Raw genomic sequence first — 48,693 nt, forward strand, 5'->3', positions numbered from 1 at the left:
AAAGGATTTCTCTTTGCCGTACGACACAGAGAAATCCTAATGACCGATTTGGGTTAAATGTTGTCTTCAGCGATATGCATGAAGAAACATTCCCGGGAATGCAACGGCAAAATTACAATGTTTTTTATCGACGATTCAATGCGATAATTCTCCCATTTAGTCGCAATAAAAATAGTTCAAAAAAGTATAGTTTTTCTTATCTTGGTTGGCAAAATCCGTTGTTTTTCAACATAAACAAATAAAAAAAGCCACCCACGATATTACTCGCAGATGGCGTTGTTGTGTAAATCCTGTGTAATGATTATATCTATGTCGTAAAATCAGTAGCAATTACGATGGTGTCTGCTGCTTGCTCTTTCTTTTCATCAACAATCTTTGCATAAATTTGGGTGGTAGTAACCTTTGTATGTCCAAGCATTTTGCTCACGGTGTAGATGTCCGTTCCGTTTGTAAGTTGCAACGTCGCATATGTGTGACGGAAGCAGTGGAAGGTGATATGCTTGGTAATGCCTGCTGCTTTAATCCATCGTTCCAATGGTTTGTTTATCCAAGATGGGTCTTGTAGGCCTTCAAACACCAAACGGTCTGGTTCTCCTCTTTCTCCACAAAGCTGATATGCTTGATCTGATATTGGCATATATTGCACTCCTTTTGTCTTTTGCTGAGTGAACAAGATGCGGTAGTGCTCGCCATCCTTGATTATCTCTTTCCATTTCAACTTCTGTATATCACTATGGCGCATACCAGTTAATGCAGAGAAAAGTGAAGCTCTTTTCATAATTGGTCTGTCGCAAGGTGTTGCTGCCAGTGTGTTGAGTTCGTCGATAGTTAAGTACTCGCGTTGTTTGTCTGAATATGCGATGTTCTTTGCTTTAGCTGCAATATCAACAGTAAGGTACCCGTCAATGAATGCCTGATGCAGTCCGGCTTTGAATATAGAAAAATATGTGGAAGCAGTGTTGCGCGTGATTGTTCCTTTCTTAGAACCTCCTTGTGGAGCATTGATGAGGAAGTTCTTATAATCTTCCAACAGATTCATGTCAATAGTAGAAAAGATCATAGGTTTGCCCTCGGTAAACATCTTCATGAGCTTAACCTCACGATCCCAGTTGACACGGATAGACTTTGAACTGTTCTGATGTCGCTTATCCCTCAAGTCTTCAAAGTACTTGATAAAGTCACATTTTGATCTTTCGTTCTGAGCCGCTTGTTCTGCTTCTGTTTCCGTGTATAGCGATTGGTTATCGTATTCATGCTGACGTATGTCTCGAACCTTATCTGCAAAAATACACGCCTCTTGGTCAATGGTGGATCTACATTGGATGATTCCATTGACATCACGCTTAGGTCTATAGTAAGCCTTACCATCAGCAAGTGTACGCCCCGAACTGTTCTTGTCCCAGATTGGAGTAGTAACAAAACGTCCCAGTGGTTCATGCTTTCTCATTGGTTTCTCTCGTCCTGGAACAAATACAGGAAAGCTCTCAATGATTAGAGACCACTGTTCTTTGTATTCGGACTTGCGAAGTATTACTTTGAATACTGTGCGTTTCATCGGAATCTTCATAGTTTGATGGATTTGTAGAGTGTGTCAATTTCTGATTTTGGAGCGTACACATAGTTACCTATCTGTCGGGTAGGGATGGAGAACTTGCGGATATGTGCCCATACGGATGAATCATGAATCCTAAACTTCTCTGAGATTTCTCCTATGGTATAGCAATTCTCTGGTTCCATATTATAAGTTTTAGGAATAGGCTTTTGGGCAGCCTTCCTTACCTTCTTTCTTCTTGGATAACGCTGTTCAAGGTCTGCACGGTTCAACCTCAGTTGTTTTGTACCAAGGTTGACAGCAGGAATTTTGCCTTTGCGAATCTCGCGATACAAAGTGTCTCGTTCAACGCAATAAACGGCAACGGCTTCCTGAACCGAAAGATATTCTCGTATGTCAGGAATCTCTTTTGCCAACTCTTCGTACTTGGCTTCTTTTGCCTCTCTGTCTTTCTTCCTCTTGTAAGCAACATCGGAACATTGCTTCGAACAATATACTGCATCAATGGTGCGAATTTGGAACACCGCACCACATATAGGGCATTTCCTTCGAATCTCGTATTTTGCTTGTGCCATATATCTATAAAATAAGGTGTATTTGTCTTTTGTTGAACTTCACCGACTAAAGTGTCGCGTGAACGATTTGGTGCAAAATTACGATAAAAATCCGAAAACAAGCCAAGAGTGACAAAATTTAACACAAAGAAAAATCCGTGTAACTACGTGAGCTACACGGATTTCATATGTTTGTTTATTGTTTGCTTATCAATCTTACTTCACCTCCTCGAAGTCGGCGTCTTGGATGTTATCGTCGCTCTTGGCGTTGTTGGCGTCGGCCTGACCAGCGTTGGCACCGCTGAAGCCCTGGGCGCCTGCTCCGGGCTGTGCGCCACCCTGGTACATCTGTGCAGAGGCGGCCTGCATCACGTTGTTGAGGTTGGCGATGGCAGCGTCGATGGCAGCCACGTCGGCAGCCTTGTGGGCGTCCTTGAGCTGCTGGAGAGCCTGCTCGATGCCCGGCTTCTTGTCGGCAGGGATCTTGTCACCGTTGTCCTTGAGGAAGTTCTCGGTGGTGAAGATCATTGAGTCGGCCTGGTTCATCTTGTCGACCTTATCGCGCTCAGCCTTGTCGGCGGCAGCGTTCTGCTCAGCCTCAGCCTTCATACGGTTGATCTCATCCTCGCTCAGGCCTGATGAAGCCTCAATGCGGATGGCCTGCTCCTTGCCGGTAGCCTTATCCTTAGCGCTCACGTTGAGGATACCGTTGGCGTCGATATCGAATGTCACCTCGATCTGAGGAACGCCACGGCGAGCCGGTGCGATGCCCTCGAGGTTGAACTGTCCGATCGACTTATTCTGCGAAGCCATGGGGCGCTCGCCCTGCAGCACGTGGATTGTCACGGCAGTTTGGTTGTCGACGGCAGTAGAGAATGTCTCGCTCTTCTTGCAAGGGATGGTGGTGTTGGCCTCGATGAGCTTGGTCATCACGCCACCCATGGTCTCGATACCGAGTGTCAGTGGCGTAACATCGAGCAACACGATGTCGCCAGCGCCCTTCTCGTTGTTGAGGATAGCACCCTGGATAGATGCACCCACAGCCACCACCTCATCGGGGTTCACACCCTTTGAGGGCTCCTTGCCGAAGTAGTTCTTCACCAAAGTCTGCACGGCAGGTATACGGCTTGAACCACCCACGAGGATCACCTCATCAATGTCGCTCGTAGAGAGCTTAGCGTCGCGCATGGCGTTCTGGCAGGGCACGAGACAAGCCTGGATGAGGTTGTGTGCCAACTGTTCAAACTGTGAGCGTGTGAGCGTCTTCACCAAGTGCTTGGGCACGCCGCCCTCAGCAGAGATATAAGGCAAGTTGATCTCCGTCGATGTAGTGCTTGAGAGCTCAATCTTAGCCTTCTCGGCAGCCTCCTTCAAGCGCTGCATGGCCATCGGGTCCTTGCGGAGATCGATGCCCTCCTCGCTCTTGAAGCCATCGGCCAGCCAGTCGATGATCACCTGGTCGAAGTCGTCGCCGCCGAGGTGGGTGTCACCGTTGGTGGCCAACACCTCAAACACACCGCCACCGAACTCCAGGATGGAGATATCGAACGTACCACCACCGAGGTCGAACACGGCGATCTTCATGTCCTTGTGCGACTTGTCCACACCGTAAGCGAGAGCGGCAGCCGTAGGCTCGTTGACGATACGGCGTACGTTAAGGCCAGCGATGGTGCCAGCTTCCTTTGTAGCCTGGCGCTGTGAGTCGGAGAAGTAGGCCGGCACGGTGATGACGGCATCGGTCACCTCCTGTCCGAGGTAGTCCTCGGCGGTCTTCTTCATCTTTTGCAGCACCATGGCGCTGATCTCCTGCGGTGTGTAGGGGTGTGCGGCACCCTCAATCTGCACCTTAGGATAACCATTGTCGTTGATCACGGAGTAAGGCACACGCTCAGCCTCCTTGCGGCTCTGCTCGTAGGTCTCACCCATGAAACGCTTGATCGAATACACTGTGTTCTTCGGGTTGGTGATGGCCTGACGCTTAGCGGGGTCGCCCACCTTGCGCTCGCCGTCCTTCACGAAGCCCACCACAGAAGGTGTGGTGCGCTTACCCTCACTGTTAGCAATCACTACCGGCTCGTTGCCCTCAAACACAGACACGCAGCTGTTGGTAGTACCCAAGTCGATTCCGATAATCTTTCCCATAGTTGTATTTTTTTATTTTTATTGTTCTTAATGAAATGTTGTTTTTGAACGTAATGTTCGCCCTTCATTGTGCAAAGGGTGTGCCAAAGGATGTTCGGATGGGTGTCGGTGTGCCATAATGACACATCACGCACTGCCACCTGTCATAAAAAGGCCCAAGGGTAGCCGTAGTTGTCACAACTGGGCTGTCCTTGGGCGTTGATGTATATAAGAGAGAATTTATGGTTCTGGTGTGGCTATAGCTCGGCCCATTTCTCGTCCACCTTATTTATATCTATGCCGAGCAACTTCATCTGCCTGAACATTTCGGGCAGCACCTCGCGGTAGAATGTTTCCCGCCGGGCTTGCATAATTTGCTCCTTGGCGTTGGGGTCGACGAAGTATCCCAGTCCGCGGCGGTTGTAAACCACGCCGTCGCGCGCCAGTTCCTCATAGGCTTTCACGGCCGTGTTGGTGTTCACCTCCAGCATCACGGCATACTCGCGCACCGACGGTATTCGGTCGTCGGCCTTGTACTTGCCCGCCAAGATGTCGTCGCATAATCGGTCGGCCATCTGGAGGTATATGGCTTTATTGTTGTTGAACGTCATTTTTCAGTTTTAATTCGTTGGTGCTAATGTCGCCGCTGCCTTGTGTTGTTTGCTTGAGCGTCTGTGCGGTTCCGCTCAGCTCTATGTCGCCGCTGCCCGTTATGGTGGCGTTAACGGCGCCGCAGTTGTGGAGCTTCATACTGATCTCGCCGCTGCCAGTCACCTCGGCACTGGTCTTGCCAACCTGCGCCAGCGTGGCCTCGATATCGCCACTGCCCGTTATGGTGGCATCCACCGATCGGGCCGCAATATGGGCCATGGAGATCTCGCCGCTGCCCATGATCCACATCCACAACGACTGGGTGTTCATCGCTCCATCGCAACGCACCGATCCACTTCCATTTATGCGGATTCCCGTGAGGTAGGGGGCGCGCACCACAATCTTCGAGGCCGGGGTTCCCGTGTTTCTCACTACCCATTTCACGTCCTTCGTGTCGGGGTTCTTCTCGCTGATGCGCATCTCGCCATTCTCCACCGTCGCCACCAAGCGGTCGTGCGCCTTCTGGGGTGCGGTGACGGTGACGCTGAACGTGTCGGAGGGGATAAACACCACGTCGCTCGAACCACTTACCGACAGCACGCTAAACGTGTCGACTTCCTTGGTCTCCGTGGTTTCGGGTCCCAAGTCTTTTGTGGTTTCTATCTTGCATGAGTTGAACAGTGCCAATGAGGCAATGAGCATAAGTGCCAGTTTTTTCATGATGATTGGGGGATTAGAGGTTAAACCATTTGTTGTTGACGGCCTGCATACGCGAATAGATGCGGTAGGCCACCCAGTAGTTGAATGCGATGACTGCTGCCAGCGCCATCATGTAGAGCACTATGGCCCACGGTGCGGTGATGACGCCCACGCTGTAGATGCCATCGGGCGCCAGGGAGTAGAAGAGCGTCTTGGCACCCCATAGCACGGCGGTGCTCAGCAGCGTCGACAGCACAAACATGAGCAGGTTGCTCAGCACCCAGGCGTGGCGTCGGAAGAGTGTTCCGGCAATGAGAAACAGCGAGTGGGGAAACCACACCATCAGCTCCAGGGCCAAGAGGGTGTCGCCAAAGTTAAGCGAGAGGCGTGGCAACATGTCGTGGAGCGTAACGACAAATATGGCCACCGACGATCGGCAATAGCCAAACACCACCTGGTTGGCGGCCATCTGCAACAGGTCGCCGGCAGCGTAGCCAATGCCTGCGGCCAGAGGCAGACCGATGGTGAGGATGAGGTATCGGGCCACGAATTTCTCCAGTCGGCTGGCGGGCAGCATGAAGGCGCTGATGCGATTACGCTTGTTGCCCAGCTCGCTCACGATGAGCGATCCGCAGGTCACCATATACCAGCCGTAGGCAATGAGCATGAGGGTGCTCAAGCTTTCGGCATATTGTGGGTAAGTGTCTCGGAAGAACGCTCCCGTCAGAAGGGGTACTAAGAGGGTTGGTATGGCTATGGCGATGAATCCCGCTGCGGCGAACGTGAGGTAACCCCTGCGTTCCGTCAGTTGCCAGCGGAGGGTGTTGATGAATCGGTTGAATTGAAAGTTTTTCATGATCTTATGGATTGGTCGCCCCGGTTGGAGTGTGCGGGGCGGATGAATGTTGTGTGTGTGTGTTGTTGTGATGCGCTTGTCAAAACCCGACCTATTGGGCAGGCGGGAAGGTACGGGGCAGACTGCCGCTTACGGCAGCGTCGAAGAGCAGTTCCAGGTTGAGTTGCGTCTCCTCCTCATCGGCCTTCCGATGCACCATGGCACTCAGGCCTCCGGCGCATGGTTCCGTGTAGACGGCCTGTGCAGCCTCGCTCTCGGCGATGGTGCGGAAGACGTAGGCCTCCGTAATGGCGCTCACGCTGCTATTGAGCAGCACATGGCTCTGGTCGATGATAACGATGTGGTCGAGCAGCGACTCCACGTCGTGCACCTGGTGGGTAGCCACGATCAGCGTGCGGTCGTCGGTCATGTGGCGCGCCACCACCTTGCGAAACAGGCTCTTCGAAGGAATGTCGAGACCATTGGTGGGCTCGTCCATGAAGATGTAGCTACAACCGGTGGCCATGGCAAAACTCATAAACACCTTCTTCTTCTGTCCCATGGAGAGCGACTTCAGGTGAATGTCGGTCGGCAACTCAAAGTCGGCCAAGCAACTGTTGAGCGTTGCCTCGCTGAAGTGGGGATAGAACACGCTGTTGGAGCGCACATAGTCCTTCAGGCTTACGTTGGGCAGGTCATACTCCTCGGGCACGAGGTAGATGTCTTGCAGCATGTCGGGCTTGCGCAGGGCGCAGGGCTCGCCGTTGAGGGTAACTGTTCCCTTGCGCTGGCGCAGCAGTCCGCACACAAGGTAGAGCAGGGTCGACTTGCCCGTGCCGTTCTTGCCCAGCAATCCGTAGATGCGGCCGGGGGCCAGGTTGAGCGAGAAGTCCTTGAAAACCAAGTGCTTGCTGCCTGGATAATTGTAGGTGATGTTCTGAATGCTAATCATTTTTCTCTTCAATTGAGGTGTTGTGTTTATTGTGTTATGGTGTACTACTTTATTAGTACACTGCAAAGATATAACGTTTCGAGGTATCTTGCAAGAAAATGGGCTATTATTTAACAAACAACAATACTCGTTAGCAACTGTTAATAAATAGCGACAGAGGGCTATAATGTGGAATGTGGAGTGTGGAGTGGGTTAAATACTCACCTCTATCTTGTTTTTGGAGCGTTGGCACAGGTCGTCCACAAACTCCCGTTTACGCAGGGGCGATACGAGGAGCGTGTCGTTCCCTATGCGTATCTCCAACCGGTCGAGCGAGGCGGCGGGCGCCGACAATGGGCAACGGGTGCGGCGAATGGATTGTATGGCGTTGATGTCGTAGCGCTTGGGAGGGAACAGCGCCACCTTCACCACGAGCTGCGTGTCGCTCACAATATATCTGTAGCTAAACAACCACGCCGTAACGAGAACGTTCAACAGGACCACGGCAATGACGCCAACAACAAGGGCGCCATCGTAGAACAAGGGCAACAGACACGCGAAAAGCACCACATAGAGCACACCCAGCAACCAAGCGTCGACCTTCGAACCATACTTCTTTTCCATACTCCTTATTATATATAGGGGGCGAATGGCACCCCAACAAATGCTGCAAAGATAGTGCAAACGAGCGCCATGAGAGCTTGCTCTCTAATGGCCGAGTGCAGCCTATCTTATGCAAAGATAGTGCAAACGAGCGCCATGAGAACTTGTTCTCAAATGGCCGAGTGCAGCCTATCTTATGCAAAGATACCAAAACAAGGCGAAACGAAAAGAAAAGGGCGCGTTAAAAAGCGGTAAATGTGGCGCAACAGGATGGGTCGCGAGGGGAAGATTGTTAAGATCGTTGGTGAAAAAGTTTGTCGGCCATTTCGGACAAACCAGCGAGCGAAACGGCGATTTTTGTGAGATGAAATATCTAAAATGACGCATCCCATTTGCGCTTAGGCATCTTTCGAGTTGCGGAAAGGCATGTTTCGTGTCTCGATCGGCCATGTTCCGCATTGCGAAAGATGGTCTTTCGCACCTCGGTTAGGCATGTTTCATGGCGTGGAATGTTAAATGCAGAACATTCAACGAGGCACATTTATCGCAAGTGCCTGTAAATTAAACAATTACAAAAACACGCTGAGAATCGTGCATTTTCGGCCAACGACGAGTTCGCGGAAAAGAAATGTGTAGATTAGACTATAGATTGTTGGGTAAAATTCACACGTTTTTCACACGAACATAACACGTTCGCAACACGTTCGAGATACCTTTGCGGACGCTAAGCCCCTGTTGGCCGTTAGACCGAAACAGGACGACCATAAGGATTGCAATGCTTTCTTTTCCATGAAAACCCAATGACCGATTGGGGCTAAAGCTCTCAGCGATGTGCGCCAGTCAAGGCGTTCGGACAAGCGATTGGGGGAATGTTACCAAAAACATCGCTCCCTCCTCCCACAATCAAAAAGCCCTAACCGCTCACGATGAAGCAGTTAGGGTTGTGATGTGTGCGCCCAACAGGACTCGAACCTGCACTTCGCAAGAAACTAGATCCTAAGTCTAGCGCGTCTACCAATTCCGCCACGGGCGCGGAAACTGGTTGCAAAGATACATAATAAAACTGACAATCGCCTCATCTTGGCCTTGCTTTTTCGCTTGGTGTGCAAATTATGGCGTGTGGTTTGGTGTTTTTTACTTGAGTTTGGGCTTCAGTTCGTCGGGCGAGTCGTGGGTGTACATGTTGACGGGTGTTGCCGTCTTGGTGAAGAAATCGCCTATGACGCTTGGGTCGAGCTTGAGCGACGGGTGGAACTTCTCCGACTGCATGTAGCTGATGATGGCCTTGCGCATCTGTCGGGCCACGGGTCGGCGATCGAGGTTCGACGTGATATCCATAGTGGTCATCAGCAGGCGGCCACCCAGCACTTGCGCCTCTACCAGCATGCCCAGCTTACGGCTCACGTGCCACGTGTCGATGGGTTGGATGGGCGACTGGTAGTTGGCTGGCAGCTCGGAGAGGTTCATGACCTGTGCGCGGTTGAGCAGCTCCCACCAGTTGAGGTTGGCCCAGTCGTCGGTGGGAAACTCGCTGAACAGCGGATGGGTGGCGTCGATATGGGCGCCGGTGGTGTGGGGAGGACGCATCTTGAACCAACTGGTGTTCCAGAACACAGGCAGGTACTGCTGCTTGACGTCGTTGCCATAGCGCACCTTGCCGGCGGCTGTGATGAGCACCTTACCCCCTTGGCGCAGCGTGGCGAGGGCCTTGGCGTCGAGCGTGTCGGTGAGGTAGATGTCGCGGGGCGCCGCCACAGGTGCCTCGTTGGGGTAGACCCAATAGTCGTAGGTGTTGGTGTAGGTGCGGTCGCCGTGGCTGAGGGTGAGCGTGAGGGTGTACTTACCGGGCGTGGTGGTGTCGGTGAAGAGCGGCACTCGCGCCACCTTGAGGCTCTTGCCCGCGGGGAGGTCGGCGGTGAGCACCGTGCCGTGGGGGGCAGCGTGCGATATAGCGTAGGACAAGCGTGCCTGGTTGAGCGGTTGGCCGCCCAAGGCGTTATAGACGTCGATGGCCACCTCGGCCTTCTCGCCGGTGGTGAACACAAACTTCGGGAACTCAGCCATCACCACCACGTCGTTGCAAAACTGGCGCCACTGGGTGCTGTCGACATACCCTTTCTCGCGGAAGAACACATTGAGCGGACCCACCAGCGCGGTGCCCTGGCCGCTATAGTCGTTGAGAGCCAGCAACAGGAAGCCGGCGTAGTCCTTGGTGCGCAGGTTGCGCTCAATCTCATACTTATAGCAAAGGGTCTGCAACTTGCCACTGGAGAGGAGGAACTTGCGCGCCATCGACTCCATGCCGTGGTCCTTGATCAGGTCGGCGAAGATGTCGAAGTTGTAGGCTTTGTAGACGCCCGTGTATTGGTTGCGCTCGCTCAGGTCGGGGAAAGCGCACCATTGGCCCTGCTCGTGGGCGATGATGGGCGAGTTGTTGGGCTGGTCGCCCTTGTAGTTGCGTGGGTAGAGCAGCTGATCGTGGTAGTCGTCGACGCTCTGGGGTGCGCGTCGGTCCCAGTCGAGGCCGCGTGCGCCCGCCTTGGCGTGGTACTGCGATCCGCCATCCCAAGCCCATCCGCCTCCCACGTTGAAGCTGGCGTAGATGCGTCGGTTGTCGGTGCGCTTCCAATAGGAAACCCACTTGTCGCCCCATGTCACCCAGTCGCCCGCAGGCTCATTGCCCGCCGACATCATGACGAACGACGGGTGGTTGCCGTAGGCGGCCGTCATGCGCTTGGTCTCGTCCATGAGGTAGGTGTCGATAAACATGCCGCGGTTGAGCTTCACGCCATGGTTGGGCCAGCTCGGTCCCTCGGGCTGGAGGTAGAATCCCACCTCGTCGGCCGCCGTGAAGGCCGCCTCGGGCGGACAGTAGCTATGGAAGCGCATGGCGTTGAGACCATACTGCTTGCACTTTCGGAACACCGCTTTCCAGCTCTCCACATCGGTGGGGGGATAGCCCGTGAGTGGGAAATCGCAGTTGCCAACCGTGCCGCGAATCCACACGGGCTGCCCGTTGAGGTAGATCTGCATGCCCTTGACGGTGATCTCGCGCATGCCGAACGTGGTGCGGACGGTGTCGTCGCGGGTGCACACCGCCAGGCGATAGACGCGCGGCGTAAACTCGGACCACAGCTCGGCGTGGGTCATGGGGATGACGTAGGTGGAGTCGTCGTGGCGTGTGGCGCCGATGGGCTGGCCATCGAGCAGGAACCGCAGCTTGCCCTTGGCCGTGGGCACCACCACGCGCGCCACACGCTGGTGGATGTCGGGGAACACGGCCACGCGCCCCACGGGCTGGCGACCGGTGCAACGCAGCTCCATGCGCCCCACAATGCCGTTCCAGTTGCCTTGTGTCTGGTCGGTGACGCTATGCGAGTCTTGGCCGACGCACACGTTCTCGATGCCATTGTAGACGGTGATGGTGATGCGGTTGTCGCGCCCGAAGGCGAGGCAAGGAGTGACGTCGTAGACATGCGGCGTGTTGAGACTCATCTGGTGGCCCACCTTCTGGCCGTTCACCTCGACGGTGGTCTCGATGTGGGGGCGCTCCAGGAAAAGCTCCACGCGGCGCCCCTTCCACGCCTTGGGAACCACCACCGTGCGCGTGTAGGCCACGGTGCCGACGTAATGGCGGTTGGGGGTGAGGAAGAAGGGAAACTTCATGTGGCCCGCCTGGCGATACTTCTCCATGTAGGGGTTGAAGTAGAACGACGAGTCGTAGAGCGACCCCGTCCATTGGGTGTGGACCGATGGCAGGTCGCCGAGGTTGTTGGTGAGCATGGAGCCGGGCAACGTAACGGCATGGGTGGCGCCGTCGAACGTGGCTTTCCAGGCGCCACGAAGGCTCACCACGTTGCCTGCAAGGGCCTGTGCGCCCACGCAAAGAAAACTAAGCAGAAGGGTATGTCTCATAGGGTTCTTGTTTTAGCAGAAACCGTTTAGGGTGGGTTCTGGCGATTGTTATGGCGCAAAGTTACTAAGTTTTTTGGTTCACCACCTACGCTTTTTGACATTTCTACCCCACAATAAGACATTAACATAGCACAAATCTTCTACTATTATTATTAAGGTGGAAGCCAACGGAGAGAGACATGGATGGGCCGCAAGATGTTAAAAAGCGTGAATTACAGAAAGAAAAACGGTACTTTGTATTGCAACGTATTGGCGTTTTGCCTATATTTGCAACGAAAACAATTATTAAACCGAAAGGACATGAACATCGAAAACGCCAAATCGCAGATGCGGAAGGGAATGCTCGAATATTGCATCCTTCTGCTATTGGAGCGTCAGCCGGCCTATTCCTCCGATATCATCAGGTCGCTGAAGGAGGCCGAGCTGCTCGTTGTGGAGGGAACGCTCTACCCCCTGCTCAACCGTCTGAAACGAGAAGGACTGTTGCAATATCGCTGGGAGGAGAGCCGTATGGGCCCACCCAGAAAGTATTATGCCCTGACCGATGTGGGACTGCAGATGCTGCGCGACCTCGATAAGGCATGGGCTGAGATATCCAACACCGTCAACTACCTGAAGAATCATCAACCAACAACACTGCAATCATGAAAAAGAACATTACCATCAATATGCAGGGCCGACTCTACGCCATCGACGAGGACGCCTACAACCTGCTGAAACAATATGAGGACTCGCTCCGCAACTACTTCGCCAACAAGGAGGGCGGCCACGAGATCGTGGACGACATAGAGGCGCGCATAGCAGAGCTCTTCGACGAGGTGGTGGCGAGGGGAAAGGTAGCCATCGACATCAACGATGTGGAGAACATCGTGACGCGCATGGGAGCGCCACGCGACATGGACGAGCCACAAGACGAGGGCGCCGACGAGAACGGCGCAGAAGACAACCCCAACGGACAGGAGAACGGTACCCAAACCAACGCCCGAACGGCATTTGAAACGCTGAAGCGCTTCATCTTCAGGTCAGACCGACGCCTCTATCGCGACATAGCCAACAAGAAGGTGTCGGGCGTGATGGCCGGATTGGCCCATTACTATGGCGGCGACGTGACGTGGTGGCGCATCGGAGCGCTGGTCATACCGCTGCTCTTCATGATGTGGCACATGCCGCAGGTGGTGTTTGGCATGGTGGTGGCCTACTTCATCCTGGTCATCACGCTGCCGCCTGCCTTCAGTCCCGCCGACCGCTTGCAGATGAACGGGCGCGACGTGAACCCGCAAAACCTGGCGGAGGAGGTGACGGCCGACAACGTCAGTCAGACGCAGCAGCAACCCAACACACGACCGGGATGCGTGGGCGCCATGGGCGAGATCATCATTTTCGGCATCAAACTGGTGATGTTCCTGGTGGCAGCCGCCATCATCACGGGATGCTTCTGGCTGCTCGTCATGCTGCTGTTGCTGCTCTTTGCGCCCACCTTGGTGATGTTTGAGAGCCAAGGACTGGCCTTCCCGTGGACGGAGCACCCCTGGGTGGGAACGATCGGCATAGTGAGCGTGGCCATGTTCATCGTGCTGGCCATCTACGGACTGATGAGCATCTGGCGCTCACACAAGAACCAGCAGAGCGGACTGTCGTCGGGAAGCCGATGGGCGCTGGCCTTGCTGCTCCTGGCATCGCTCACAGGTGTGATGACATGTGGCACCATCATCGTGAACGACCTGTTGGAACAATCGGATCGGTTTACGGATACACTACACACCCAACACGTGAAGAGCCATACCCACAACGGCTTCTACGTGGACGACGACGAGTGGGAATATCTCACCAACAACGGATGGACCATCAAGCAGGGCACCCATTGCCACGACCGCTACACCAAGTGTGGCGACTACTACACGGGCAACCGCCACCGTCGGTACCTCGACTGCTATGATGAGAACGGGCAGCAGCTCTATCAGGTGGAGCGCACCGATTCGCTCCTGCAGAAGGGCAGCTACACGCTGACCGCCGTGGTGCGCGCCGACGGCCCAGGCGCCTACATCTACGCCATTGCCGACGGAAAGACCTACAAGGTGGAGATTCCAGCTGAAGGAAACACGGGAGGAACCCTCTGGCAGGAAGCCAAGGCAACGAAAAACCTCATGGAAGCTGACTCGACGAAGTTGGGAAGCAACAACCGACTCGTGCAGATCGCAGAGGCCAACGACGGAAACGGATATGGATGGTGCACCGTGAGCATCAAGGGCATACACACCAAGAACGGACGCATCAGCTATGGCTTGACCACCGTTCCGAGCATCACCCAGAACCAGTTTTATGGCACGTGGTTCTCGGCCACCGACTTCCATTTGGCTAAACAGTAAGGGAAACACCATCAGGCGAATCCGACACAGTGATCATCAACGATATACAAATCACAAATACCCCCTACTTACCATGAGAAAGGCCGGCAATCGATGTTGATTGCCGGCCTTTCGCTTATTGTGGGGGTCAATGACGACGATGGAAAGGGTGGGTTATCATTTCACAACCATCTTCCATGTCTTATGGCCCTTCTTCACGATGACGATGCCACGTTGCGGGCGAGCCAACTGCTGTCCGTTGAGTGTGAAATACTGTAGGGGCGCATCCTCGTCGGCCTTCACATCGGTGCCGATCTCCACCTCACGGATGGCGTCGACCACCGGGTTGGCGAGGAAGGCGCGGATGGTGGCGCCAAGGTTGATGTAAGCCTGGCGAACCTGCATATACTTGTCGCCGCCACAAGTATAATAGGTGAACATGTCCTCAAACTTCTTCAGGCTGTCGGCCAGGAACACCTCAGCGCCCTTGCCGTACTCCTTGATGACCTGGTAGGCCAGGTTGATGGAATCGGCCAACTGCATGTAGTTGCGGTCGGCAGCAACATCAGAAGAGTTGAACACGCGATAGCCTGAACGGTAGACGCTGTCGAGCTCGGTGGCGAAAGGAGCCACGGCTGTTCCCTTTTCGTTGGCCACGAAAGCGGTGAGGCGCGTGGCAGGAGTCTTCAGCAAGCTGGCCTGGCGGCTGAGCGACGTCTTCAGCGTGGAGCCTTTCCAGAAACCATCGACCAGCGAGCCAACGGTGTCGGTGGAGAGCGCCACATCGGTGGCCTCGATGGTGTTGAGACCCTCGCGGTCGGCCAGATAGAGCAGCGGCTTCATGGCCTCAGCCTCACGCACATTGCTCACCGTGAGGCGTGAGCGCTCAATGGTGTTGACCACACGTCCCTGCATGCCATAGGGAAGCGGGGCGCTGAACGGCATGAACACATCGTTCCATTCGCCTGCCTTGGCATCATCGAGCACAAGCACGGCCTTGCGGGCGGTGAAGGCCTTGGCGCTGGCAAACTCGCTACGGGTGTGGATCAGCAAACTGTCGCACACGCCATTGGCAACCACATTGGCCGAACCCTCGATGGGGGCGGCGGTGAAGAACAGGGCGTTCTCGTTGGCTGCCACAGGCTGCTCGGAGAGCTGGACAACATTAGTCATATCGTATGAGGTGACAGCGGCATCCTGTGCCTTCGACGTGAAGATGGCAGCGTTCCAATCACCCGTCACCGTGGCCTTGCGACCCTTGGCCACAACCTCCAACGTGGGGTACTTGGTGATGAAGTAAACGATGCTGTCGGGCGTGTCGAAAATCATCTCTGAGGTAACACCCGCGCTGACACGCTTCGTCATCATGGCGCGATAATAGCGATTGGGCTGCAAGCCCGTGAAGGTGAAGAGGGTGTCGCGGGTCTGTCCGACCTCGAAAATCAACTTGTTGATGACACGTGAGGCACACTTGTCCCATGCGCCCGTGGTGCCGTTCAAACTGTCGACCTGGCAGATGAAAGCAGGCTGGCAATAGCTGCCGTTCTCGCCATTGGTGAGGTTCACGGCAATGTTGGCTTGGGTGTTGTTCACCTGCTGGTAGGTGACGCCATCATGCTCAACGGTGGCGGTACCGGCGTCAACACGGATGCTATTGAGATGGAGATCGGCCACGCTCTGGCTGACCTCCACCGACATGGTGTCGAGGATGTTCTTGTTGGCGTCGGCCAACCAAATGTAGAGGCGCTTCTTCTGCGTGGGGCGATAGGTGAAGGTGAATGTGGCGCTGTCGCCCGAGGCAATGCTGGTGCTGATCTCATTGTCGGTGGAGCGTGAGGGCAGCGTCTTGGTGAACGCGCAATAAACATAAACACCCTTATAGGCGAGCGTACCCATGTTCTTCACCGTGGCGGTAATCTGTCCGTCCGTACGGTAGAACATCTTATCGGCCACAAGTCGACCGCTCAGCTTTTGGCGCTTGGGAACGATATTGACGAGCGCCGACTGACCAGTGTTGAAACCGTTCATGCCCGTGGAGTCGTCGACGGTGTAATAGCCGTCGCCATATCCGCCCCAACCGAAGTTGAAGTGGAAAAGGCCGGTCGAGGCCTGATAGCCATCGAGCACCACGGCGTGGCCACCCTGCGTTTCGCTGGCACCCGAGTAGAGCAAGGGTTGGCCGTCGCGCACATTACTGTAGGCCAGGCTCTCCCAACCCTCTTGGCTATAGTTCCATTTGCCAACATACTTGCTACTGATGTTAAACTGGTTGTCCATGGCCGTACCCATCTTGTCGATGTTGCCAGCCGTGGCCGTACCATCCTGGTAGCCATAACCCAAGCCAGCGCAGGTGCCGGCGGCGTACATCAGCACCGCCACGGCGGTGTCTTGCTTGAGCGTTCCGGTGCCGCTAAGCTTCATGAGGTCGTAACGCACCGGGGTGCCGGCGGGCAACGAGAAGGTAACGGGAGCGTGGAACCAATCGCCGCTATAGGTGGGCGTGGCGTAGAGCAAGGCGTCGGGGTTGTCCTTACGATAATAGTAAATGATCTGCGAAGCAGCCGTTGCCACACATCCCGACAGCGTCTTTTGGCCGTTGTCGGAGCGATTGGGGGCAAACATGTTGTAGGGATAATCCTGGTTCCACTTGGTCTTCACAAGAGGATGCACGTCGACCCACGCATTCTTATAGGCGGGCAACTGCAAGCGTTGGCGCACGGAGCGCTTCGGCATTTGGCGCGTGCGTGTTTTCTGCTTCTGCTGCAAGTCGCCAATCTTCTTGGCCCAAGCGTTGAGCATGTTCTTCAAACCATCGGGCATGTTGTTGGGGGCATAGTCGCCCTGGTCGGTATAACCGAGGATGGGCGCCACCTCATCGTCGCCACTGGCAATGACGAAGCCCTTGCCGGCTCCGCGAGAGAAGATGTAATAAGGTGCGTTGGGCACGTTGTCGGACGAGGCGTCGTCGATGGCCACAAACGACTGCGCCACTTGGCGAGCCTCCTTGCGGCTGATGGGATTGGCTTGGACCTGCAAAACTAACAACAGGGTCCATGCCGTAAAAGCGAATTTAATGTTCATAAGTTTGATTGGTTTCGATGCAAAGATAGTGCCAACGAGCGCCATGAGAGCTCGCTCTCAAATGGCCGAGCGCAGCCTATCTTATGCAAAGATAAAGGTTTTTTATCATTCAACCACCCAAGAAGTTCAATTTTTTATCCATTACACCTATATTTATAAATCACACGTGAGGCATACGCCACTACCCGAAGATGCCACAGCTCAATTCCTAAGGGAACAAACCAGCCACCAAAGCCTTATCCTCAGCTGAGTCTACGCAATCGATTTGGGAATCGAGAATTTGAACAAAAAGCACGGCCGAAACCCCCAAATTGATATTAATATGTTGAAAATATCACGTTTTCAGTGAATTATTGAAAGGAAAATAGTAATTTTGCACCCGTAATCACGAATTAGATAAAGGAATAGATTATGAAAGTAGCTATTGTCGGTGCCAGTGGCGCCGTGGGCCAGGAGTTGCTCAGCATCCTCGCAGAGCGCAATTTCCCGTTAGACGACCTTGTGTTATTTGGTTCAAGCCGAAGCGCCGGAACGAAATACAACTTCCGTGGTAAAGAGTACGAGGTGAAACTCCTGCAACACAACGACGACTTTAAGGACGTGGACATCGCCCTGACATCAGCTGGTGGCGGCACCAGCTTGGAGTTTGCTGAGACCATCACCAAGTATGGTGCTGTGATGATCGACAACTCCAGCGCTTTCCGCATGGATGAGGATGTGCCCCTCGTGGTGCCTGAGGTGAACGCCGAAGACGCGCTCAACCGTCCCCGCAACATCATCGCCAACCCCAACTGCACCACCATCATGATGGTTGTGGTGCTCAAGCCCATCGACCAACTGTCGCATATCCGCAAGGTGCATATCGCCAGCTACCAGAGCGCTTCGGGCGCAGGAGCTGCCGCCATGGAAGAGCTCAAGCAGCAATATAAGGAACTCGTAGAGGATGGAAAGGTGTCGACCATCAACAAGTTCCCTCACCAGTTGGCCTACAACGTCATCCCGCAGATCGACAAGATGACACCCAACGACTACACGAAGGAGGAGATGAAGATGTTCAACGAGACGCAAAAGATCATGCACAGCGACATCCGCACATCGGCCACCTGCGTCAGAGTGAGCTCGCTCCGCTCACACTCGGAGAGCGTGTGGTTTGAGACCGAGCAGCCCGTTAGCGTGGAGGCCATCCGCGAGGCGCTCCAAAAGGCACCGGGCGTGTCGGTGGTCGACGACCCGCAAAACTACGTCTACCCCATGCCCCTGGAAAGCGCTGGCAAGGATGATGTGTACGTGGGACGTATCCGCAAGGACCTGGCCGACGATCTCGGCAACACGCTGTGGCTCACAGGCGACCAGATTCGCAAAGGCGCCGCACTCAACGCAGTGCAGATTGCCGAATACCTCGTCAAAAAGGGAGACCTGAAGAAATAATCGCAACAAGCGAAAACATAACCAAGCCGATGGGAGGAAGGACCATGAAAGCCTTTCGCCCATCGGCTTTTTTACGCCCAATAGGGCCATGGGAGCTAACCACAAATAAGACATGGGCACATGGCGAATGGGCTACGAAAGGGAAAGGCGCAAGCCCCGACAAACACCAACAAGAATAGAAAACAACTGACCGATTGGGGTTGAAAAGCATCATCGGAAAACATTATTTACTTATTTCTTGCGTTTCGCTTGTCGTATATCGCTTTTTGTATTAACTTTGTAACAACTAACTAAAAACCGTTACAAATGATTGATATCCTTAGCCACTACGAACCGATTACGCTCGACGAAATGAGCGGCATCCGGCTGATGAACCGCACGGATACCAAGTTTGTCACCACAAAACCCATGCTGCGCCAACTCCTGCTCTTGGCACAAGATGATTATCGCATGCAAGAAATAAAAGGCGAACGCATAGCACCTTATTACACGGTATATTTCGACACGCCCGATTACGCCATGTACCTCCGCCACGAGACGGGGCACACCAACAGGCAGAAGCTACGCATCAGGTCGTATGTCAACTCGGGGCTCAACTTCCTGGAGGTAAAGACCAAGAACAACCATGGAAGGACAAGAAAGAAGCGCATCACCATGCACGACTTCGACCCGAAGTGCCCGCAACACAACATCGTGTTCAGGCCCGAGGAGTGCGATTTCCACCTCTACGACGAGTTTCTTACCGCCAACCTACGATACGAGCCCACACTTCTCACCGAGAAAGTGGAAAACCACTTCAACCGCATCACGCTGGTCAACAAACTGAAGACAGAGCGCCTCACCATCGATTTCGACCTCGAGTTTGACAACATCGGCAACGGAAAGCACAAAGACATGGGAAACATCGTCATCGTGGAGCTCAAACGCGACGGCCTCCAACCCAGCCCAATCCTCAACCATCTGATGGAGCTGCGCATCAAGCCCATGGGCTTCAGCAAATACATCATTGGATCGGCACTCACCGACAGTACACTCCATTGCAACCGCATCAAACCACGATTGCGCAAGATTGAGAAAATGATGGCCGAATAAGACCTTCGTTTTCATTAAGTCAAATGGGCAGAACCGAACTTACCATAGATCGGCTATGGCGAGAAAGAGACCATGATATGGAACTAACGTCAACTCACACAAAACAAAAACCTTCCCCACCGAAACAAAAACCAATACACCGAAACAAAAACCAATACACCGAAACAAATAATTTAAATAATGGACATTTTCAACCTTACATTCTCACACGACTTCCCATTGATGATCGTTAGGTTCATCATCCTGATGCTCGTCACATGGACCATCGTCGACCGCCTCTACTACAAGAAGAGCCATCGACGCGACTTCTATTTCTCGTTCATGCTCATGAGCGTGGCTATCTTCTTCCTCGTTTATTTCATGATTTTCGTGCTCGAAGATCTCAAGGCCAAGACCAGCATCGGCATTGGTATCGGCCTGTTCGGCATATTCTCCATCATGCGATACCGCACCGACGCCATGCCCGTCAGAGAAATGACGTACATGTTTGTCATCATCGCCCTGTCGGTGGTCAACGCCATTGCCAACAGCGTGTCGGTGGTGGAGTTGCTCGCCACCAACCTCATCGTCATCTTCCTGATATGGATTTGCGAGACACAACTCAAGCAAGAACCCGCAAAGCTGGTGCAGTACGACCGCATAGACCTCATCACCCCCGACAAGCGCGAGGAGCTGATGGCCGACCTCACCAAACGCCTGGGCATCAACATTCTGCGAGTGGAGGTGGGAAGCATCGACTTCCTGCGCGACATGGCCATGCTCAAGGTGTACTATTCGGCCTTATCGAGCGACACCGACCTGGACCAGAAGATTCGCCTCACACGCGAAGACCAGAAGCAGTTTACCCCATAAAACCCTAACCATCATTCACCAACCATTCACAATAACATGAAAAAGCAACTATTCATCACCCTTGCGCTCCTGGCCGCAACCTTGTTGGCGTCAGCGCAAAGTGAGCCGAAAACAAGCGACGACTTTGGTATCTGGACCGACATCTCGGCCGAGAAGAAACTATCGAAGAAGGCCAGCGTGGAGATCGAAGCTGAGTATCGCACAGCCAACAATGCCAATCAAAACAGCCGTTGGTCGATGGGACTATCGGGCGAATACAAGCTCACCAAGTGGCTCAAGGTGGGAGCGGGATACACCTTCCTCTACAACCACAACGACAAGTACACCTACCACGACGAGGATCCCAACAAGGCCAACTACGGAAAGCTAAACAAATATGCCTCTTACTGGGGCCCACGTCACCGCGTGAACGTTGACGTGACAGGCGCCGTGGGATTGGGCGATTGGAAGTTCGACCTGCGCGAACGCTGGCAATACACCTATCGCCCAGAGAAAACCATCGACGAGCGCTACGATTTCGACGACGAGGACTGGGACGGCAAGCAGAAGACCTATAGCGGAAAAGGAAAGAACACACTGCGAAGCCGACTGCAGGTTTCCTACGATAAGAAAGGGCTCGACGTGGAGCCTTACGCCAATGTGGAACTCTACAACGCGTGGAGCGTGGAGAAGGTGCGCTACACCGTGGGACTCGACTGGAAGATTGTCAAGGGCCAGACGCTCGGTGTGTACTACCGTTACCAAGACAACAGCAAGGATGACGACGACAACGACCGCAACATGCACATCCTCGGACTGAGCTACAAGGTGAAATTCTAACCACAAACGGCATACCGCAAAGGCGTCGCGCGGCTTGGTGGGCGGCAATCAGCACCCACAAGGCCGCCCCCCCCCCCCCCCCCCCCCCCCCCCCCCCCCCCCCCCCCCCCACGCTCGCTTTTCCACCACCAAGAGCACGTCTTTCCGAAAAAATACGTAACTTTGCATACAACAACAAAGCATTTCCAAACGGCATGCCAAACATAGCCTCATACTTTCCCATCACCGACCCCACACTCATCTTCTTTGTGGTGTTGCTAATCATTCTATTTGCGCCCATCATCATGGGCAAGCTACGCATACCGCATATCATCGGAATGGTTTTGGCAGGAGTGCTCGTCGGGCAGTACGGGCTCAACATATTGGAGCGCGACGCCTCCTTCGAACTGTTCGGACGCGTGGGACTTTACTACATCATGTTCCTCGCATCGCTCGAGATGGACATGGATGGCGTGAAGAAATACAAGAACCGCATCATTGTCTTTGGCCTGCTCACATGCTTCGTTCCGCTTGCCATAACCTATTTCACGAGCATGGCCTTACTGGGCTATAACTCGGCGTCGTCGTTCCTCTTGGGATGTATCATGGCGTCGAACACCTTGGTGGCCTACCCCATCATTTCACGATACGGACTGCAGCTCAAGCCCAGCGTAACGCTCAGCGTGGGCTCCACCATGCTCAGCCTGCTCATATCGCTCATCCTGGTGGCCGGAATCGTAACGGCACACAAGGGCGGTGGCGACACGTTGTTTTGGATAGGGTTCGCCGTTAAGTTCGCCGCCTATTGCGCAGGCGTCATCTTTCTTGTGCCCCGCCTTACCCGATGGTTTCTCCGACGCTACAGCGACGCCGTCATGCAATTTATCTTTGTATTGGCCATTCTCTTCCTTTGCGCGGCGCTCGCCGACCTGGTGGGACTGGAAGGCATCTTCGGAGCGTTCTTCGCCGGCATCATTCTCAACCGGTACATACCCCATGTGTCGCCCCTGATGAACCGCATTGAGTTTATCGGAAACGCATTGTTCATCCCTTATTTCCTCATCGGTGTGGGCATGCTCATCAACCTACGCCTGCTCTTCGCCGGCGGAAACATCATCTGGGTGGTGATCTGCATCGTGGTGTTCGGCACATTGGGCAAGGGCATAGCGGCACATTTGGCCTGCACCTTGTTCCGCATGCCCATCTCCTCAGGCCACATGATGTTTGGCCTGACCTCAGCCCACGCCGCGGGAGCCATCGCCATGATCATGGTGGGCATAGGGCTGAAGACCGACGATGGGCAACTTCTCGTGAACGAAAGCATGCTTAACGGTGTGGTCATCATGATTCTGTTTACCTGCATCATATCATCGATGATGACTGAATGGTCGGCCCAACGCATCGTCATGCGCGACAAAGACGTGGCGCACGACAATGAGACGCACGACGACGAGCGCATCCTTGTGCCCGTGAAATACCCCGAATACGCCAACCAACTGATTGCTATGGCCATCATGATGCGCAACCCAAAACTCAACCGAGGCATCATGGCGCTCAACGTGGTGTACGACGACGAGAACATGCGGAGCTACCAGGAACAAGGGCGCCGACTGCTGGAGCAGGTAACCCAATATGCCGCCGGGTCGGATGTGAAGCTGCAAACACAAGTGCGCGTGGCCGCCAACATTGCCAATGGCATCAAGCACGCCTTCAAGGAGTTTGAGGCTTCGGAGATTCTCATTGGCATGCACATGCACGCCAACGTGTCGCCGAAGTTCTGGGGACAGTTCCACCAGAGCCTGTTCAACGGCCTGAACCGCCAAATTATCATGGCGCGTCTGCACCACCCGTTGGCCACCCTGCGCCGCATAGAGGTGGCGGTGCCCTCGCGCGCCCAATACGAGCCGGGCTTCTATCGCTGGTTGGAGCGATTGTCAAGGCTCACGGAAAACCTCGAGTGCCGCATCATCTTCCACGGACGAGGCGACACGCTGATCATGATCAACGAGTTTGTGCGCAACCACCATCCACAGATGCGCGCCGAATACCTATCGATGGAGCACTGGAACGAGATGCCCAAGCTGGCCTCCACCATCCAGGAAGACCATCTCTTCGTGGTCGTAACGGCCCGAAAAGGCACCGTGTCGTACAAGAACGCGCAAGAGCGTCTGCCTGAGGAGCTCACCAAATACTTCACGGGCAAGAACCTCATGATTATCTTCCCCGACCAGTTTGGCGACGACAAGACTACCATGACCTTCGCACAACCGCTGCACACCGAGGAGCAGTCGGCTTACGAGGCCATCCACGAGTGGTTGCAACGCCATCGCCATTGGTTCAAAAAATAACACCTCCCAAGTGGCGACCCGTCAAGCCACCACCGGACGAAAACACCCATTCTTATGATAAACATTCAAGGTATCACCAAATCATTCGGCAACCTCCAGGTGCTCAAAGGCATCGACCTACACATTGGCAAGGGCGAAATCGTATCGATCGTTGGCCCTTCGGGCGCCGGCAAGACCACGTTGCTGCAAATCATAGGCACCCTCGACCGCCCCGACAGTGGATCGGTCACCGTCGACGGCATCAACGTGTCGGGCCTTTCGACCAACAAACTGTCCGATTTCCGCAACCGCCATATCGGCTTTGTCTTCCAGTTCCACCAACTTCTGCCTGAGTTTACGGCCTTGGAGAACATCATGATTCCCGCGTTTATCGCTGGCAAAGGGCGCAGCGAGGCCAAGGCGCGCGCCGAGGAGTTGCTGCAATTTCTGGGACTCGCCGACCGCGCCAACCACAAGCCCAACGAACTCTCGGGCGGTGAGAAGCAACGTGTGGCCGTGGCACGAGCCTTGGTCAACGAACCGGCCGTGATCCTTGCCGATGAGCCGTCGGGCAGTCTCGACACCAAGAACAAGGCCGAACTGCACCAATTGTTCTTCGACCTGCGCGACAAGTTTGGCCAGACGTTCGTCATTGTCACCCACGACGAGCAGTTGGCTGCCATCACCGACCGTACCATCCACATGAAAGACGGCCTGCTGATGCCCGAGAGCACCATCACTTCACCCAACGACCCCACAACCACTACCGTATGAATACCATCAAGATTGGCGACTACAACACGCTTAAGATGACGCGATTGGCCGAGCGCCCCAACCCCCACGCCTATGGAGGCAAGGAAACCTTCGGCATTTTCCTTGACGGCGGAGCCGAGGGCGACATTCTCATGCCTGCCAAATATGTGCCCCAAGGGGTGCGAGAGGGCGACGACGTAACATGCTTCGTTTACCTCGACCAAGACGAACGCCTCATTGCCACCACCGAACAGCCGTTGGCCAAGGTGGGCGACTTCGCCTACCTGAAATGCACATGGGTCAACAAATATGGCGCTTTCCTCGACTGGGGACTGATGAAAGACGTGTTCTGCCCGTTCCATGAGCAGAAACGCCACATGGAGATTGGCGAGTATTACATCGTTCATATCCACGTGGATGAGGAGAGCTACCGCATCGTGGCCTCAGCCAAGGTCGACAAATATCTCAGCCAGCCCAAGGCAGAGGATTTCCCCACGGCCACCCAGCAAGGCGAGGGCGAGCACTCGAAGGGCGTGGCGTCGGCCCAGCCCCTTCCGCTCTTGGTGTGGCAGAAGACCGACCTGGGCTTCAAGGTCATCGTCGACAACCAGTATGGCGGTTTGGTTTACAAGGACCAGATATTCCAACCCATCCACACAGGCGACCGCCTGACGGGTTACTTGCTGAGCCTTCGCCCCGATGGCAAGATGGATATCAGCCTACAACTGACGGGCCATCGCCAAACCATGGACTTCTCCAACACCCTGCTGCAATGGCTGAAGGAGCACGACGGCCACTGCCCTCTGTGCGACAACAGCGCGCCCGAAGACATCAAGCAAATGTTCCAGGTTAGCAAAAAGGTGTTCAAACGTGCCGTGGGCGACCTCTACAAGAAGCGCCTCATCACACTGGGCGACAACGGCCTGACGCTCGTCGCCTCTGAGCCCTCCAACCCTCAGCAGGATCCCCAACGCCCAACGCCCTACAAACACAGATAGAAACACGCCACCATTTATAACCCTGAGCCCCGTTCCATCCTATAAGCCAAGGATGAAGCGGGGCTCAACGTTATACGAGATGTAAGGGCTTCTGCGCAAACAGTTCAACCTAAATCGTCATTAGATTTCAATTCTTGTTAGTTTTTGTTTCGAGCAGGTTGCGACAGTCGCGGCCAAAGCCATAGCGGGCTATGTCGAAATGCGAATGGAAGCAAGATGTCGAAAGAAACGCTGACAAGAGTTGGAAAGAAGCAATAACAACCTACCATTTCACCTATTTCGGTCTAATGACGATTTGAGTTCATAGGAATGGGGACAAATGCCAACGCCACTGCCCCACCCCATCAACCAAAAACGCTTGGCGAGGAGGATTGCTCCTTCATCGCCAAGCGTTATGATTAGGTCAATGTATCGCGTGCTTTAGAACTCAGCGTTCTTCGGTGTACGCGGGAAAGGAATGACATCGCGAATGTTCTGCATGCCCGTAACGAAGAGGATGAGGCGCTCGAAGCCCAGTCCGAATCCAGCGTGGGGGCACGAACCATACTTACGTGTGTCGAGATACCAGTCGTAGGTCTGCTCGCGCATACCACGGCGCTCAATCTCGCTCATAAGCTTCTCATAGCTCTCCTCACGCACAGAGCCGCCGATGATCTCGCCAATACGCGGGAAAAGCACATCGGTACCCTGCATGGTCTTGCCGTCGGGGTTCTTCTTCATGTAGAACGACTTGATCTCTGCGGGATAATCGGTCATGATGACGGGGCGCTTGAAATGCTCCTCCACGAGATAACGCTCGTGCTCGCTGGCCAGGTCCATGCCCCAACCCGAGATGGGGAACTCAAACTTATGGCCATCCTTGACGGCCTGCTGCAGGATTTCGATACCCTCGGTATAAGTCAAGCGAACAAAGTCCTCCTTAACCACACTCTCCAAGGTCTGCAGGAGCGACTTGTCGATCATCTGGTTGAGGAACGCAAGGTCGTCCTTACAGTTGTCGAGAGCCCACTGCACACAATACTTGATGAAGTCCTCCTCGAGGTCCATCAGCTCCTTCTTGTCCATGAAAGCCACCTCAGGCTCAATCATCCAGAACTCAGCGAGGTGACGCGGCGTGTTGCTGTTCTCGGCGCGGAAGGTAGGACCGAAGGTGTAGATGGCACCCAGAGCCGTGGCACCAAGCTCGCCCTCGAGCTGACCCGACACGGTGAGGTTGGTCTTCTTGCCGAAGAAATCCTTGTCGTACTCCACCTTGCCACTCTTGGCCACACGGTCCAGGTCGAGCGTTGTCACCTGGAACATCTCACCAGCGCCCTCACAGTCGCTGGCTGTGATGAGCGGAGAGTTGAAGTAATAGAATCCGTGCTCATGGAAATACTTATGGATGGCAATGGCCATATTATGACGAATGCGGAACACGGCGCCGAAGGTATTGGTGCGCAAACGCATGTGAGCATACTGACGCATATACTCGAAGCTCTGTCCCTTTTTCTGCATGGGGTAGTCGGACGGGCAGAGACCGTAGATCTCAATCTCCTCGGCCTGCACCTCGCAGGTCTGTCCCTTACCTTGGCTCTCCACGAGCAATCCCGTGGCACGGATGCAAGCACCCGTGGTGATGCTCTTCAGATCCTCCTCGTTCATCTTGGCGGGGTCTACTACGACCTGGATATTCTTGATGGTAGAACCGTCGTTCAGAGCGATGAAGTCGACAGCCTTGCTGCTGCGGTGCGAGCGCACCCATCCCTTGACTGTAATCTCTTTACCATAGTCGGTGCTCACCAGGGCATCGACGACTTTTGTTCTTGTAGACATGATACCTATTATTTACTATTCATACATACCGTTGCGGAGCATCTCCACCTCCTGCTCGGTGAGGAAACGCCAGTCGCCACGGCGAAGGTTTTTCTTTGTCAATCCGGCAAACTGAGCGCGGTCGAGCTTCACAACACGATAGCCCAGCTTTTCGAAGATACGGCGCACGATACGGTTGCGGCCGCTGTGGATCTCAATGCCCACCTGGCTCTTGTCGCGATCGTCGGCATACTCAATGGCGTCGGCATGCACCTCACCATCCTCGAGCTCAATGCCCTCGGCAATCTTCTGCAGGTCTTCCTCGCTCACATTCTTATCGAGGAACACGTGGTACACCTTCTTCTTGAGGAACTTGGGGTGAGTGAGCTTACTGGCCAAGTCGCCATCGTTGGTAAGCAACAGCACACCGGTGGTGTTGCGATCGAGGCGGCCAACTGGATAGATGCGCTCGGGGCAAGCGTCCTTCACGAGGTCCATCACGGTCTTACGCTGCTGGGGATCGTCGCTTGTGGTAACGTAATCCTTCGGCTTGTTGAGCAGCACATACACCTTCTTCTCCAAAGAAACCGGCTGGTCCTGGAACTTCACCTCATCGGAGCGCTTCACCTTCATACCCAGCTCTGTGGCCACCACACCATTGACGGTGACGACGCCTGCCTGGATAAACTCGTCGGCCTCACGGCGTGAGCACACGCCAGCGTTGGCCAGATACTTGTTGAGGCGGATGGGCTCGTTGGGGTCGATGTGCTCCTCCTTATACTCGATACGCTTCTTCATGCTATACTTAGCGTTGGGATCGTATCCGGGACGCTGACCATAGCCACCCTGCTGACGGTTGTAACCACCCTGACGGTTATAGCCTCCCTGACGGTTGTAGCCACCTTGGCGGTTATAGCCACCCTGACGAGGCTGGTAGCCACCCTCCTCGTGATTGTTGTTGTTATAGCGCGGACGGTAGCCACCCTGCTGGCGGGGCTGGTAACCACCCTGACGGGGCTGGTAGCCACCCTCCTCCTGATTGTTGTTGTTATAGCGCGGACGATAGCCACCCTGCTGGCGAGGCTGGTAACCACCCTGACGGGGCTGGTAGCCACCCTGCTGGCGAGACTGATAACCGCTCTGCTCTCCACCGCTCTGCAAGCCGGCGCCGAAGCCCTCGGGACGGAAACCGCCCTCGCCCTGGCTGTGGCCACGGTCGGAGCTGTATGCGCGCTGCGTGTGGATGCGCGGACGCTGTGGGCGACCGCCACTGTGATAATCTTTCTGATAACCTGAAGGTCTGCTGTAGCCCTCACGGCCGCCTTCTCTCTCTTGGCTCTGATTCTCTGATGAGCTCAAAGACTTGTTCTCCATTTCTTCTGACATAATCTTAAATCTTTTTCGTTTGAACTTTAAACTATACCGTTTGACCTTCCCGGCCTTGGCAGTTCCGATAATGGATTTAGCGCAACTAACGCCTACCTATATCCCGAACCAACCGTCTCCACCGCAAGGGGAGAGCGGAAATTAGTAAGTTAGCAGTGTTCTTCGTTCAATTCTTGATGAGTAAATGATATTTAAATGTTCTCTGTTGTTTTATTTTTGCAAATCTCACCGACCTGCCTTCTCGCGGCTCCCACCGGAGAATTACATGCCCGTATAGTTGTGGGGCGTGATGGCACGCAGCTCCTGCTTCACACTTTCGCTGACGTTGAGCGTCTCCACAAACTCGTGGATGGTTTGCTCTGTCATCTTGGTGTTGGTGCGGGTGAGCGCCTTGAGCGCCTCATAGGGATGGGGATAACCCTCGCGGCGCAGGATGGTCTGGATGGCCTCGGCCACCACAGCCCATGTGTTGTCGAGATCCTCGCTGAGCTTCTGCTCGTTGAGGATGAGCTTGCGCAAGCCCTTGAGGGTGCTCTGTATGGCGATAACGCTGTGGCCCAATGGCACACCCACGTTGCGCAGCACGGTAGAGTCGGTGAGGTCGCGCTGCAAGCGGCTGACGGGCAACTTGCTGGCGAGGAACTGGAGCACGGCGTTGGCCATGCCGAGGTTGCCCTCACTGTTCTCGTAGTCGATGGGGTTGACCTTGTGGGGCATGGCGCTTGAGCCCACCTCACCAGCCTTGATCTTCTGCTTGAAATACTCCATGGAGATGTACATCCAGAAGTCGCGGTCGAGGTCGATGATAATGGTGTTGATGCGGCGAAGGGCGTCGAACACGGCTGCCAGGCAGTCGTAATTGCTGATCTGCGTGGTCCACTGCTCGCGCTGCAAGCCCAACTTCTCGCTGACAAACTTATTGCCGAAAGCCTTCCAATCGTAGTTGGGATAGGCCACATGGTGGGCGTTGAAGTTGCCTGTGGCGCCACCAAACTTGGCGGTCATCTTGCAGGCCTTCAGCTCCTTGAGCTGCTCGGTGAGGCGATACACAAACACCATGACCTCCTTGCCCAAGCGTGTGGGCGAAGCAGGCTGACCGTGGGTCTTGGCCAACATGGGCACGTCTTTCCACTCATCGGCATACTGCTGCAACTGGTCGATGAGCTCTTCCACCTGAGGATAGTACACCTCTTCAAGCGCTTCCTTAATGGAAAGGGGCACGCTGGTGTTGTTGATATCCTGAGAGGTGAGGCCGAAATGGATAAACTCCTTGTAAGCCTCGAGCCCGCCAATCTTGTCGAACTCCTCCTTAATGAAATACTCCACGGCCTTGACATCGTGGTTGGTAACCTTCTCAATATCCTTCACGTGCTGTGCCGACTCCTCGTTGAAGGAGCGGTAGATGTCGCGCAAACGATCGAAAAGGGCATGATCGAACGAGGCGAGCTGGGGCAAGGGTAATTCACACAATGTGATGAAATACTCTATCTCAACGCGCACACGATAACGAATGAGTGCATACTCTGAAAAATAATCTGCCAGGGGCGCTGTCTTACCACGGTAACGGCCATCAACTGGAGAAATTGCTGTCAACAAATCAAGTTCCATATCCTTATATTATCACGTCTGCAAAATTACGAATTAAATTCGACACGATAGATATTCTCGCAATAAAAATGTTGCATCTAACGGTTTTTAACGCCTTGGCCATAACACAATGTCGCATCGCGCCGGCCTCACACGCACAAGGAACATGTACTACGGCTTCGAGAGCCGCTACGAACTGACGAAAACCATCATGCTGAAGATCGAGGGAGCCGACGTGATGCATTTGGGCGCGACTGTCGAAACCTGCCCGAAACAAACACTAACAAGAATTGAAATACTAATGATCGATGGGGTTAATCTTCTTTAGCAGAAAGCCTTGAGACCTGACAGGCCAAGGCTTCACATAAAACAAAAAAAAACCTGCAGCTCCGAAGAACCACAGGATACACCCCTGGTGGGCGTTGACGGATTCGAACCGCCGACCCTCTGCTTGTAAGGCAGATGCTCTAAACCAACTGAGCTAAACGCCCTTATTGCTCATTTGCGGGTGCAAAGGTACGACTATTATTCCTTTCCACCAAATTTCTCGGCAACTTTTTGCAGAAAAAGTGCGTTTTTGCATCATTTCGGGCACAAAACAATCTTTCCTCCCCCAACCGACCGTTAGTTTTCGGGCCGAATCGCTTGGTTTCGAACAGGCCGAAACGGCCATGCTTGACACCGGAAATTTATGCAGAATCGTAACACGCAATCATCATCTTTGGTATGGGCCACCACATGGAACATTTGCCATAACACCCTCAACAGGAGGTGCCTCTTGCCATGCCGGGCGGTCTCAGCGTTGCCTGTGTAGGGATTTTTGGTGAAAAAGTTGGTACGAGATTTCGGACGAAATAGAGCACGAAAAAGCCGTTTTTACGGATTCGGAGAACGGGAATTGAAGCGTGATGGTGCGATTAGGCAGGTATTGAGTTGCCAAAGATGCCTATCGGTGCCTCGAAAAGGCAGGTTTCGTCTTGCCTTTGGGCATGTTTCGCACCACGAAACATGCCTAACGGTGAGGCGGAATGTAAAAAGCGGAACGCGAAAAGCGACGAGCGGAACGTAAAACGCTGATTGTTAGCTTATTGCGAAAACGCACCACAAATAGCATATTTGCGGCAAATTATTGTGTCGTGAAAAAGAAATGTGTAGATTTCACTATAGTTTGTTGGCTATTTTCGGCCGCAACACACACATCCTGGCCAGGCGCACCTGGAGCCATCCAACAAAAAGGGCGCCTCCCCAAGGGAGACGCCCAGTTATTTGTGGCTTTTAACCGTCAATGTAATTAGTCGGCCACCTTAACAGTAGCGCGGCGGTTGAATGAGACGGGCGAAAGCTCGTCGACACCACCATGACCCTGTGTGGTGATCTTGCTGCGGTCAACACCCATCTTCACGAGCTCGTCGGCAACTGTGTTGGCACGGCCCTCAGAGAGGCGCTGGTTGATAGAAGCGTTACCTGTAGCGCTGTCAGCATAACCATCGACCTTCAGCTTGGCACCGTTCTCCTTGGCATACTTAGCCAAAGCCTCGATGTTCACGAGATCCTTCTGAGAAGCGATGTTGGTCTTGTTGATGTTGAAGAACACAGAGATCGGAGTGTTTACAAACTCCTTCACAGCCTTGTTATCATCGGACTTGTTAGCGAGCAGGTTCTTCAGACGAGCGTTCTCGGCGTTAGCGTCGTTGAGCTGAGCGTTAAGAGCGTCGATCTGGCTCTGAGCGAGAGCCTTGATAGCGTCCACATCGGGAGTCTTGTTCCAAGTGCAACGGCCGAGGTTGTAAGTCAAACCAATCTCAGCAGAAACGATCTGGTCGTGGTTTCTCTTCTCGTGGCCACCGTATGCCAATGACTCATCAACACCCTCGAAATCATCGCCCATGATGTTATACTGGACGTCGAGGTTGATCTGCACGCGCTTAGACACTCTCCACTGGTTCAAGATACCAGCGCTACCAGCCATACAGTAAGAGTTCAGCGACATGTTGCGAACCAAACCAATACCAGCGTACGGAGAAATGTTCCAGACGCGTGTGGGGCTGTAACCGCAGAAAAGGTTGCTCAGGTTGAACAGGGCCTGACCCTGAAGGTTCCAATACTTGTTGTGCATGCAGGTGTTGTAGGCGTTCTCCTTGGGAACGTCCTTACCCCAGATACCATTGAACTTGGCACGGATACCGATGCCCGGAGTGAACCACTTACCGATAGCGGCTGAGAAGCCCATATCGCGGCGGAAGTCCTTCACAGGGCTCTTGGTCCAACCCATACCCTTTTCCTCGTTTGAGTAGAAAGCTGTCCAAGTGAAGTTACCCTGAACAAACCAGTTACTCCAGAAAGAATTTGTGGCGACACTGTACTTCAGTGTGGGATCTGCAGTCTCCTGAGCCATTGAAGACAAAGAGAGACCGGCAAACGCCATTGCGATCAATAACTTTTTCATAATCTTTATTTGTTAAACGATCAATAATTAATTCGAATATACTCTTAAAGCCTATTCATCCAACGGCAAAGTTAATAATATTTTTTAAATACTGACTTTATTTCTGATAAAATAATTAAAAATCTCACAAGAAAATGTTCATTGTCAACGTTTCAAGCCTATTTCCCCCTCAAATGTCATGTCACAATATCATACGAACACCCTTAAATCCGAATCGGCTGTTAGATTTTAACACTTCGGTCTAACGGCCGTTGGAGAGTTACGCAAACAATTGCTCTATGTCCTTTTGCTTGAAAATGCTTAGGACGCTCTTGCCGTCGGGAGTGTATTTGGCGTTCTGGCAAAGGAAGAGTTGGTTGATGAGGTTTTCCATCTCGTCGTTGCTCAGCACTTGACCATAGGGAATGGCTGCGGCGCGCGCCATGCTCAAGGCCAGCGAATCGTTGATTTCCTGCACGGCCGACGTGCCGCGCTCCTGGGCGCCTACCACCATGTCGCGCACAAGCGAGCCAACATCGATGCCTTCCAACCCCTCGGGAATGGCGTTGACCGAGAAGGTGTTGTCGCCCAACGGCGACAGGTCGAAGCCCATGGCGGTCATCTCGCCAAGGATCTGCTCGAGCGTGACGGCCTCCTGGGCGGTGAGCTGCACCGTCTCGGGGAAGAGCAACTTCTGCGAATGCGACTTACGGGCGGCCAACTGGCGCTGGTATTTCTCGAAGAGGATGCGTATGTGGGCGCGGTGCTGGTCGATGATCATGAGGCCCGACTTGACGGCGGTCATCATGAAACGTCCCTTGTATTGGTAGTGGGCAGGCGATTTCTCCTCTATGACGCTCTCGTCGGCAGCAGGGGCCACGGGGTCGGAAAACAGGGGCTCCGACATGGGCTTGGCGGCACTGTCGAGACCCTCGTAGAGCTGTTGCCACTGGTCGGTGAGGCGCGAGGTGTGGTATTCGCCACTCGGCTCACCGTCAATCTTGCTCGCATGCGACACCGACGAGGGCGTGGCCTTGAAGGGATTGTACTGGGGGTTGAAGTCGACCTTAGGAAGGTCGGCCTGCCGGGTGGGGTCGAACAGGGGGATATCGGGCTTGCCCTCGGTGTCGAACTCAATGGTCGACGCGTCGTTGAACATGCCTACGGCATCCTTCGCGGCGGCTGACAGGATCTGCCAGATGGCCTGCTCGTTCTCAAACTTTATCTCGGTCTTGGTGGGATGGATGTTGACGTCGATGTCCTGGGCGTCGACATCAAAATAAATGAAGTATGGCACCTGCTCGCCTTGGGGAACCAAACGTTCGAAGGCCGACATGACCGCCTTGTTGAAATACGGATGCCGCATGTATCGGCCATTAACAAAGAAGTATTGCTGGGCGCCTTTCTTGCGGGCACTCTCGGGTTTGCCCACAAAGCCATGAATGACACAAACGGATGTTTCCACGTTCAGGGGCAGCAGGTCCTGGTTGATGCGTTTGCCAATGATGTCCACGATGCGTTGGCGAAGGCCACCGGCACGAAGGTTGAACATCTCCGAGCCATTGCTGCGGAAGGTGAAGGCCACCTTGGGATAAACAAGTGCGATGCGCTCGAAAGCCGTGAGGATGTTGTTGAGCTCAGTGGTGTTCGACTTCAAAAACTTGCGGCGGGCGGGAACATTGTAAAAGAGGTTCTCGATCATGAAATTGGAACCCTCAGGGCAGGCACATGCCTCTTGGCCAACGAAACGCGATCCGGCAATCGACAGGTGCGTGCCTATCTCCTCGCCACGTTGGCGAGTCTTGAGCTCCACCTGGGCCACGGCGGCTATCGACGCCAACGCCTCACCACGGAAGCCCATGGTATGGAGGTTGAAGAGGTCGTCGGCCTGGCGTATCTTCGACGTGGCATGGCGCTCAAAGGAGAGGCGCGCATCGGTCTCCGACATGCCCTTACCGTCGTCGATGACCTGGATGGACGTGCGGCCCGCGTCGACCACCAGCACGTCAATGCGTGTGGCACCGGCGTCGATGGCGTTTTCCACCAATTCCTTGATAACCGACGCCGGGCGCTGGATAACCTCGCCGGCAGCTATCTGGTTGGCCACTGAGTCGGGCAACAATTGTATGATATCACTCATGATTTAGGGTGGGTTCTGTTTATTATAAGTAGGTAATAGGTTGGGGCTGGCGTCACAACCATGGCAAGAAACATGCCAAAAGGAACACCAGCAACAGACCGGCAATGGCAAGACCTGCCACAAACGATCGGTCCTTGCGGCGCGTGGTGCGACGGAAGGAGATAAGCGATTCGGCAGCGTCGGTATCGACCGCCGATTCACCACTCTCCATGCCCAGTTCGCGTTTGGCGCGTGCCTCCAACTGCTGAAGACGTTCACGGCGCTCGTCGGAATACATCATAGGATGCCTGAAACGGCGTGGCTTGGTGGTTTGGACGAGTAGGTTCATAAGGTAAGTTGCTGTAACGGGGCCGCATGGCGCTCTATGCTCTTTAGCTCGGTACCTTTGGCCTTGCCACGCCAATGGAACACATCGTCCTTATCCACCGGGCGCAATGCGTCGAACCATGCGAAACTCTCGAGCTTCAACTTCATGGGCGGGATCTGTGTCATCGGATACAACGTGGCCTTCACCTTGTTGGTCCATATATGATGGAGCTTGCGCTCGGGGGTGAGATACATGCGCATGGTGTCGGTCTCCATATAGTTTAGGCCAATGAGCGTCGTGTCCTTGTCGTCGACGGGGAAATAAACCGACTTGACATTGCCTATGGCGTCGCTCCGGCGAATGACTCCGTCTTGGAAATAGGCAAACATGTCGTGCGACGCCACTTGGTTGTAGTGGACGCTGTCGGGCATGGCCTCAACCGACAAGGCCTGTCCAAGGACATGGGCCTCACGAACGGTGGAGTCGTTCATATACACCTTGATCACCTCGCCCAACAACTGGCGCGTGCCATTCCACACGATGGGGTCGCGATACATGGTCATGCACGAGTCTTGCGAGTTGAACACCAACGAGTCGCAAATGGCCTGCACGTCAAGGCGGAAGGCCCGCATGTGCGGATAACAATGCACCTTGCGATACACAGAGTCGGTGTTGATATTGAAGGTTTCGATGCGCATGGTGTCGGCGTGCATAAAGAGCGTGTCCTTCTGCGAGTAGTCCTTGACCAGCGCGTCCTTTGTGGCGAAGCCCATGCCTGTATGCTCGTTGTAAACCACCTCGCCACAGGTCAGGGTGTTCTTGTTCTCGTTGTCGACAAACACCACGTTGCCCAAGCCACGGTTATTGCCGCTCTTGCTGTCATAATATAAGGTGTCGCCGGTAATGGTCTTCGGGCCGTTGACCACCGTCGACCGTCCGAACATCTCGGCCTGGTCATTTTGGGTGTTGAAATAGGCGTTCTCTGTGGTGATGGTGCCATTCTCACCCTTGATGATCGAAGGGCCTACCTTGCCGTGCCCCTTGGCAGACGTGTACTGGCCCACCACATGGGCGCGCGACTTTCGTGTGTCGTAATAGAGCGTGTCGGTGGATACCTGGTTCTTTGGCGTACGAAGTTGCACGTCGTAATTAAACTTGGCGAGGCGTGTCTCGGTATGGTACTCACCCCAGTCGGCGCTCAACTGGCTCTTTCCATCGACCAGTTTGCCGCCATTGAAGAAATAAGCGTACTCGTACAAACGGTCGTAGTTCAGGCTGTCGGTATAAAGCGTCTGCTTGCGATGCTTGAGCACCACGTTATTGCGGGCCTCCATCATCTGCCCCTCGCCATCATACCAAGCGCGCGTGCAGGTCAGCGACAACGTGTCGCCCTGACGAAAACGCACATGGCCAAAAGCCTTCACCGAGTTGGAACCTTGGTAAAAATAAGCACTGTCGCAGCTGAGGAAAGCGCCCTGATGCTTAAACGCCACATGGCCTTTGGCAATCTGGGCGTCGGGATTGGGGCCCGCCATGTCGTAGCGCAACTCATCGGCATGGAGAAGATAGACCTTGTTGTCCACAGGTCTCTTCTTCGCCTTGCGGGGCGCCAAGAAGGCTTGCAGGGTGCCTATGACAAAGAAGCATAGAGCCATCGTCAGGATGACCCTATGCCCACGGTAATATCTTTGATGTTTATCAGTTGCCGTCATCTAACCCATCCCTGATATTGGAAATTACAATTCTTATAGCGGTCCTTCATCCTCACGTAGGTGTGCTTGATCTTATCGACGACCCAGTCGGTAAGAACCTTCTCGCGTTCCTTGGCGAGAACCACATCCTTCATGACCTGGAAATCCTCAGTGATGGTGGCCTTGTGACCTTCGACACGCGACTTCAGCTTCACAATGGCAACAACTGTCTTTCCATTGCTGCGGCTCACCATCTCAAACGGTGCGGATATCTGGCCAACCTTCATGGTGTCGACAACGCGAGCCACCTCGGTAGGCAGGTCTTTCATCTGGAAACGCGACGTCATGCCATCGTTGGTGGGGTTCGACATCAGTCCCTTGTTGTTCTTGGTGTCCTTGTCATCGGAAAGGATGGTGGCGGCGTAGTCGAACGTAAGTTGACCAGCACGAATGTCGGCGGCTAAAGAATCCAGGCGACTCATGGAAGCGTCGATCTCATCTTGCGACACCTTCGGCTTCAGAAGGATATGACGCACCTTGATCTTGTCGCCACGCTTGTCGATAAGTTGGATGATATGATAGCCAAACTCGGTCTCCACGATCTTGGAAATCTTGTTCGGGTCAGTCAGGTTGAATGCCACATTGGCAAACGCAGGGTCGAGCAGGCTACGTCCCACATAGTCCATCTCGCCACCTTGGCGTGCCGATCCGGGGTCCTCCGAATACAGACGCGCCAACGCAGCGAACGACGATTCGCCTTTGGTGACACGGTCGGTGAAGTCGCGAAGCTGATTCTTCACGCGGTTGACCTCCTCCTGCTTGATGCGGGGCCGATGCTCAATGATCTGCACCTCCACCTCGGTAGGCACGAAAGGCACGCTGTCGGCGGGCATATTGCGGAAATAGGTGCGCACATCGGCGGGCGTCACCTTGACGTCTTCCACCAACTTCTTGCGCATCTTCTCAATGAGTTGCTGGTTCTTGAACTCATCGTGCATATCGGCACGCATCTCCTTGAGGGTCTGTTTCCTATACTCTTCCAGTTTCTCCTGCGAGCCTGCGATTTGTATCCAACGATTGATCTGCTGGTCGATGCCTGCCGAGATCTCGCTCTCGGTCACCTCGATGGAGTCGATGGCGGCCTGATGGAGAAACAACTTCTGCACAGCCAGTTGCTCAGGGATGACACACTCGGGATCGCCTCCCCAGGTAACACCTTCGGCAAGCCCCTGCATGCGCATGGCTTCGACGTCAGACTTCAGGATGGGCTCATCGCCCACAACCCATATCACCTCATCGACAACACTGCTCTCGGGGGCGACAACCTCAGGTTTCACCACCGAATCGTTGGTTGTTGACTGGTCAGGCGCAGCGGCTTCTGCCTGCGAGGATGTGGCACGAGATGCCTGCTCCACGCCCGACATGGCTGTCAGTCCGAAGACCAACATGGCCGCTATGGTATATATAGTTTTCTTCATACGTTAATGCTTGTTCACTGTTTTCAGCACATCCTCGTTCACCTTCACGGCAAACTGCTTGCGCAGGTCAGCCACCCATTGCTTCTCCAGGTAGTCCTGATAGTCGGCAACCACAAGGGCTCTCACATCCGACAACTCCTTGGGAGCCTTGAGCACCTTACCGTAGATGGCCATATTGGGATAGTCCTTCATGGGCTTGACAATGGTATCGACCCCAAACGCCTCACGGTCGACGAGCGTGTTGTCGCCCTTCTTGAAGATGCCCTTCTCCACACGGATGCGCAATACCGAGTCGGAGTTGAACGTCTTTCGCAACACCTCGGCCCACTCGTCAAACGCCACCTTCTTGATTGCGTTCTTCACGTTGTTGATGTCGGCCACCTCGCGTGTGTGGTAAGCTATGCCCTTGAAACGGGGCTGCTCCCACTTGTAGTCTTTCTTATGTTTCTTGAAGAATGATGTCAGGCCAGCCACGTCCTTCTGTGCCTTGTCCCACACGGCGCGGTTGCTGATTTCATAGAGCAACAATCCGTCGTGATACTCCTGGATAAGGTATTTCAGCGTAGGATCCTTGGCCTCCATCTCATCGAGCTTAGCCTTGAGAAGCTCTGCCTTGGTGGTATGCTCCACCTTGGTCAGCGAGTCGAGCTTGTTATCGATAATCTGCTCGCGGAGGTTACGTTGGTCGATATATTTCATGATGGCATCGCGCTGGCTCTCATAGCTATAGAAGTTCTGATGGCCTTGCTTCAGAATGATGTGCCATCCGGCAGCCGAGAGCACGGGCTTGCTCATCTCGCCGTCGTTCAGCGCCCAGGCCTGGTCCTCAAACTCCTTCAGCGTTTGTCCTTTATATATAAGCGGCAGTTCGCCACCGTTCTTGGCAGATCCGGGGTCTTGCGAGTACTTCTTTGCCATCTCCGCAAAGTTGGCGCCACCCTTGAGAGCCGCATAGATGGAGTCGATGCGCTCCTTAGCAGCCTTCTGCTCATCGGCGGTTGCTTTCTGGCTCACAATCAGCAAGATGTGGGCCACCTTGACCAATCCGCCGTTGTTGTCAATCTGTTGTTGTGTCTGTTGGTAGATTTTCTTTGCTTCGGCCTCCACGTCGGCGTCGGTAATCATGGCCGGACGCACCTGCATGTCGCGGTATCCGGCAAACTCCGTCTGGAACGACTTCATCGTGTCGAGTTGCGCAGCCTTGGCTGCTTCCACCTTCAACTTGTAGTTGATAAACAAGTCGACGTAGTCGGCCACGCTTTTCTTGTCGATCACACCGTCGGCATTGTTTTTATTGTACGAGTATTCAAACTCTGAGCGAGCAATATTCTTTCCGTTGATGGTCATCACAACGGGATCGGAAGTTTGCGCAAAAGACAAGGTGCCACACAACAGCATGGCGCCCAACAACAGTTTCTTCTTCATATTTATTATAAGTAGCTCTCCCTCCATCCGTTTGGAAAGGAGGGAGAGTGGTTATTTCAATGTTGCTAGCACATAGAGCAATTATCCACGGAAACTCGCCCAGCAAGCGTTGGCAACCTATGCTATAAGCATTTGCAACCTATGTTATAAGCATTGAGTCCCCAAGCGATAGGCTACGGCTACCATTGCGATAGGGCTCGGCGTCAGTTGAAACTTGGCATCGAAGACCTATGCGGCAGGTGTGGAGCGCGGATTACTCGTGACGGCTATAGTTAGGAGCCTCGCTTGTGATAGCGATATCGTGCGGATGGCTCTCAAGCACACCAGCGTTGGTGATGCGCGTGAACTTAGCGTTGTGCAAGTTTTCGATAGTGGCGGCACCGCAATAGCCCATTCCTGAGCGCAGGCCACCCACGAGCTGATAGATCACCTCCTGCACGGTTCCCTTGTAAGGAACACGACCGGCGATTCCCTCGGGCACCAGCTTCTTCACGTCCTTGGTGCCACCCTGGAAGTAACGGTCGCTCGAACCATTCTTCTGGCCCATGGCCTCGAGAGATCCCATGCCACGATAGCTCTTGAACTTACGTCCGTTATAGATGATGGTCTCGCCGGGGCTCTCCTCTGTGCCAGCCACGAGCGAACCAATCATCACGCAGCTTCCGCCAGCGGCCAATGCCTTGACGATATCGCCCGAATAGCGCAAGCCACCGTCGGCGATCAAAGGCACGCCTGTTCCCTCGAGTGCCGAGCACACGTCGTAGACAGCGCTCAACTGAGGTACGCCCACGCCAGCCACCACACGTGTGGTGCAGATGGAACCCGGGCCGATGCCGACCTTCACGGCGTCAGCGCCGTTGTCGACCAAATATTTTGCAGCCTCACCTGTGGCGATGTTACCCACCACAACATCGATGTTGGGGAATGCGTTCTTCACCTCGTGCAGCTTGCCCACCACACCGGCAGAGTGTCCGTGAGCCGTGTCGATGACGATGGCGTCGACACCAGCGTCGACCAGTGCCTGTGCTCTGTCGAGCGTGTCGACTGTGACACCCACGCCAGCAGCCACGCGAAGTCTTCCCTTGTCATCCTTGCATGCGTTAGGCTTGTCCTTAGCCTTAGTGATATCCTTGTAAGTGATCAGTCCGACAAGATGATTGCCTGCATCGACCACCGGCAACTTCTCGATCTTGTTCTCCTGCAGTATTTGCGCAGCAGCCACAAGGTCGGTCTTTTGGTGCGTGGTAACGAGGTTCTCTGTTGTCATCACCTCATCAACCGTCTTGTCCATGTTGCGCTCGAAACGCAGGTCACGATTGGTAACGATACCCACCAAATGGTTCTCCTCGTCGACAACGGGGATGCCACCGATGTGGTACTCATGCATCAGGGCGAGTGCGTCGCCCACGGTGCTACCGCGGCGGATTGTAACGGGATCATAGATCATACCGTTCTCCGCACGTTTGACGATGGCCACTTGGCGCGCCTGCTCCTCGATGGTCATGTTCTTGTGAATAACGCCGATACCACCCTCGCGCGCAATGGCAATGGCCATTGACGATTCTGTCACCGTATCCATGGCAGCTGTCACAAACGGGATGTTCAGCTCGATGTTACGCGAGAAGCGTGTTTTCAACGTCACCTCTTTGGGCAACACCTCGGAATAAGCGGGAATCAACAGGACGTCGTCGAAGGTAAGACCGTCCATTACAATTTTATCTGCAACAAATGATGACATAAATGTAACTTTAGGAATTTATTGCGTGCAAATTTAGTAATAAAAATCCACTTAGACCGCCATCACGGTCATTTTTCTTTTCCGTTTAATGCTATTTAACCGAATTCGGTCATTACGGGTGCTGAGTAGTTACGTCATCACACCCGCCAAAGGCGAAGCTATGGGATATTTCCATTCCGCCCTCATCACGTTTGCTTTCACTTCCTCCAAATGGGCTACACGAGCGGGGCCTCCTGAAGTTGCGAGACTGTCGGGGCCCAAACGAAACTATCCGGTCGCCCTTCAGCAACCGGATAGTTTTATGTTAGTTGGTTACGAGAACAACTCATTTCCTGTCAATGAATCATCTCTGAACGCTTGCAGCCAAATCAGTTAGCCATTTCCGAGAAGAACTTGATGAAGACCAGCCGAACCTTTTCCTCAGCCGTCAGTCCGTCCTCATCGTCGTAGATGTCGACTTCCTCAATGGCCTGATCGATGTCGTCGCTATCGCTCTCACGGAAATAGTCGTAGATGTCGGCCACCTCATCAGGGTCGATCACCTCGTCATCGTTGAGGTAATAGTCGATATTGACCTTCATACCGCTGCACACGATGGCCTCAATGTCGTCGAGCAAGTCGTCGAATCCGTATCCTTGGGCCCGTGCGATTTCCTCGAGCGGTATGCGCTTGTCGATAAGCTCGATGATCTTCTGCTTTCTCATCGACTTGTTGGGCTGACTGATGACGCGCATGATGTCGGCCCGTTTGACATCGTTCTCCTCGCAATAGTTCTTGATGAGCTCCAGGAAAGGCTTGCCATACTTCTTGGCTTTTCCTTGTCCCACGCCTTGTATCTGCTGCAACTCCTCCATGGTCACGGGGTAGTTGGTGGCCATCTGCGTGAGCGATATGTCTTGGAAGATGACGTATGGCGGCAGGTTGAACTTGCGCGCCTCGTCCTTGCGCAATCCTCGCAGGAGGTTGTACAACTCCTCGTCGAGAGCGCTCGACACATTGTCGGCTCCCTCTTCGGTCTCGTCGAACTCGCGGTCGGCCACCACCATGAAAGGCTGCGGGTCTTGCATGTAGCGCTTGCCGTCGGCCGTGAGCTTGAGCAAACCGTAGTTTTCCACATCCTTCCGGATGAAATGGGAGATCATGGCCTGGCGTATCACAGGGTTCCAAATGGCAGAGTCCTCCTCGTTGATCTTCTCGCCTGCGCCAAACTCGGGCAACTTGTCGTGCCCATGGCGCACAATGTTGTCGGTGCGTCGGCCCCTCACGAAGTCGATGATGTAAGGCTGGTCGAAGTTTTCCTTCACCGCCTTGATGGCGCTGAGCACCACGAGCAACGCCTCCGACGCCTCCTTGGGATGCTTGGGGTGCATGCAGTTGTCGCAATTGCCACAGTTGTCCTTGGGATAAGCCTCACCGAAATAGTGCAACAGCATCTTACGCCTACAGATCGACGACTCGGCGTAAGCCTTCGTCTCTTGCAGGAGCTGCCGTCCGATCTCTTTCTCTGCCTCGCCCTTGCTGTCCATAAACTTCTCGAGTTTCTTCAGGTCCTTGGGCGAGTAGAAGGCTATGCAAATGCCCTCTCCCCCATCGCGGCCGGCGCGACCCGTTTCCTGATAGTATCCCTCGAGACTCTTGGGAATGTCGTAATGTATGACGAATCGCACATCGGGCTTGTCGATGCCCATGCCGAAGGCGATGGTCGCCACGATGATGTCTATTTCCTCCTTGATGAAGTCGTCTTGCGTCATCGTTCGCACCTCGGTGTCGAGTCCGGCGTGGTAGGGCGCGGCCTTGAAGCCGTTGAGCTGCAGCTTCTGCGCCAGTTCCTCCACCTTCTTGCGCGACAGGCAGTAGATGATGCCACACTTGCCCTCGTGCTGCCTGAGGAATCGGATGATTTGGCTGTCGGTGTCCTCCTCGCTCACTTTCTGCCTGATCTCATAATAGAGGTTGGGGCGGTTGAACGAGCTCTTGAACTCCTTGGCGTCGACGATGCCCAGGCTCTTCTTGATGTCGGAGCGCACCTTGTCGGTAGCCGTCGCCGTAAGCGCTATGACGGGAATCTTGTCGATGCCCCGGAACTTCGCTATCTTGTCGATGGTGGGCCTGATGTTGCGATACTCGGGCCGGAAATCGTGTCCCCACTCGGAGATGCAATGAGCCTCATCGATGGCAAAGAAAGAAATCTCAAACGACTCGAGGAACGCAAGGTTGTCCTCCTTGTTGAGCGACTCGGGAGCCACGTACAGCAGTTTAGTCTTACCCGACTGCACATCGCTCACCACGCGGTTGATGGCCGCCTTGTTGAGCGACGAGTTCATGTAATGGGCCAGGCCGTCGTTCTCCGACAGTCCGTTGATGACGTCCACCTGGTTCTTCATCAGGGCGATCAGTGGCGACACCACGATGGCCGTGCCCTTCATGAGCAGCGATGGCAACTGGTAGCACAGGCTCTTGCCGCCTCCGGTGGGCATGAGAACAAAGGTGTCGTTGCCATCCATAAGGTTACGAATGACGGCCTCTTGGTCTCCCTTGAATTTGTCGAAGCCGAAATACTGCTTCAGGGGTTTAATGAGATTGTCTTCCATTGTGGTAGTAGTTGCTTTTAATGACCTGCGGTCAAGCAGACTCCTTGTGTTGCTCCAGGTGAGCCTTATCGAGCTGGCCCTTGGCATACTCGAGTGTCACCTCAAACTTCTTAACACGGCGTGAGGGGACGTCGAACATGGCGTCCATCATAACCGCCTCGACGATTGAGCGGAGTCCTCTTGCACCCAACTTATACTCCACCGCCTTGTCGACGATGAAATCGAGCGCCTCGTCGGTGAACGTCAGCGCAATCTTGTCCATCTCGAAGAGCTTGACATACTGCTTCACGATGGAGTTTTTGGGCTCCACGAGGATGCGTCGCAGCGCGTCGCGGTCGAGCGGGTTGAGGTGCGTGAGCACTGGCAGACGACCGATGAGCTCGGGGATGAGTCCGAACGACTTCAGGTCTTGCGGCAGGATGTACTTCATCAGGTCGCTCTTGTCCACATTGCGCACCGCCTGCACCGAGTTGTAACCCACCACATGCGTGTTGAGCCGCTGTGCGATCTTGCGTTCAATACCGTCGAAGGCGCCACCGCAGATAAACAGGATATTCTTTGTGTTCACGTGGATGTAGTCTTGGTCGGGATGCTTGCGACCGCCCTTAGGCGGCACATTGACCATGGTACCCTCGAGGAGCTTGAGCAGTCCCTGCTGCACGCCCTCTCCGCTCACGTCGCGCGTGATGCTGGGGTTGTCGCTCTTTCGGGCAATCTTGTCGAGTTCGTCGATGAAGACGATGCCGCGCTCAGCGGCCTCCACGTTGAAGTCGGCCACCTGCAACAGGCGGCTCAATATGCTCTCCACGTCCTCGCCCACATAACCGGCCTCGGTAAACACCGTGGCGTCGACGATGGTGAACGGCACGTCGAGCAGCTTGGCGATGGTTCGTGCCAGGAGGGTCTTACCCGTACCCGTGGATCCCACCATAATGATGTTGCTCTTCTCGATCTCCACGCCATCCTCGTCGTCGGGCTGCTGCAAACGCTTGTAGTGGTTATACACCGAGACGGCGAGCGTGCGCTTGGCGTCGTCCTGTCCGATGACATATTGGTCGAGATACTCCTTGATCTCGCGTGGCTTGGGCACCTTGCCCTTGGGCTTATAGGGTGTGTGTTTTGCGGGCAGCTCGTTGTCCTCATCGTCGAGCAGTCCGGCCATTCCCGTGCTCTTCACGATGTTGTAAGCCTGCACGGCGCAGTCGGCACAGATATAGCCATTGAGGCCGTTGATGAGCAGCCTCACCTCGTCCTCACTTCTTCCGCAGAAGCTACATTTCTTCTTACTTGTTCTCATGTTGTTCGTCTCACTTCTTTCTTGTCAGCACCGTGTCGATCATGCCATACTCCTTGGCTTCCTCGGCTGTCATCCAGTAGTTGCGGTCGCTGTCCTGCCACACCTTGTCGTAGGTCTGGTGCGAGTGGTTTGATATGATGGTGTAGAGTTCTTTCTTCATCTTCATGATCTCGCGCGCCTCAATCTCGATGTCCGATGCCTGTCCCTGCACGCCTCCGAGCGGCTGGTGGATCATCACACGGCTGTGGGGCAATGCTGAGCGCTTGCCCTCTGTGCCCGATACGAGGAGCACGGCGGCCATCGAAGCGGCCATACCGGTGCAGATGGTGGCCACGTCGCTCGAGATAAACTGCATGGTGTCGTAGATGCCCAGTCCGGCCGTCACCACACCACCCGGCGAGTTCACGTAGATGGAGATGTCCTTTCCGTTGTCCACCGAGTCGAGATAGAGCAGCTGCGCCTGGAGCGTGTTGGCCGTGTAGTCGTCGATCTGCGTTCCGAGGAAGATGATGCGGTCCATCATCAGGCGCGAGAACACGTCCATCTGCGTTACGTTGAGCTGGCGCTCCTCCAGGATATAAGGGTTGAGGTACTGGTTCTGCGCTTTCACCACATCGTCGAGTACCATGCCGTTCATGCCAAGATGTTGCGTGGCATACTTTCTAAAGTCGTTGTTCATCTGTCAATCTTTCCTTTTTAATAATAAGACAAAATGGCGGTTTCCACCTTTTATTATATAATGCTTAGCAAAGACCATGCCATTTGCCAGCCGATTGTTATCGGGCTATCTTTTACAAAGATAATAAAAAAACTCGATATTCGAATGTTAATGTGTTATTTTTATGTTTTTTTTCTTTCTGGCTGTATTCCGCCCGCGAGCGTCTCCTCTTTTGGAGCGCATGACGCTCACGAAACGGCGTCAGAGTTCCACATTCTCTATGCGCAGCTTGAGGAGGCCTGCGGGCACGCGCACGGTCACCTCGTCGCCTTTGCGCTTGCCCAGCAACGCTTGCCCAACGGGCGACTTGATGGAGATCTTGCCCTCGCGCAGGTTCATCTCGTGTGGGCTCACGATGGTGTAGGTCATGCTGCGGTTGTTGCCCAGGTTGGTGATGCTCACCTTGCTCAGTAGGCCCACGCAGTCGGCTTGCAGCCGCGACTTGTCGATGACGCGCGCATGCTCCAGCACCTTTTGCTTAAACCGTATGCGCCCGAGTAGGCGCCACTGCTCGCGCTTAGCGGCGCGATATTCGAAGTTCTCACTCAGGTCGCCCTTGTCGCGGGCCTCGGCAATGGCGTCGCGCACCCTCGGCAGCTCCACCGTTTCCAACTGGCGCAACTCGGCCACGAGTTCGTCGTATCCTTCCTGTGACATGTATTCCATATAGTTGTTCTCCTTGTTTTTTTCCATTTTTTCCTTCGTTTTCGTGCCATGGTAGCTCTGAGGCAAGCGTCGCCCCCCATCTGGCTTAACGAAAACGAGGCACCACATAGGACCACCCACCTTACGCAAGCAGCCCCCTACTCTATGCAAAAGTAGCCATTTTTCTTCAATCGGCAAAAGGCTTCGCTATAGCAAACCGCCAAGACGCCCTATTTTGAGAAATATGGCGGCTCCCATAACCTTAGCAAATTATGGCGGTCGATTTTTTGATGTTTAACTTGAATAACGCGCGAGGTTTCAAATGAAAAGTATATATCCTCAAATCCGCAACTAAGCCCTTCAACGTCCTTTTTGCGTGTACACGTCCTCTCATTACTGAATTATTTGTTTCTTCGCCATGTCATATCAGAGTTTTGCTTGTTTATTTTTGCAACACTAAGATAAGTGAATTCTTCGACATGGCAAAATCCCGGGCGCTCGGCTCTGCCGCTTGCCAAAGCAAGAACTTTTTGTTGCTCAGGTACTTAAAAGGTTTAATTTACAATAGTGTTGCGGAATTAAGGTTAATCTATAATTAGCTGATTGCCGTTATAAAAAAACACTTAAGCACTAATTCCAACCGCTTGTGGCGTCGCCCAATCCGTTTGAGCCCAATCGTCCAAAAGTCGTGTTGTGGGGATAAGAATTTATTCATAACTTTGCATCAGTAACATTTTAATCTTTAACTTAAAACAACAAAAAACAATGAGACGAATTTTATTTTTGGCAGCATTCCTCACAATGGTGGTCATGTCTGCAAGTGCACAGAAGAATTTTACCGTATGGTATGGTGCTAATATTTCCAGCATGAGCACGGACGGCACAAGTCCTGACTCTGAGGCTAAGTTCCTGAACATAGGTGTCGACTACACCGCACCTATCTGCAACGCTTTCGACTGGAGCGTAGGTGCTGCCTACACAACAAAGGGATGCAAGGACTGGGATCCGGGCTTCATTCAGATTGACGCAAACGCTGGCTGGAACTTCCTGAAGAACGACGACTTCAAATTAGGTATCCTCACAGGTCCTTACGCTGACTTGATGGTTGTAAAAGACGATGCTGAAGGAGAAAAGACTTTCTCTATGGGCTGGCAGGCTGGCGCAAAGGCAACCTACAAGGACTTCTCTCTGAAGGTTGGCTATGAGTTCGGACTTACCAACGTTTTCGACGATGGCAAGAGCAAGCTCAACGGAGTTTATTTCCGTCTTGGATACAGCTTCTAAAAAGAAACTATATATTTTACAACCTGAACCGGCAACGTGTCTCACAAAACACATTGCCGGTTCTTTGTTTTTCTATTCCAAGGGAGAAGCCATAGGATTTCATGACGCATGCCATAGGATTCGTGACGTATACACAGGATTCTGACGTATGCTACACGACAAAGAATTGGAGTTGCATCTTACGAGCGATACATATATCGTTAACGACTTGATAGAAGAACTGAGGAATAAGCCATAGTTGTTTTGCTCAGTACTTTTCCGAGCATAAAAGTTGAAGCGCAGAGCTCCGACAGATAGTCGGGGTTCTTTTTATCTCTCATAAGCGCCAGGGACGGATTGTTATGTTTTATTGCCAAAAAGTTGTGTTGGGATTTTGGATGAACCAGAGAGCGAAAACGTCGTTTTTACAGAACGGGAGCGGCCCAAATGAGCCATGCGGTTACCGTTAGGCATGTATCGAGTTGCGAAAGACGCCAAACCGCAACACGAAAGACCGTCTTTCATCTTGCCTTCAGGCATGTTTCGCAACACGAAAGATGCCTAACGGCAAGACGAAATGCAAAATACGGAGTGCTGAATATGGAACTATAAGCATAAAACACTGGTTTTCAACGTATTACAAAAACACGCTAAGAATCGCGTATTTGCGGCAAATCTGGCGCACCCGACAAACCCTGTGGAGTAGGCCGTGCAGATGCTAACCCAAAACTGT

The 48,693-nt window shown here is 53.8% G+C and carries 36 protein-coding genes and 2 tRNA genes; 12 read left to right on the top strand and 26 right to left on the bottom strand.

The window, feature by feature from the left end; translation table 11 throughout:
- A partial coding sequence (locus tag KM934_RS06135) for a hypothetical protein (RefSeq protein ID WP_215759745.1) occupies positions 1 to 242 on the top strand: 242 nt, incomplete at its 5' end.
- A 65-nt stretch (positions 243 to 307) separates the two neighbouring features.
- On the opposite strand, the gene KM934_RS06140 is transcribed toward KM934_RS06135, so the two are convergent.
- The 10 genes from KM934_RS06140 to KM934_RS06185 form a co-directional block, all read right to left on the bottom strand.
- A complete protein-coding gene (locus tag KM934_RS06140) occupies positions 308 to 1,567 on the bottom strand; it encodes a site-specific integrase (RefSeq protein ID WP_215759746.1) in 1,260 nt (419 codons plus the stop codon).
- Positions 1,564 to 2,127 (bottom strand): helix-turn-helix domain-containing protein, encoded by a 564-nt coding sequence (locus tag KM934_RS06145; RefSeq protein WP_215759747.1) that lies wholly within the window; start codon positions 2,125 to 2,127, stop codon positions 1,564 to 1,566. Before KM934_RS06145 ends, KM934_RS06140 begins: the two co-directional genes overlap by 4 nt.
- Positions 2,128 to 2,322: 195 nt before the next feature.
- A complete protein-coding gene (gene dnaK, locus KM934_RS06150; protein ID WP_215759748.1) occupies positions 2,323 to 4,248 on the bottom strand; it encodes a molecular chaperone DnaK in 1,926 nt (641 codons plus the stop codon).
- 236 nt (positions 4,249 to 4,484) lie between these two features.
- Positions 4,485 to 4,838 carry a GntR family transcriptional regulator gene (locus tag KM934_RS06155; RefSeq protein ID WP_215759749.1) on the bottom strand — a complete coding sequence of 118 codons (354 nt, stop codon included), beginning with the start codon at positions 4,836 to 4,838 and terminating at the stop codon, positions 4,485 to 4,487.
- On the bottom strand, positions 4,819 to 5,538 hold the full coding sequence (locus tag KM934_RS06160) for a GIN domain-containing protein (RefSeq protein ID WP_215759750.1): 720 nt from the start codon (positions 5,536 to 5,538) through the stop codon (positions 4,819 to 4,821). Before KM934_RS06160 ends, KM934_RS06155 begins: the two co-directional genes overlap by 20 nt.
- A 13-nt stretch (positions 5,539 to 5,551) precedes the next feature.
- Positions 5,552 to 6,373 (bottom strand): hypothetical protein, encoded by an 822-nt coding sequence (locus KM934_RS06165; protein ID WP_215759751.1) that lies wholly within the window; start codon positions 6,371 to 6,373, stop codon positions 5,552 to 5,554.
- Between the two features lie 91 nt (positions 6,374 to 6,464).
- Complete coding sequence (locus tag KM934_RS06170; RefSeq protein ID WP_215759752.1) at positions 6,465 to 7,304, bottom strand: ABC transporter ATP-binding protein; 840 nt, start codon at positions 7,302 to 7,304, stop codon at positions 6,465 to 6,467.
- A 192-nt stretch (positions 7,305 to 7,496) separates the two neighbouring features.
- Positions 7,497 to 7,907, bottom strand: coding sequence for a PH domain-containing protein (locus KM934_RS06175; protein ID WP_215759753.1), 411 nt, complete (start codon positions 7,905 to 7,907; stop codon positions 7,497 to 7,499).
- Positions 7,908 to 8,837: 930 nt separating this feature from the next.
- Positions 8,838 to 8,919, bottom strand: a tRNA-Leu gene (locus KM934_RS06180).
- A gap of 101 nt (positions 8,920 to 9,020) precedes the next feature.
- On the bottom strand, positions 9,021 to 11,801 hold the full coding sequence (locus KM934_RS06185; RefSeq protein ID WP_215759754.1) for a sugar-binding domain-containing protein: 2,781 nt from the start codon (positions 11,799 to 11,801) through the stop codon (positions 9,021 to 9,023).
- A gap of 300 nt (positions 11,802 to 12,101) precedes the next feature.
- On the opposite strand from KM934_RS06185, the gene KM934_RS06190 reads away from it, so the two are divergent.
- Both KM934_RS06190 and KM934_RS06195 read left to right on the top strand, forming a co-directional pair.
- Positions 12,102 to 12,449: a PadR family transcriptional regulator gene (locus KM934_RS06190; protein ID WP_215759755.1), complete on the top strand. Its 348-nt coding sequence runs from the start codon at positions 12,102 to 12,104 to the stop codon at positions 12,447 to 12,449.
- Positions 12,446 to 14,167 (top strand): PspC domain-containing protein, encoded by a 1,722-nt coding sequence (locus KM934_RS06195; protein ID WP_215759756.1) that lies wholly within the window; start codon positions 12,446 to 12,448, stop codon positions 14,165 to 14,167. Before KM934_RS06190 ends, KM934_RS06195 begins: the two co-directional genes overlap by 4 nt.
- A 156-nt stretch (positions 14,168 to 14,323) precedes the next feature.
- On the opposite strand, the gene KM934_RS06200 is transcribed toward KM934_RS06195, so the two are convergent.
- Entirely contained in the window at positions 14,324 to 17,227 is a 2,904-nt protein-coding gene (locus tag KM934_RS06200; protein WP_215759757.1) for a C10 family peptidase, read from the bottom strand.
- Positions 17,228 to 17,638: 411 nt separating this feature from the next.
- Here KM934_RS06200 and KM934_RS06205 point away from each other — a divergent pair, with 411 nt between their 5' ends.
- The 7 genes from KM934_RS06205 to KM934_RS06235 all read left to right on the top strand — a co-directional run bounded on the left by KM934_RS06205 (position 17,639) and on the right by KM934_RS06235 (position 25,475).
- Entirely contained in the window at positions 17,639 to 18,655 is a 1,017-nt protein-coding gene (locus tag KM934_RS06205) for an aspartate-semialdehyde dehydrogenase (protein WP_215759758.1), read from the top strand.
- A 306-nt stretch (positions 18,656 to 18,961) separates the two neighbouring features.
- A complete protein-coding gene (locus tag KM934_RS06210; protein ID WP_215759759.1) occupies positions 18,962 to 19,747 on the top strand; it encodes a polyphosphate polymerase domain-containing protein in 786 nt (261 codons plus the stop codon).
- A 180-nt stretch (positions 19,748 to 19,927) separates the two neighbouring features.
- Complete coding sequence (locus KM934_RS06215) at positions 19,928 to 20,599, top strand: DUF4956 domain-containing protein (RefSeq protein ID WP_252344917.1); 672 nt, start codon at positions 19,928 to 19,930, stop codon at positions 20,597 to 20,599.
- Between the two features lie 36 nt (positions 20,600 to 20,635).
- On the top strand, positions 20,636 to 21,418 hold the full coding sequence (locus tag KM934_RS06220; RefSeq protein ID WP_215759760.1) for a DUF2490 domain-containing protein: 783 nt from the start codon (positions 20,636 to 20,638) through the stop codon (positions 21,416 to 21,418).
- A 194-nt stretch (positions 21,419 to 21,612) separates the two neighbouring features.
- Positions 21,613 to 23,745: a cation:proton antiporter gene (locus tag KM934_RS06225; RefSeq protein ID WP_215759761.1), complete on the top strand. Its 2,133-nt coding sequence runs from the start codon at positions 21,613 to 21,615 to the stop codon at positions 23,743 to 23,745.
- Between the two features lie 54 nt (positions 23,746 to 23,799).
- Positions 23,800 to 24,498 carry an ABC transporter ATP-binding protein gene (locus tag KM934_RS06230; RefSeq protein ID WP_215759762.1) on the top strand — a complete coding sequence of 233 codons (699 nt, stop codon included), beginning with the start codon at positions 23,800 to 23,802 and terminating at the stop codon, positions 24,496 to 24,498.
- Positions 24,495 to 25,475, top strand: a complete 981-nt coding sequence (locus tag KM934_RS06235) for a CvfB family protein (protein WP_215759763.1) — start codon at positions 24,495 to 24,497, stop codon at positions 25,473 to 25,475. Before KM934_RS06230 ends, KM934_RS06235 begins: the two co-directional genes overlap by 4 nt.
- A 420-nt stretch (positions 25,476 to 25,895) precedes the next feature.
- Here the strand turns inward: KM934_RS06235 and asnS are convergent, their stop codons facing one another.
- The 3 genes from asnS to purB form a co-directional block, all read right to left on the bottom strand.
- Positions 25,896 to 27,290, bottom strand: a complete 1,395-nt coding sequence (gene asnS / locus KM934_RS06240; RefSeq protein WP_215759764.1) for an asparagine--tRNA ligase — start codon at positions 27,288 to 27,290, stop codon at positions 25,896 to 25,898.
- A gap of 15 nt (positions 27,291 to 27,305) precedes the next feature.
- Entirely contained in the window at positions 27,306 to 28,655 is a 1,350-nt protein-coding gene (locus KM934_RS06245; RefSeq protein ID WP_215759765.1) for a pseudouridine synthase, read from the bottom strand.
- Positions 28,656 to 28,916: 261 nt separating this feature from the next.
- On the bottom strand, positions 28,917 to 30,263 hold the full coding sequence (gene purB, locus KM934_RS06250) for an adenylosuccinate lyase (RefSeq protein WP_215759766.1): 1,347 nt from the start codon (positions 30,261 to 30,263) through the stop codon (positions 28,917 to 28,919).
- A gap of 145 nt (positions 30,264 to 30,408) precedes the next feature.
- Here purB and KM934_RS06255 point away from each other — a divergent pair, with 145 nt between their 5' ends.
- Positions 30,409 to 30,570, top strand: coding sequence for a hypothetical protein (locus tag KM934_RS06255; protein WP_215759767.1), 162 nt, complete (start codon positions 30,409 to 30,411; stop codon positions 30,568 to 30,570).
- 85 nt (positions 30,571 to 30,655) lie between these two features.
- Here KM934_RS06255 and KM934_RS06260 read toward each other — a convergent pair.
- From KM934_RS06260 to greA, 12 genes are all read right to left on the bottom strand, one after another.
- Positions 30,656 to 30,733, bottom strand: a tRNA-Val gene (locus KM934_RS06260).
- Positions 30,734 to 31,533: 800 nt separating this feature from the next.
- Positions 31,534 to 32,688, bottom strand: coding sequence for an OmpA family protein (locus KM934_RS06265; protein WP_215759768.1), 1,155 nt, complete (start codon positions 32,686 to 32,688; stop codon positions 31,534 to 31,536).
- 259 nt (positions 32,689 to 32,947) lie between these two features.
- Entirely contained in the window at positions 32,948 to 34,807 is a 1,860-nt protein-coding gene (mutL, locus tag KM934_RS06270) for a DNA mismatch repair endonuclease MutL (protein WP_215759769.1), read from the bottom strand.
- Between the two features lie 52 nt (positions 34,808 to 34,859).
- Positions 34,860 to 35,135, bottom strand: a complete 276-nt coding sequence (locus tag KM934_RS06275) for a hypothetical protein (RefSeq protein ID WP_215759770.1) — start codon at positions 35,133 to 35,135, stop codon at positions 34,860 to 34,862.
- Positions 35,132 to 36,826: an OstA-like protein gene (locus KM934_RS06280; protein WP_215759771.1), complete on the bottom strand. Its 1,695-nt coding sequence runs from the start codon at positions 36,824 to 36,826 to the stop codon at positions 35,132 to 35,134. Before KM934_RS06280 ends, KM934_RS06275 begins: the two co-directional genes overlap by 4 nt.
- Positions 36,823 to 38,283, bottom strand: coding sequence for a peptidylprolyl isomerase (locus KM934_RS06285; RefSeq protein WP_252344918.1), 1,461 nt, complete (start codon positions 38,281 to 38,283; stop codon positions 36,823 to 36,825). The genes KM934_RS06280 and KM934_RS06285 overlap by 4 nt, the downstream gene beginning before the upstream one ends.
- 3 nt (positions 38,284 to 38,286) lie before the next feature.
- Positions 38,287 to 39,708 (bottom strand): peptidylprolyl isomerase, encoded by a 1,422-nt coding sequence (locus tag KM934_RS06290; RefSeq protein WP_215759772.1) that lies wholly within the window; start codon positions 39,706 to 39,708, stop codon positions 38,287 to 38,289.
- A 253-nt stretch (positions 39,709 to 39,961) separates the two neighbouring features.
- Positions 39,962 to 41,446 carry an IMP dehydrogenase gene (gene guaB, locus KM934_RS06295; RefSeq protein ID WP_215759773.1) on the bottom strand — a complete coding sequence of 495 codons (1,485 nt, stop codon included), beginning with the start codon at positions 41,444 to 41,446 and terminating at the stop codon, positions 39,962 to 39,964.
- Between the two features lie 368 nt (positions 41,447 to 41,814).
- Complete coding sequence (gene recQ / locus KM934_RS06300) at positions 41,815 to 44,037, bottom strand: DNA helicase RecQ (RefSeq protein WP_215759774.1); 2,223 nt, start codon at positions 44,035 to 44,037, stop codon at positions 41,815 to 41,817.
- A gap of 31 nt (positions 44,038 to 44,068) precedes the next feature.
- On the bottom strand, positions 44,069 to 45,334 hold the full coding sequence (clpX, locus tag KM934_RS06305) for an ATP-dependent Clp protease ATP-binding subunit ClpX (protein WP_215759775.1): 1,266 nt from the start codon (positions 45,332 to 45,334) through the stop codon (positions 44,069 to 44,071).
- Positions 45,335 to 45,344: 10 nt separating this feature from the next.
- Positions 45,345 to 46,013 (bottom strand): ATP-dependent Clp endopeptidase proteolytic subunit ClpP, encoded by a 669-nt coding sequence (gene clpP / locus KM934_RS06310; RefSeq protein WP_215759776.1) that lies wholly within the window; start codon positions 46,011 to 46,013, stop codon positions 45,345 to 45,347.
- Between the two features lie 240 nt (positions 46,014 to 46,253).
- On the bottom strand, positions 46,254 to 46,718 hold the full coding sequence (gene greA, locus KM934_RS06315; RefSeq protein WP_215759781.1) for a transcription elongation factor GreA: 465 nt from the start codon (positions 46,716 to 46,718) through the stop codon (positions 46,254 to 46,256).
- 744 nt (positions 46,719 to 47,462) lie between these two features.
- Between greA and KM934_RS06320 the strand changes: the two genes are divergently transcribed.
- Complete coding sequence (locus tag KM934_RS06320) at positions 47,463 to 47,981, top strand: outer membrane beta-barrel protein (RefSeq protein ID WP_215759777.1); 519 nt, start codon at positions 47,463 to 47,465, stop codon at positions 47,979 to 47,981.
- Positions 47,982 to 48,693 lie beyond the last annotated feature (712 nt).

It is taken from the genome of Hallella faecis, assembly GCF_018789675.1.
Classification (GTDB): domain Bacteria; phylum Bacteroidota; class Bacteroidia; order Bacteroidales; family Bacteroidaceae; genus Prevotella; species Prevotella faecis.

Coding starts and splice junctions, on each gene's coding strand:
- KM934_RS06140 (WP_215759746.1), bottom strand. CDS start 1,567: ATGAAGATTCCGATGAAACGCACAGTATTCAAAGTAATACTTCGCAAG.
- KM934_RS06145 (WP_215759747.1), bottom strand. CDS start 2,127: ATGGCACAAGCAAAATACGAGATTCGAAGGAAATGCCCTATATGTGGT.
- dnaK (WP_215759748.1), bottom strand. CDS start 4,248: ATGGGAAAGATTATCGGAATCGACTTGGGTACTACCAACAGCTGCGTG.
- KM934_RS06155 (WP_215759749.1), bottom strand. CDS start 4,838: ATGACGTTCAACAACAATAAAGCCATATACCTCCAGATGGCCGACCGA.
- KM934_RS06160 (WP_215759750.1), bottom strand. CDS start 5,538: ATGAAAAAACTGGCACTTATGCTCATTGCCTCATTGGCACTGTTCAAC.
- KM934_RS06165 (WP_215759751.1), bottom strand. CDS start 6,373: ATGAAAAACTTTCAATTCAACCGATTCATCAACACCCTCCGCTGGCAA.
- KM934_RS06170 (WP_215759752.1), bottom strand. CDS start 7,304: ATGATTAGCATTCAGAACATCACCTACAATTATCCAGGCAGCAAGCAC.
- KM934_RS06175 (WP_215759753.1), bottom strand. CDS start 7,907: ATGGAAAAGAAGTATGGTTCGAAGGTCGACGCTTGGTTGCTGGGTGTG.
- KM934_RS06185 (WP_215759754.1), bottom strand. CDS start 11,801: ATGAGACATACCCTTCTGCTTAGTTTTCTTTGCGTGGGCGCACAGGCC.
- KM934_RS06190 (WP_215759755.1), top strand. CDS start 12,102: ATGAACATCGAAAACGCCAAATCGCAGATGCGGAAGGGAATGCTCGAA.
- KM934_RS06195 (WP_215759756.1), top strand. CDS start 12,446: ATGAAAAAGAACATTACCATCAATATGCAGGGCCGACTCTACGCCATC.
- KM934_RS06200 (WP_215759757.1), bottom strand. CDS start 17,227: ATGAACATTAAATTCGCTTTTACGGCATGGACCCTGTTGTTAGTTTTG.
- KM934_RS06205 (WP_215759758.1), top strand. CDS start 17,639: ATGAAAGTAGCTATTGTCGGTGCCAGTGGCGCCGTGGGCCAGGAGTTG.
- KM934_RS06210 (WP_215759759.1), top strand. CDS start 18,962: ATGATTGATATCCTTAGCCACTACGAACCGATTACGCTCGACGAAATG.
- KM934_RS06215 (WP_252344917.1), top strand. CDS start 19,928: ATGGACATTTTCAACCTTACATTCTCACACGACTTCCCATTGATGATC.
- KM934_RS06220 (WP_215759760.1), top strand. CDS start 20,636: ATGAAAAAGCAACTATTCATCACCCTTGCGCTCCTGGCCGCAACCTTG.
- KM934_RS06225 (WP_215759761.1), top strand. CDS start 21,613: ATGCCAAACATAGCCTCATACTTTCCCATCACCGACCCCACACTCATC.
- KM934_RS06230 (WP_215759762.1), top strand. CDS start 23,800: ATGATAAACATTCAAGGTATCACCAAATCATTCGGCAACCTCCAGGTG.
- KM934_RS06235 (WP_215759763.1), top strand. CDS start 24,495: ATGAATACCATCAAGATTGGCGACTACAACACGCTTAAGATGACGCGA.
- asnS (WP_215759764.1), bottom strand. CDS start 27,290: ATGTCTACAAGAACAAAAGTCGTCGATGCCCTGGTGAGCACCGACTAT.
- KM934_RS06245 (WP_215759765.1), bottom strand. CDS start 28,655: ATGTCAGAAGAAATGGAGAACAAGTCTTTGAGCTCATCAGAGAATCAG.
- purB (WP_215759766.1), bottom strand. CDS start 30,263: ATGGAACTTGATTTGTTGACAGCAATTTCTCCAGTTGATGGCCGTTAC.
- KM934_RS06255 (WP_215759767.1), top strand. CDS start 30,409: ATGTACTACGGCTTCGAGAGCCGCTACGAACTGACGAAAACCATCATG.
- KM934_RS06265 (WP_215759768.1), bottom strand. CDS start 32,688: ATGAAAAAGTTATTGATCGCAATGGCGTTTGCCGGTCTCTCTTTGTCT.
- mutL (WP_215759769.1), bottom strand. CDS start 34,807: ATGAGTGATATCATACAATTGTTGCCCGACTCAGTGGCCAACCAGATA.
- KM934_RS06275 (WP_215759770.1), bottom strand. CDS start 35,135: ATGAACCTACTCGTCCAAACCACCAAGCCACGCCGTTTCAGGCATCCT.
- KM934_RS06280 (WP_215759771.1), bottom strand. CDS start 36,826: ATGACGGCAACTGATAAACATCAAAGATATTACCGTGGGCATAGGGTC.
- KM934_RS06285 (WP_252344918.1), bottom strand. CDS start 38,283: ATGAAGAAAACTATATATACCATAGCGGCCATGTTGGTCTTCGGACTG.
- KM934_RS06290 (WP_215759772.1), bottom strand. CDS start 39,708: ATGAAGAAGAAACTGTTGTTGGGCGCCATGCTGTTGTGTGGCACCTTG.
- guaB (WP_215759773.1), bottom strand. CDS start 41,446: ATGTCATCATTTGTTGCAGATAAAATTGTAATGGACGGTCTTACCTTC.
- recQ (WP_215759774.1), bottom strand. CDS start 44,037: ATGGAAGACAATCTCATTAAACCCCTGAAGCAGTATTTCGGCTTCGAC.
- clpX (WP_215759775.1), bottom strand. CDS start 45,334: ATGAGAACAAGTAAGAAGAAATGTAGCTTCTGCGGAAGAAGTGAGGAC.
- clpP (WP_215759776.1), bottom strand. CDS start 46,013: ATGAACAACGACTTTAGAAAGTATGCCACGCAACATCTTGGCATGAAC.
- greA (WP_215759781.1), bottom strand. CDS start 46,718: ATGGAATACATGTCACAGGAAGGATACGACGAACTCGTGGCCGAGTTG.
- KM934_RS06320 (WP_215759777.1), top strand. CDS start 47,463: ATGAGACGAATTTTATTTTTGGCAGCATTCCTCACAATGGTGGTCATG.